The sequence below is a fragment of the Nocardioides sp. YR527 genome (genome assembly GCF_900101045.1).
GTDB lineage: Bacteria > Actinomycetota > Actinomycetes > Propionibacteriales > Nocardioidaceae > Nocardioides.
Genome location: NZ_FNFN01000015.1, coordinates 1 through 54,892, shown reverse-complemented (window position 1 = coordinate 54,892; position 54,892 = coordinate 1). Strand labels below are relative to the sequence as shown.

The 54,892-nt window shown below is 67.8% G+C and carries 57 protein-coding genes and 1 pseudogene; 30 read left to right on the top strand and 28 right to left on the bottom strand.

What is annotated here, in order from left to right; translation table 11 throughout:
* The 9 genes from BLT25_RS28745 to BLT25_RS28700 all read right to left on the bottom strand — a co-directional run.
* Positions 1–1,483 (bottom strand): hypothetical protein (locus tag BLT25_RS28745; protein WP_091053151.1); only part of this gene is annotated, 1,483 nt, incomplete at its 3' end.
* Between the two features lie 13 nt (positions 1,484–1,496).
* The gene (locus tag BLT25_RS28740) at positions 1,497–3,011 is read right to left on the bottom strand and encodes an SCO6880 family protein (RefSeq protein WP_091053149.1); all 1,515 of its coding nucleotides are present in this window, start codon (positions 3,009–3,011) and stop codon (positions 1,497–1,499) included.
* Between the two features lie 85 nt (positions 3,012–3,096).
* The gene (locus BLT25_RS28735) at positions 3,097–4,536 is read right to left on the bottom strand and encodes a hypothetical protein (RefSeq protein WP_091053147.1); all 1,440 of its coding nucleotides are present in this window, start codon (positions 4,534–4,536) and stop codon (positions 3,097–3,099) included.
* Between the two features lie 5 nt (positions 4,537–4,541).
* Positions 4,542–5,300 carry a DUF8175 domain-containg protein gene (locus tag BLT25_RS29635; RefSeq protein ID WP_143033905.1) on the bottom strand — a complete coding sequence of 253 codons (759 nt, stop codon included), beginning with the start codon at positions 5,298–5,300 and terminating at the stop codon, positions 4,542–4,544.
* Positions 5,301–5,365: 65 nt separating this feature from the next.
* Complete coding sequence (locus BLT25_RS28720; RefSeq protein ID WP_091053141.1) at positions 5,366–5,662, bottom strand: hypothetical protein; 297 nt, start codon at positions 5,660–5,662, stop codon at positions 5,366–5,368.
* Positions 5,659–6,672, bottom strand: coding sequence for a DUF6668 family protein (locus BLT25_RS28715; RefSeq protein WP_091053139.1), 1,014 nt, complete (start codon positions 6,670–6,672; stop codon positions 5,659–5,661). The genes BLT25_RS28720 and BLT25_RS28715 overlap by 4 nt, the downstream gene beginning before the upstream one ends.
* Positions 6,672–7,172, bottom strand: coding sequence for a hypothetical protein (locus tag BLT25_RS28710; protein ID WP_091053138.1), 501 nt, complete (start codon positions 7,170–7,172; stop codon positions 6,672–6,674). The genes BLT25_RS28715 and BLT25_RS28710 overlap by 1 nt, the downstream gene beginning before the upstream one ends.
* Positions 7,172–9,064, bottom strand: a complete 1,893-nt coding sequence (locus tag BLT25_RS28705) for a hypothetical protein (RefSeq protein ID WP_091053136.1) — start codon at positions 9,062–9,064, stop codon at positions 7,172–7,174. The genes BLT25_RS28710 and BLT25_RS28705 overlap by 1 nt, the downstream gene beginning before the upstream one ends.
* Positions 9,064–10,812, bottom strand: coding sequence for an outer membrane protein assembly factor BamB family protein (locus BLT25_RS28700; protein ID WP_091053135.1), 1,749 nt, complete (start codon positions 10,810–10,812; stop codon positions 9,064–9,066). Before BLT25_RS28700 ends, BLT25_RS28705 begins: the two co-directional genes overlap by 1 nt.
* 284 nt (positions 10,813–11,096) lie before the next feature.
* On the opposite strand from BLT25_RS28700, the gene BLT25_RS28690 reads away from it, so the two are divergent.
* From BLT25_RS28690 to BLT25_RS28670, 5 genes are all read left to right on the top strand, one after another.
* A complete protein-coding gene (locus BLT25_RS28690; RefSeq protein WP_143033904.1) occupies positions 11,097–11,531 on the top strand; it encodes a hypothetical protein in 435 nt (144 codons plus the stop codon).
* 68 nt (positions 11,532–11,599) lie between these two features.
* Positions 11,600–11,824: a plasmid mobilization protein gene (locus BLT25_RS28685; protein ID WP_091053130.1), complete on the top strand. Its 225-nt coding sequence runs from the start codon at positions 11,600–11,602 to the stop codon at positions 11,822–11,824.
* Between the two features lie 250 nt (positions 11,825–12,074).
* Positions 12,075–13,967, top strand: a complete 1,893-nt coding sequence (locus tag BLT25_RS28680; RefSeq protein WP_091053128.1) for a hypothetical protein — start codon at positions 12,075–12,077, stop codon at positions 13,965–13,967.
* Positions 13,968–14,050: 83 nt separating this feature from the next.
* Positions 14,051–14,626 (top strand): hypothetical protein, encoded by a 576-nt coding sequence (locus BLT25_RS28675; protein ID WP_091053127.1) that lies wholly within the window; start codon positions 14,051–14,053, stop codon positions 14,624–14,626.
* Positions 14,627–14,886: 260 nt separating this feature from the next.
* Positions 14,887–15,450: a DNA-binding protein gene (locus BLT25_RS28670; protein WP_091053124.1), complete on the top strand. Its 564-nt coding sequence runs from the start codon at positions 14,887–14,889 to the stop codon at positions 15,448–15,450.
* Between the two features lie 10 nt (positions 15,451–15,460).
* Here the strand turns inward: BLT25_RS28670 and BLT25_RS28665 are convergent, their stop codons facing one another.
* The gene (locus BLT25_RS28665; RefSeq protein ID WP_091053123.1) at positions 15,461–15,805 is read right to left on the bottom strand and encodes a single-stranded DNA-binding protein; all 345 of its coding nucleotides are present in this window, start codon (positions 15,803–15,805) and stop codon (positions 15,461–15,463) included.
* A 99-nt stretch (positions 15,806–15,904) separates the two neighbouring features.
* Entirely contained in the window at positions 15,905–16,627 is a 723-nt protein-coding gene (locus BLT25_RS28660) for a TetR/AcrR family transcriptional regulator (protein ID WP_091053121.1), read from the bottom strand.
* Between the two features lie 280 nt (positions 16,628–16,907).
* Between BLT25_RS28660 and BLT25_RS28655 the strand changes: the two genes are divergently transcribed.
* Positions 16,908–18,104 carry an NsdA family TPR-like regulatory protein gene (locus BLT25_RS28655; RefSeq protein ID WP_143033903.1) on the top strand — a complete coding sequence of 399 codons (1,197 nt, stop codon included), beginning with the start codon at positions 16,908–16,910 and terminating at the stop codon, positions 18,102–18,104.
* Positions 18,101–18,787, top strand: a complete 687-nt coding sequence (locus BLT25_RS28650; RefSeq protein WP_091053118.1) for a GNAT family N-acetyltransferase — start codon at positions 18,101–18,103, stop codon at positions 18,785–18,787. Before BLT25_RS28655 ends, BLT25_RS28650 begins: the two co-directional genes overlap by 4 nt.
* 382 nt (positions 18,788–19,169) lie before the next feature.
* Here the strand turns inward: BLT25_RS28650 and BLT25_RS28645 are convergent, their stop codons facing one another.
* Positions 19,170–20,540, bottom strand: coding sequence for a hypothetical protein (locus tag BLT25_RS28645; RefSeq protein WP_091053116.1), 1,371 nt, complete (start codon positions 20,538–20,540; stop codon positions 19,170–19,172).
* Positions 20,541–20,886: 346 nt separating this feature from the next.
* Between BLT25_RS28645 and BLT25_RS28640 the strand changes: the two genes are divergently transcribed.
* The 15 genes from BLT25_RS28640 to BLT25_RS28570 all read left to right on the top strand — a co-directional run bounded on the left by BLT25_RS28640 (position 20,887) and on the right by BLT25_RS28570 (position 32,103).
* Positions 20,887–22,002, top strand: a complete 1,116-nt coding sequence (locus BLT25_RS28640; protein WP_091053115.1) for an ImmA/IrrE family metallo-endopeptidase — start codon at positions 20,887–20,889, stop codon at positions 22,000–22,002.
* Positions 22,003–22,207: 205 nt separating this feature from the next.
* The gene (locus BLT25_RS28635; RefSeq protein WP_091053113.1) at positions 22,208–22,672 is read left to right on the top strand and encodes a hypothetical protein; all 465 of its coding nucleotides are present in this window, start codon (positions 22,208–22,210) and stop codon (positions 22,670–22,672) included.
* A gap of 389 nt (positions 22,673–23,061) precedes the next feature.
* Complete coding sequence (locus BLT25_RS28630; RefSeq protein ID WP_091053112.1) at positions 23,062–23,487, top strand: hypothetical protein; 426 nt, start codon at positions 23,062–23,064, stop codon at positions 23,485–23,487.
* 176 nt (positions 23,488–23,663) lie between these two features.
* On the top strand, positions 23,664–24,179 hold the full coding sequence (locus BLT25_RS28625; RefSeq protein ID WP_143033902.1) for an LPD29 domain-containing protein: 516 nt from the start codon (positions 23,664–23,666) through the stop codon (positions 24,177–24,179).
* A gap of 205 nt (positions 24,180–24,384) precedes the next feature.
* Positions 24,385–24,759, top strand: a complete 375-nt coding sequence (locus BLT25_RS28620) for a hypothetical protein (RefSeq protein WP_091053108.1) — start codon at positions 24,385–24,387, stop codon at positions 24,757–24,759.
* The gene (locus BLT25_RS28615) at positions 24,756–24,995 is read left to right on the top strand and encodes a hypothetical protein (RefSeq protein WP_091053106.1); all 240 of its coding nucleotides are present in this window, start codon (positions 24,756–24,758) and stop codon (positions 24,993–24,995) included. Before BLT25_RS28620 ends, BLT25_RS28615 begins: the two co-directional genes overlap by 4 nt.
* A 332-nt stretch (positions 24,996–25,327) precedes the next feature.
* Positions 25,328–27,058, top strand: a complete 1,731-nt coding sequence (locus BLT25_RS28610) for a DNA cytosine methyltransferase (protein WP_091053104.1) — start codon at positions 25,328–25,330, stop codon at positions 27,056–27,058.
* Positions 27,059–27,233: 175 nt separating this feature from the next.
* Positions 27,234–27,686: a hypothetical protein gene (locus BLT25_RS28605; protein ID WP_091053103.1), complete on the top strand. Its 453-nt coding sequence runs from the start codon at positions 27,234–27,236 to the stop codon at positions 27,684–27,686.
* Positions 27,687–27,805: 119 nt separating this feature from the next.
* On the top strand, positions 27,806–28,264 hold the full coding sequence (locus tag BLT25_RS30110; RefSeq protein WP_091053101.1) for a hypothetical protein: 459 nt from the start codon (positions 27,806–27,808) through the stop codon (positions 28,262–28,264).
* 46 nt (positions 28,265–28,310) lie between these two features.
* The gene (locus BLT25_RS28595; RefSeq protein WP_091053100.1) at positions 28,311–28,676 is read left to right on the top strand and encodes a hypothetical protein; all 366 of its coding nucleotides are present in this window, start codon (positions 28,311–28,313) and stop codon (positions 28,674–28,676) included.
* A 268-nt stretch (positions 28,677–28,944) separates the two neighbouring features.
* Positions 28,945–29,346 (top strand): single-stranded DNA-binding protein, encoded by a 402-nt coding sequence (locus tag BLT25_RS28590; RefSeq protein WP_091053098.1) that lies wholly within the window; start codon positions 28,945–28,947, stop codon positions 29,344–29,346.
* 93 nt (positions 29,347–29,439) lie between these two features.
* Positions 29,440–30,222 carry a ParA family protein gene (locus BLT25_RS28585; protein WP_091053096.1) on the top strand — a complete coding sequence of 261 codons (783 nt, stop codon included), beginning with the start codon at positions 29,440–29,442 and terminating at the stop codon, positions 30,220–30,222.
* A gap of 13 nt (positions 30,223–30,235) precedes the next feature.
* Positions 30,236–30,925, top strand: coding sequence for a hypothetical protein (locus tag BLT25_RS28580; RefSeq protein ID WP_091053094.1), 690 nt, complete (start codon positions 30,236–30,238; stop codon positions 30,923–30,925).
* Positions 30,926–30,980: 55 nt separating this feature from the next.
* Positions 30,981–31,226: an antitoxin VbhA family protein gene (locus tag BLT25_RS28575; protein ID WP_091053092.1), complete on the top strand. Its 246-nt coding sequence runs from the start codon at positions 30,981–30,983 to the stop codon at positions 31,224–31,226.
* A 61-nt stretch (positions 31,227–31,287) separates the two neighbouring features.
* Positions 31,288–32,103 (top strand): Fic/DOC family protein, encoded by an 816-nt coding sequence (locus BLT25_RS28570; protein ID WP_176884391.1) that lies wholly within the window; start codon positions 31,288–31,290, stop codon positions 32,101–32,103.
* A gap of 434 nt (positions 32,104–32,537) precedes the next feature.
* Here the strand turns inward: BLT25_RS28570 and BLT25_RS29625 are convergent, their stop codons facing one another.
* Positions 32,538–32,849: a hypothetical protein gene (locus BLT25_RS29625; RefSeq protein WP_143033901.1), complete on the bottom strand. Its 312-nt coding sequence runs from the start codon at positions 32,847–32,849 to the stop codon at positions 32,538–32,540.
* A 373-nt stretch (positions 32,850–33,222) separates the two neighbouring features.
* On the opposite strand from BLT25_RS29625, the gene mobC reads away from it, so the two are divergent.
* From mobC to BLT25_RS28555, 3 genes are all read left to right on the top strand, one after another.
* Positions 33,223–33,564, top strand: coding sequence for a plasmid mobilization relaxosome protein MobC (gene mobC, locus BLT25_RS29620; RefSeq protein ID WP_143033900.1), 342 nt, complete (start codon positions 33,223–33,225; stop codon positions 33,562–33,564).
* Positions 33,561–35,342 carry a relaxase/mobilization nuclease domain-containing protein gene (locus BLT25_RS28560; protein ID WP_091053087.1) on the top strand — a complete coding sequence of 594 codons (1,782 nt, stop codon included), beginning with the start codon at positions 33,561–33,563 and terminating at the stop codon, positions 35,340–35,342. Before mobC ends, BLT25_RS28560 begins: the two co-directional genes overlap by 4 nt.
* Before the next feature lie 111 nt (positions 35,343–35,453).
* A complete protein-coding gene (locus BLT25_RS28555) occupies positions 35,454–36,200 on the top strand; it encodes a DUF5131 family protein (RefSeq protein WP_091053086.1) in 747 nt (248 codons plus the stop codon).
* Here the strand turns inward: BLT25_RS28555 and tcmP are convergent.
* Positions 36,197–37,312 carry a three-Cys-motif partner protein TcmP gene (tcmP, locus tag BLT25_RS28550; protein ID WP_091053084.1) on the bottom strand — a complete coding sequence of 372 codons (1,116 nt, stop codon included), beginning with the start codon at positions 37,310–37,312 and terminating at the stop codon, positions 36,197–36,199. The genes BLT25_RS28555 and tcmP overlap by 4 nt on opposite strands.
* A gap of 255 nt (positions 37,313–37,567) precedes the next feature.
* Here tcmP and BLT25_RS28545 point away from each other — a divergent pair, with 255 nt between their 5' ends.
* Positions 37,568–37,780, top strand: coding sequence for a hypothetical protein (locus BLT25_RS28545; protein WP_091053083.1), 213 nt, complete (start codon positions 37,568–37,570; stop codon positions 37,778–37,780).
* Between the two features lie 323 nt (positions 37,781–38,103).
* On the opposite strand, the gene BLT25_RS28540 is transcribed toward BLT25_RS28545, so the two are convergent.
* Both BLT25_RS28540 and BLT25_RS28535 read right to left on the bottom strand, forming a co-directional pair.
* The gene (locus tag BLT25_RS28540) at positions 38,104–38,565 is read right to left on the bottom strand and encodes a GNAT family N-acetyltransferase (RefSeq protein WP_176884390.1); all 462 of its coding nucleotides are present in this window, start codon (positions 38,563–38,565) and stop codon (positions 38,104–38,106) included.
* A gap of 52 nt (positions 38,566–38,617) precedes the next feature.
* Complete coding sequence (locus BLT25_RS28535) at positions 38,618–39,829, bottom strand: hypothetical protein (RefSeq protein ID WP_091053080.1); 1,212 nt, start codon at positions 39,827–39,829, stop codon at positions 38,618–38,620.
* A gap of 272 nt (positions 39,830–40,101) precedes the next feature.
* On the opposite strand from BLT25_RS28535, the gene BLT25_RS28530 reads away from it, so the two are divergent.
* Both BLT25_RS28530 and BLT25_RS28525 read left to right on the top strand, forming a co-directional pair.
* Positions 40,102–40,410, top strand: a complete 309-nt coding sequence (locus BLT25_RS28530; RefSeq protein ID WP_091053078.1) for a DUF4326 domain-containing protein — start codon at positions 40,102–40,104, stop codon at positions 40,408–40,410.
* Entirely contained in the window at positions 40,407–41,429 is a 1,023-nt protein-coding gene (locus tag BLT25_RS28525; protein WP_218131518.1) for a tyrosine-type recombinase/integrase, read from the top strand. The genes BLT25_RS28530 and BLT25_RS28525 overlap by 4 nt, the downstream gene beginning before the upstream one ends.
* A 36-nt stretch (positions 41,430–41,465) precedes the next feature.
* Here BLT25_RS28525 and BLT25_RS28520 read toward each other — a convergent pair whose 3' ends face one another.
* The gene (locus BLT25_RS28520) at positions 41,466–42,491 is read right to left on the bottom strand and encodes a hypothetical protein (RefSeq protein WP_091053077.1); all 1,026 of its coding nucleotides are present in this window, start codon (positions 42,489–42,491) and stop codon (positions 41,466–41,468) included.
* 198 nt (positions 42,492–42,689) lie between these two features.
* On the opposite strand from BLT25_RS28520, the gene BLT25_RS30565 reads away from it, so the two are divergent.
* Positions 42,690–42,818 carry a hypothetical protein gene (locus BLT25_RS30565; RefSeq protein ID WP_256328858.1) on the top strand — a complete coding sequence of 43 codons (129 nt, stop codon included), beginning with the start codon at positions 42,690–42,692 and terminating at the stop codon, positions 42,816–42,818.
* A 119-nt stretch (positions 42,819–42,937) separates the two neighbouring features.
* Here the strand turns inward: BLT25_RS30565 and BLT25_RS28510 are convergent, their stop codons facing one another.
* Positions 42,938–43,723 carry a hypothetical protein gene (locus BLT25_RS28510; RefSeq protein ID WP_256328857.1) on the bottom strand — a complete coding sequence of 262 codons (786 nt, stop codon included), beginning with the start codon at positions 43,721–43,723 and terminating at the stop codon, positions 42,938–42,940.
* A gap of 54 nt (positions 43,724–43,777) precedes the next feature.
* On the bottom strand, positions 43,778–43,966 hold the full coding sequence (locus tag BLT25_RS28505; protein ID WP_143033899.1) for a hypothetical protein: 189 nt from the start codon (positions 43,964–43,966) through the stop codon (positions 43,778–43,780).
* Between the two features lie 67 nt (positions 43,967–44,033).
* Here BLT25_RS28505 and BLT25_RS28500 point away from each other — a divergent pair, with 67 nt between their 5' ends.
* Complete coding sequence (locus BLT25_RS28500) at positions 44,034–44,945, top strand: hypothetical protein (RefSeq protein ID WP_091053072.1); 912 nt, start codon at positions 44,034–44,036, stop codon at positions 44,943–44,945.
* 42 nt (positions 44,946–44,987) lie between these two features.
* Here the strand turns inward: BLT25_RS28500 and BLT25_RS28495 are convergent, their stop codons facing one another.
* From BLT25_RS28495 to BLT25_RS30105, 9 genes and pseudogenes are all read right to left on the bottom strand, one after another.
* Complete coding sequence (locus BLT25_RS28495) at positions 44,988–46,226, bottom strand: Y-family DNA polymerase (RefSeq protein ID WP_256328856.1); 1,239 nt, start codon at positions 46,224–46,226, stop codon at positions 44,988–44,990.
* Between the two features lie 50 nt (positions 46,227–46,276).
* Complete coding sequence (locus BLT25_RS30765) at positions 46,277–46,705, bottom strand: LexA family protein (protein WP_371113360.1); 429 nt, start codon at positions 46,703–46,705, stop codon at positions 46,277–46,279.
* A 99-nt stretch (positions 46,706–46,804) separates the two neighbouring features.
* Positions 46,805–47,878, bottom strand: a complete 1,074-nt coding sequence (locus tag BLT25_RS28485) for a hypothetical protein (RefSeq protein WP_091053067.1) — start codon at positions 47,876–47,878, stop codon at positions 46,805–46,807.
* Between the two features lie 153 nt (positions 47,879–48,031).
* Entirely contained in the window at positions 48,032–48,811 is a 780-nt protein-coding gene (locus tag BLT25_RS28480) for a GNAT family N-acetyltransferase (RefSeq protein WP_091053065.1), read from the bottom strand.
* Positions 48,811–49,341 carry a hypothetical protein gene (locus tag BLT25_RS28475; RefSeq protein WP_091053064.1) on the bottom strand — a complete coding sequence of 177 codons (531 nt, stop codon included), beginning with the start codon at positions 49,339–49,341 and terminating at the stop codon, positions 48,811–48,813. Before BLT25_RS28475 ends, BLT25_RS28480 begins: the two co-directional genes overlap by 1 nt.
* A 34-nt stretch (positions 49,342–49,375) precedes the next feature.
* Positions 49,376–51,877, bottom strand: a complete 2,502-nt coding sequence (locus BLT25_RS28470) for a toprim domain-containing protein (RefSeq protein WP_091053062.1) — start codon at positions 51,875–51,877, stop codon at positions 49,376–49,378.
* The gene (locus BLT25_RS28465; RefSeq protein WP_091053060.1) at positions 51,870–52,799 is read right to left on the bottom strand and encodes a DUF4913 domain-containing protein; all 930 of its coding nucleotides are present in this window, start codon (positions 52,797–52,799) and stop codon (positions 51,870–51,872) included. Before BLT25_RS28465 ends, BLT25_RS28470 begins: the two co-directional genes overlap by 8 nt.
* A 14-nt stretch (positions 52,800–52,813) precedes the next feature.
* On the bottom strand, positions 52,814–54,616 hold the full coding sequence (locus tag BLT25_RS28460) for a type IV secretory system conjugative DNA transfer family protein (RefSeq protein ID WP_091053058.1): 1,803 nt from the start codon (positions 54,614–54,616) through the stop codon (positions 52,814–52,816).
* A gap of 14 nt (positions 54,617–54,630) precedes the next feature.
* A pseudogene (locus BLT25_RS30105) lies at positions 54,631–54,892 on the bottom strand (hypothetical protein); the annotation flags it as partial.

Genomic DNA, 54,892 nt, shown 5'->3' with positions numbered 1-54,892 from the left:
TTCCGCGACCGCGCGGGGGTGCCTTCTCTCCCGTGACCGGGTTGACCTGGCCACCTTCGGCCCAGCTGGTCAGCAGGTCCTTCTCGGTGCGGGAGAGCGCGAAGACCTCCTCGAGGTTGCCCATCTCGCCAGGGTTCAGTCCGCCGAGGTAGACGATCTCGGAGCGTCCCACGAAGCCCCAGGCCTTCGCTGTGGCCTCCTCGTTGTGGACCTTGAGGTCATCCATGCCGTGGGTGCACAGCAGCTGGCCCAAACCCAGGGTCCGGTTCAGACGGGTGATCTCATCGACCCGGTCGACCATGAACGGAGCCGCACGCAGCGCACGCCACAGCTCGTCCATGATCAGCAGGTACGTACGCCGCGGCGCCAGCCCGGCGTCGGCAAGAGCCTTGGCGCCCGAGACGGCGGTCGACCCGTAGGACCAGCACACCAGCTGGACGCCGGCCTGCAGGGTCGGGTCCATCTCCTCGAACTCGGACAGGTCGAAGACGACTGCGCGGTCTAGGTGGAGATCGGTCGTGGTGGGCTCGGCGAAGACGCGGCCGAAGGTCTCGGACCCGCCGTCGAGTGCGTTGAGCGCGTCGACGAGGCGCTGGACTCGCTCGTCGTAGCGAGCGTTGTCCCCGTGGTCGCCGGCGAATCGGCGAAGAGCCGGTTGACGGCCCTCGATGATCCGCAGGATGTCGTGGACGACCGGGACGCGCTCGGGGTTGTCGTTGTCCCAAACCTCCATCGCCTTGGAGAGCACGCTGCGCTCGTGGGCGACCAGGTCGCTGCCTAGCGCCAGCGCGCACAGACCCTCCATGACGTTGCTGCGCCGGCCACGAATGTTGGCTTTCACCCGGGCACGCACGTCCTCGGGTAGATCAGTGAGGCGCTTGGCCAGCGGGCCCGGGTCGAGAGGGTTCACAAACCCAGACGCGCGGCCGAGCTTGATGACCTGACCCTCCAGCCGCTCGACCAGGTCGACGTAGTCGGGCTTCCAGTCCGAAAGCACGATCGGCAACACGCCCTTGGCGGGCAGGTAGCCGGCGATGTGACGCAGCAGCGTCGACTTCCCGGTCCCCGGACGAGCCAAGCAGAAGGCCGAGGGGTTGTTGATCAGCCCTTCAGCGAAGTAGGAGACAGGGTCGCCACACACCATCCCGCGCCCCTCCAGGTGCGGGCCAAGCGGCGTACCGATCAGTGCCAGAGACGACCCGACCCCGAACGGGTACAGGCCACAGACCTGCACCGTGGGCGCCCGGAACTCCGGGGTCTGCGGCACCTTCAGCGTCTTCCCGCCCCCGGGGCGAGCCCAGCCCATCGGACCCGGACCCGGCTGGACCGGCTGGGAGCGACGCTTGCTTGAGCGCTGGGTCGCCTTGACCGGTGCATAGAGCGCCCTCCGTTCCCGACGGGAGAGGTTCTGCGTCGAGTACATGCTCTGCCCGCCAGCCATCGCGGCCTGGGCGACGCTGCTGTTTCGAGTGTTCATCTTCATCGCCACTCCCTCCTCACATGCCGTCCGCGAACGAGGCGAGGCTGCCGTGGTAGTACGGCACCATCCCCAGCGGCAGACCAGCGACGAACGCCGCGTCCTGAGCCCCATGCGGGAGCCGCAGCTGGAGCCGCGCCGGTGGCGCCAGGGTGCGACGCACCACGGCCGAAGCGCGACCGAGGTCAGCCGGATCCAGAACGGTCACCGTGACGAGCAGACCGACGCGGGTCAGCGGCGAGCCGAGCGACTCCTGCTCGGCTGTCTTCTCCGCCGCCGAGACGGCCAGCCGGTGCGCGGCCCTCGTGCGCTGGTTCTGCGAGGCCACCAGCCGAGCAGCGGTGACATCGTTCTCGGCGATCTGCGCCGAGCGTGCCGCCGACTCCGGCCGGTAGACCAGCGTGACGCGCTTGTGCGCGACGTCGCGGTGAGGAGCGACAAGGCCGTCGAGGACCTTGGCGAAGAACTGACCCTTCGGCGCCCCGTACATCTGCCACGTACGCGACAGCGCCGTCTCGTGCTGGTAGGCATCCCAGTGGTTCACCGCGGTGATCGGGCCAGCCTGGGACCACGGGATCTGCGTCCCGCCCTCCTGCTGTGCCTTCTCCACCGCCGGACCGGCGGCCGGGTCATACGCGACCCGAGTCATGTCGGTGATCTCCTGCACCGTCGCGGGGTAGCTGCCCTGCCCAGCACCGGTGCCGTCCAAGGTGCCGGTCATCGCGGGCAGGATGTCCCCGATGGCGGCCGCCATCTCCTCACGAGAGCGGACCTGCACATCCTTCTTCGACTCGCCCTCGAGCTTGGCGTTGAAGGTGATCGTGATTCGCACCGTCACCGTCGGAGCACCAGCACGCGAGGACTCCTTGACCTGCTCCACCATCAGCTGCGAGTACGCCGGCGCCGAGGCACTCCGGCCGCGGTCGACCGCACGACGCAGCCGCTCCCCCGAGTCGGGGGCGGAGTCGATGACGACCTGGGCTCCAACGATCTCCTCGCCCGAGGCCAGCTGGCTCAGCCAGGCTGCCCACTGTGCGACCTGGGCGTCCATGACTTCCTTGTCCATGCCGGAGCGGCCCTCGGGGAAGCAGTTGATGACCACGGAGTAGAGGTCGGGCTTGGTCCAGTGGATCAGCCCGAACTCGCGGCCGTGGACATCGCGGGCCGTCGAGAGCTCGACCGCGGCCGCGACACCGGGCAGCCGGCACTGGCCATCGGGGACGAACCCGGTCAGACCCTGCACCAGGACGTTCTCGCCGGTGCGAGTCGCGCGGTTGAAGCGGAACCGGCCGATCATCCGCGAGTAGCGGCCCTGGCCATCCGCGGTGGGGATGGCCTCCGGCAGCACTGCGGCGAGCACGATGCCCATCTCGATCAGGCCGACCCACAGGTTGGTGGTGAAGATCAGCATGAGCATCACCAGGGTGCCGAGCAGCAAGATCCCCGAGGGGATCGCGCTCAGGCCGAAGAATCCTGGCAAGACCGGCTTACGCAGGTTGCCGTACCTGATCTCTGTTGCCTCAGTCGTGCTCATCGTTCCTCCTCGGCCGGGCCGTTCGCCTGACTCACGTCTGTCTGCTGCGGGTGGTTTGTACTTGCTGTGTTATCTGTCATGTCTGTTACTGACCTACGCCGTCAGCGGTCTCGTCCGCGGCCGCCTGAGCCTTCGCCGCCGTGTCTCGGGTCATCTCTGCGACGGCCTGCGCCGAACGCTGGCCCGCCCCGTTCGGGGTGCTCGGCCGGGTCCCGGTCTCCCCTGCCGTGGCCGACGTCGTTTCCGCGCCGGGCGCCGTTGCTCCGGCGCGTGCCGACTCGGGTTCGGTGGGACCAGCACCGGAGGAAGCCTGACCGTCAGCGCCCTCAGCGCTGCCCTTGGTCGACCCGCTCTCCGACGTGCCAGCACCGCTCGCACTACCTGTCGAGCCGCCCTCGACTCCGGGAGTCTGGGCGCCGGAGGGATCGGTACCCGAGGGGTCGGTGCCGGAGGGGTCGGCTCCACCGGCGGGACCGCTCCCGCCGCCAGTCGCACCACCTGCGGCACCTGCTGCGCCGTCGGCGCCACCTGCTGCGCCACCGGCCGTGCCGCTGCCTGCGCCGGCCGCAGCACCCGAGGCGCCGCCCGAGCCTGCAAGGGCGACGATCGCCGCGCCTCCTGCGACAGCTCCAACGGCGGCGCCGCCGGAGAAGGCCGAGGACGAGCCCACCGCAGCGGCAGGCATGAGGAACTTGATCAGCGCAGGGAGTGCGAGCGCTGCCATCGCGAGCACCGTCAGGCCGTAGATCGCGTTCTGGACCTCGTCGCCACTGTTGTCGCTCATCAGCCGCATCCCCGTCGCGTAGATGACTGCGGCGACCGGCTTGTAGAGAATGAACCCGAGCACGACCATCAGCAGCCGCTTGTACCGCTGCCAGCCCTCCTCGGTCGCCGACGCAGCTGCCGCCGGTGCGAGGAGCGCGAACAGCACCAGGATGGCGGCGCCGCGCAGCACCATGAACAGGCACTGCACCAGGCTGGCGATGATGGCCAGCAGGAAGATCACCAGCCACATGCCCAGGCCTTCGGACGGCGCACCGGGCGAGAGACCCTCGATCAGGACCGACTTGAATCCGTCGGTGGCCTCGTGGCCCGAGGCCTGCTCGATGATCCACGGGGAGAACTCATCCCCCGACATGATCAGCACCTGCGACACCGCCCACGCCGGAAGCGTGGCCAGCAGGACCGCCACCATCTGGCGGCCGATCGAGGTGAACCCTGCTCGACTCTGCTCAGGATTGAAGCCGACCTTCAGCAGCGCGAACGCCATCGACATCACGCAGATTGCGGCCGTGATCGGCATCAGATACTGCTGCATCGACGTCATCAGATCGGTGCCCTGCCAGTTCTGGCCGGACCCGGTCGCCAACTTCGGCGAGGGAACCTCCATCCAGAACGTCGACACGTACCCGAGAAGATTCTTGGCCCCATCGGCGAGGGCCTGCACGAACTCCTCAACCGCAGACCCGGCGAGGTTGCTGGCACCTTCCTCGAGCTGGCACCCCAGCTCCCACGGCTTGCACATCTAGATCACCGCCCCGGTTCCCACGAGATGAAGCCCGCTGGGACCTGGTCGACCTGAGAGACGCCCGCGGCCGACAGCGCGGCCGCATCAAGCTGCCAGTCAGACCCGTTCCACACCGCCGACAGGGACGTCCGGGCAAGGACTCCGCCGTTCACAGCGAAGACCGCGTCCAGATTGCAGCGGTCGGGACCGCACGAGGTGAACCGGTACGCGGCAATGGTCTGCGCAGCGGCCGGATCCGAGGCGCCGGCGTCGGCCTCCTCGATGGCCTTGTCTCGGCCTGGCCCGGGGGCAATCTGTGCACGCGCGATCGCTCCGGCCCCGGCCGGATCCGCTCCAAGAGCAGTCATGATCGTGACCGTTGCGAAGAGGGCGCCAGCAGGGGAGTGCTGATAGCACTCTCGAAGAGAGCCGTTGACCTTGCTCGGTCCGTACGTCGTGGACACCGGGACCGAGCTTCCGCCGAGCGGGTCCCAGGTCGCCTCAGGCGCCGACACCGGGATCTCGGTCGATCCCACGCTGGTGTTGCAGCCCGCAGCCCACCCAGCGCCTGCTGAAGCCGAGGGACTCGACGAGGCCGACGAGGAGGGAGGAGTGGTTGGCGCGGTGGACGGCGTGGGACTTCCGGTGTTGTCCTTGTCGTTCCTCGGGAGGAACAGAACGATCGCTAGGCCGATGACGACGGCAGCGATGAGCGCGGCAGCGGACATCCACCAGATGCCCATGCCGGTCCAGCCTTCACGGTTGTCGGACTCGTCACTCATGTCATTCCTGTCAGGTGTCGTGTGCTGTCAGTGAGCTGACGTACGGAGATCTCGTCGGTTCGTCGTCACCCGGCGGCGATGCCGAGTGCCCCGAAGATCGCGGAGGCTGCGCCGAGGAAGACGGCGGCGACCAGCACGACGGCGGCGCCCATGCCACCCTCGAATCGGCCATGGCGGAGGGCCTCGAAGCCGGCCTTGCCCATCATCAGGCAGAAGGCGATGAAGAGCCCGAGGCCGACAAGGCCGGTGACCCAGGTGGTCAGCAGGCTGAGCTTCCCGGTGCCGGGCGGGAGCGCGGCGACCGGAGTGACGGCGGCGGAGGCGCTGGTGTTGATGGCCTCAGTGATCAGGGTGGTCATCATGATGCGGTTCCTCTTCTCTGCTGTGTTTTCATCAGGTTGGTAGTTGCTGAGGGAGAGCTGGCGCGGAACTTGCGTGCCTGGTCGAGCAGGCTCTTGCGGGTACGGCGCACGCGGCCGCCGGGTGCTTCACCGGGGAGGTCGATGCCGTGGCGGATGTCCTCGGACCACTCCAGCCGCCAGGAGTGCGGCAGTGCCCGCTCGGCTGAGCGGAGGTCTCTGGCGAGGAGCTTGGACAGGTTGGGTGCGTCGTCGACAAAGACGACGCCGAGCAGCCGGATCTCCTCAAGCCCGCCTGAGGCCCACTGATTCGCGGCCCGTCGGACGAGGTTGAGCCCTTTGGCGTGCGTACGGGCGACCAGCACGACCGGGATCGTCGGGTCGGCCAGGCCAGAGAGGCTCTTGCCGCAGTCGACCGCCTCGCTGCCGAGGAGAGAGGCCATGGTGGAGGTCCCGGCACCACCATGGAGGCCTACCAGTTGGACCGTGACCTCAGGGCTGAGCGTGCGGATCATGAACCGGTCCGGGACCAGCAGGACCGGGTCTGCCGGCGCGGGTGCCCCCGTCGGAGCCGGTGGGCCGGCGTGCATGACCGGTCGCCGGTCGTCCTCCCCCTCCTCATCGGCCTGCTCTGCCGGGACCGGCAGGAACACATTGGCCGGTGCCGAGGCGGCGGCCGCCTGCCGGATCGTCGGCCGTGGTCCCACGGCACCCGCGGTGCCGGTCGACGAGGGCTGGGTCCGGTTCCAGACGGACGACCATGACCCAGTACGGGAGTCGTCGGTGCGGCCGAGGGCGGCCGAGAGCCAAGCGGAGCCGAAACGTCGCGGCTCCCGGGCTGCCTCGAGCTCGGCGGCCAGGCGGGCACGTCGCTCCGCGTCCTCGCGGGCAACGCGCTCCTGGTTTGCGACGACGGCGGCCTGCCACGAGCTCGGCGGCTCGTCGGCCTGCGGCTGCAGGTGCGGGCGCCGGATCGGGTTGATCCGGGTCTTCTCTTCGGGCTCGTCTGTCATCACTGAACTCCTTGGGGGAAGGTCATCGCGTACATCAGCCAGTCGCCGTGGTCGTGCTCGAGCTGGACGATGAAGTCGCCGGCGCTGGTCGGGACGGCGACGTTGGCGCCCCCGGGCGTCACGGCGTTGGGGCCGGTGACCGCGTCGGTGACTTCGGGATCACCGGTCACGGTGATCGCGGGAATGTTGGCCGGGTCGGTGTACTGGTAGAGCGCCTTCCCGGCCGGGGAGAGCAGCGGCTCAAGCCGTGCCCACCACTCTTCATAGGTCGACGAGCGGTCTGACCAAGTCGTGAAGACCTTGAGAGCCGTCTGCTCGGCCTCGGTCAGGGCCGCCCCCGAGGCGGGAGCGGTCGGATCCCCAGCCACCGAGGAGGAGGGAGTCGGCGGGCTCGTCGCGGCCGGAGTGTCAGGCCCGTTGCTCTGGCTGGCGACGACGGCCAGGACACCTCCGCCCATCAGGACGGCAGCGAGTGCGCCAACGAGGATGGGGGTCTTCATCACCGGGCTCCGATCTGTGCGGCGAGCCAGCGGTGGTCGGAGACCATGGGCCCGTTCCAGCTCTTGGTGAACTTCGCGTTGGTGGGCGCGAAGAGGTAGTCGACACCGGTGTGGACCTGGCCGTACCCGGCAGCGCGCATCTTCGCGGGAGCCGCCCACGCGCCGGTCTGCTGCGCGGAGACGTTGAAGTCGCCGCCGATCAGGACCGGACCGGTCGACTCGAGGCGGTCAGCGACCGCGAGGAGGGTGTCCATGCCGTTGCCGTAGGCCTGCTGCCTGCGCGGTTTGTTGGGACCGAACCGGGAAGGATCGGTCATGTGGTGGACGCTGATCACGTTCACCTTCGCTCCCCCGCCCTGGCGCTCGAGGGTGATCCAGGTGATGTAGCGGTCCCACACGACGACCCGACCCTGGTAGGTGTTGCGATCGTCCTCGACGATCTGGACCCGCCCGCCGGCGACGGCCTGCCAGTCACTGGCCTTCCACATGACGACGGTGTCCTTAGCCTGGCTGGCGCCGGTGCCCGTCGGGGTGTTCGGGTCGCGGTAGGCGGCATAGCCCGGTGCGGCAGCGACGAGCTCGTTGAGCGAGCGCTGCTGCTGCTCGTTGAGGGTGATGAAGTCGGGCCGGGTGGATACGACCCGCGACATTGAGGTGCGCAGCCCTGCGTCACCCGAGCGGTTCGGGATGTTCGCGGTCGCCATCACGACCGAGCCCACGCCAGCGGAACCTGTCGCGCTCGTCGAGGTCGAGGCGGGAGCGGTCTCGACGCGCTCACCCCAGGGTGCTGCCCAGCCGAGGTAGGGCCCCCAGCCCTCGATCGCCTTGAACGGGACGATGTTGAGCGCGTTGGCCTCGTAGCTTCCGTCGGGGGCTGCGTCGGTGGAGGCCACCATCGGGACGCCGTTCTGCAGTCCCATGTAGACCCCGACGTGTCCCGCCCAGTTTGAGGTGTCGAAGTACACCCAGGCACCGACGGGGATCTGGCGGCCGTCGGCGGCGTTGGCGGGGTGCGCGGTGCCCTGTGCGACGAAGGTCGCCCAGGCGTCGTTGGCGGTGGGGTAGCCGGAGTTCGGGCGGCCCATGGCCTGCGCGGCGAAGTTCTGACACCGTGAGAGCCAGGCCTGCCCGGATGCGGCCAGCTCCTTGACCTTGGCGATCAGCTGGGCCTGGTTGAACGGGCCCACGTAGTCGCGGCCGGTGCCGGTCACGACCGCAGTGGTGAAGCCGCCGCCAGCACCACAGCCCGCTGCAGCGTCGACGTCGCCGACCACGCCGGGCAGGGCCGCAGCCGTCTGACCGGCACCGCCGGCCGAGCCGTCCACCGAGGTGCTCCCACCGCGGCTGGTGATGGCGCTGACCAGCTCGAGAGCCGGGTCCCAGAACTTGGCGTACACCGTCGGATCGGCGTTGCGCTGAACCGCGTGAATCGCGGCAGTGGGCGCCATCGTCTCCCAGCCGGGGACTTCGACCAGGTGCCGGTAGAACTGGCGTGCTGCGTAGGCGATGTCCATGACCTGCGCGATGGTTCCCCAGTCGCCACCGGACTCGTACGGCGTCTGCTGAAGGATGCCGTAGGCGCGGCCGCCAGCGTTGGTGATGCCGCCCTGCTGCCCCTGCGGGATCAGGTTGGACTCGTCCATCGCCGCAGCCACGATCAAGGTCTGGGCCCGCGCTGGCATGTTCAGCTCGGCGCCGACCGAGATGAGCTGGGCGGCGTTGGCGACCTGCTGGGCCGACCACTGTCCGACCCCGCGGTCCGGCGCGTTCGCCTGCAGGGTGCTGCCGGCCGGGGCGCACCCGGCGGCTTCCTCTTCGTTCCCGCCGAGGGCAGGGATGAGGACGATCATCAGCAGCGGCGCCAGGGCGGCCGCCATGAGCCACTTACGCATCACGCACCTCCAGCGTTGTTAAGGGCCGAAGCCGGGGAGGAGAGAGGGGTAGTCATGCCGGTGGACGCGCCCGGGGTGGTCTCGGCGCTGGTGTCCTTGGGGAGTCGAAGCGCGTAGAGCACAGCGGTGGAGCTGTCCGCCGAGGCGACCACATAGGCCGCGGTACCGGCCGAGGCTTGAGGAGGCGTGAGCGCGCTTGTCAGCGGCGGCGCCGGTGCCTCGAGCGACTCAGCGAGGACCCCCGAGGGAGCGGCAGCCAGCGGCTTGCCCGCACCCGTGCCGAAGGCCCGCTCGTCACCAACGGCGGAGGTGGCCCAGTCGGTGGGCAGCGCTGCGACCGTGCCGGTCTCAAGATCGAGGGACGTGGAGCCATAGATCCCCCACGTGCCGGTTGCCGACGAGGCCAGCGGCATCTCCTGCCCGGTGGCGTAGACCGTCGGGATCGATCCGGTCGTCCAGCCCAGGCGCCATCCCGACGTCGTGTAGGTGTAGCCAGCCAGGCGTACCTGGTTCGAGCCTGTGTCGGTGGTGGCGTGGTAAGCCAGCACCAGACGGGACCCGGACCAGCCCGCGATCGCCGAGAAGGCAGTCCCTGCCGGCGGCACCAAGGACTGCGGGGCCGGAGCAACGCGGGTGTCAGTGACCGTCCAGACCTCGCCCGCGGCGCCCACGACGATCAGGCCGCCGTCAACCGTGGGAGCCACGGCGGTGCCCGTCGCCGGGATCACCCGGGTGACCAGGTCACCGTCGCTCACCATCCTGGCGTGGCCAGCGTCGTCGAGGACGATCGGGCCGGTCGGCGTCATCCGCACCTCAGCACCCGCCTCGCCCAGCTCCCACTCCCCTACCGGCTTCCCGGTTGAGGGGTCGAGAAGCATCAGGTCCGATGACGTGGCCACCGTCAGCACCTGCTCACCGTCGACGTCGGCGAGCACAGGGCCTGCAGTGACGGTCCCGTCGAGGTTGGGGTTCTTCCACCCAGGGACTCCTGTCTCGGCGTCGTACGCCGCGACGGTCTCGCCGCCATCACGTACGACATAGACACGGTCACCATCTGCGGTCACCGGCGCCGAGGTCGAGGAGTAGGAGGAGGTCCCCAACGGGATCGACCAGCGGGCTACGGCCTCATAGGGGGCGGGGGCAACCACGGGCAGCTGCACGGGCTTGGGCGGAACCGGCTTGCGGTCACCGTCGTCGTCGGCCTGGGCCCTCAGGATCATCAGCATGATCGGAGTCCCGAGGAACGCCAGCAGGAGAACGACCATCAGACCGATGATCAGGAAGAACATGCCCGCCGGACGCTGACGAGCGGGGCGGGGAGCGGTGGATGGCGCCGACCCGGTCGGCTGGCGGCGCCCAGCGCGCGATCGAGAGGCCGTGCCCGTCGAGGTTCGTGTGGTCGGGTCGGTGGTCTCGTAGACCTCGCCGGAGGCGGTGACGACCAGGTGGAAGATCGAGTCGTCCGGTGAGATGCCGCGCACCCGGATAGCCCGGGTCTGCATCGGGCCCTTCTTCTGCGCTGCGGCCTTCGCGGCCGCCTCGACGACCGAGCGGCGCACGGGCTCGAGCTCGACGTTGCGACCAACGCTCACGTCATCGACAAGGCCTTCCAGCTCGCCTTCATCGGTCTGCCGGATCTGGGCACGCACGAGCGGGAACATCGGCACCTGCTCAGGGTCGAACGGCTCTTGGCCGCCCTCCAGCGACGTCAGTGCCGCACGCTCAGAGATCTCCGAACGGTCAGACATCACCAACTCACCTCCCCCGAGACTTGGTGCCGGTGGAGGCCGTTCTGGCCTGCACCAGGTGATCTATCAGAGCAAAGAGCGCCGACAGTTTGCGTTGATACGAGTACAGAAGCATCGGTTTGATAACGGGTGTCTGCAACGCCATTACAGGCTGTCGCTGCTGCGTCGGCTCGCATCTGCTGCCCCTCCCGCCCCTTGGGCTGTGTTGGTTCTGGCGCTCCTCGGTGCTCATCAGGTACGCTACCACAAAGCATTCCTTAAAGGAATGCACTAGCGAAAGGTGGGTGTTTCTCGATGGCCAGAGTTCACGGACGCGCGGTTATCGGCAGAATGGCGATGTGCCGCGCGTCATCCAGCCCGATCCCCCACCGCCCATGAGCGTCGAGATCGCCGCGCGCGTCTTCGGTTCCTCGCTGCGCCTGGCGCTGCTTCGGCACTATCGAGGAACGGCCAGCTCGCAGGCTGACGCCGCAGCTGCACTCGACCTGACGCAGAGCGTGGTCTCCAAGAACACCGCGGTTCTGGTCGACGCCGGCGTCGTGGTCCCCGACCCGCCCGGCCGATGGAAGGGAACCCCCGGCAAGTACATCGTCGATGAGGAGCGCCTGCGGCACCTGATGGCGGTGACGATGATCTACAGCCTCAACGGTCAGCCGATCAAGGGCTTCGACAAAGACCTTCGGGAGGCAGCCGAGACCCTCACGAAAGAGGGCTGGTGACTCTGGGAGGCGCGCGACACGCCGGAGTAAATCGTCAACGTTTTCGGATTTCCCGGAAGGATGACGCCATGACTTCAAGTGCGCACCCTCCCGCGGCCACTGAGTCGATCGGTGTCCGCCTCACTCCCGAAGAGAAGGCACAACTCGAAGCCGAAGCAGCGGCCGAGGGCGTGAGCATGAGTCTCTTCGTCTACCGCCGCGTCATGAACCGGCCAGACGCTGAGCGGCCGCGCGGCCGCCGGCCCAAGGTCCCGCGCGCGCAGCCTGAGGAGCTGTTCCAGATGACTGGATGACCCGATCGGGGCAGTGCCCCGAAATGTACGAAGTCCCCTGTTGGTAGCAGAGGACTTTCGTGGGACTCGATCTGAGTTGGTAGCTCAGGCCGAGCCAGATGTATGACAACCCGCTCTGCGCTAGGAGACGAGGTGGCTTTGTGCTACCCACGATAACACCCGTGATGACGCCAGTCATCGCACACGCGCTTAAACGTTCCATATCTTGGATTCGGCCCGGCGCACAGCCGACGGCACCAGGTGGTGCCGGATGAGTTCCGTGCTCCAACTAAGGGACCAGGCGAAGCCGAGGACCGCGGAGGCAACTTGGGCCCAGCTGGCGCCTCGGCTCGCGGCGCGTGGCCGGGTCCGCGTGGCCCGCGACGGTCGCAACTACCGACGAAAGTACGAGCGGCCGATCACCCGCAAGCTCCCCGGTAGTCCCGCAGCGGTGCTCGTGTACGACGACAACGGTTGCGCCCCTGTGTTCGTGGTCGACCTCGACGCGAAGGGCCCAGACCCTACGGTCGGTCGTGACTACGCCGCCCTCGTCGGGCTCCTCGAGCGCGCCGGGCTGACTTCCTGGTTTTCTGACCACTCCCCCAGCGGCGGCCGACATGTGTACGTCCCTGTCGCCGGCGGGATCCCTTTCACCGAGGCACGTGACGCCTCCCGGATGCTCGAGCAGCGGCTGCCGAGCGTCGACAAGCTGCCGATGTCGGGCATCTCCGAGGGCTGCATCAGGCCCCCAGGATCGAGACACCGCACAGGCGGCCACCAGGAGCTCGACTGCACCCTCGAGCACGCCGAGGCGGTGCTCGACACCCCGAACAACCCGCTCGCCTGGTCGCGTTTCCTCCAGGAGCTGCAGCGTCACCACGGCCCACTGGCCACACCGGCAACGGTCGACGATGTCGACGACGGCAGCAGGATCGATTCGCTACCTGGCTACGCCAGCGGCCCCTCAGACGACTTCCAGCGCATCGCCCGCACCGGCGACTACGCCCCCAGCAAGTACGCCTCCCCCTCCGAGGCCCGCCAAGCAGTCATGTGGTCCTGCGCCGCCGCCGGATGGCGCCTGGTCGACGTCGCCCGCCGCGTCGAGGACGGCACCTGGCCAGGACTGGCCTCCTTCTACGCCCGCTACGCCCCCCACGAGCGTCACAAGGCGCTGAGCCGCGACTGGCAACGAGCCGTCTCCTTCGAAAAACGACGCCGGGAAGCGCACGGGAAGCAGTCTGTTCGTCTACGCACCACAAGCCCGCATAAGACACAGCGGGGGGAGCTACCAGGGTCTGCGATAGTGCAGCGGCCCAAAGTGATCAGCCAATGGGTCAGAGAATGGCTGGCCGCCGCGGACTTCGTACACGGCCCCGAGACGGATCTCGGCGTACGCGCTGTTCTCTACGCCTTGGCCGAAGCCGCAGCTCTGACCCAGAGCAGGGTCATCGAGCACGGCAACCGCTCCTTGGCGATCGCCACGGGCCTAGACCACACCACCGTCGGCCGGATCCTGCGCACCCTGGAGAACCAGCCCACTGACCGCCTACTTCTCCAGATGGTGCGGCAGGCCAAGGGCGTCCACGCCCACGCCTACGAGCTCCGCATCCCCCCACTTCTCGCCCCGAAGTGCGCTGAGACGCCGTGGCGCGCCGGCCGCATCTACGCGATCCGCCCCGTCTTCCGAGAGCTCGGCTTGCCGGCCGCGTTCGTCTACGCCGCCCTCGAGCAGACCCGACACCGAGGTGAGACGTCGATCAGCGGCCGCGAACTCGCCCAGCTCGCCCGGGTCGGGGTCACCGCGACCTACGACGCACTCCAGATCCTGGCCACCCACGGCCTCGCCGAACGCGTTCCGCCGAACCAGGGCGGGGGCTGGCGGATCAGCGACGCGTCGCTCGCTCAGCTTGCCGAGGCCTGGGGCATCGCCGAGGCGATCCGGGCACAACTGGCCCGCTACCGTGCCGAGCGCGCCGCCTGGCGCTACTGGCTCACCACACGCGGCCGGCTCGACCCGCGACTCCTCGAACCTGCAGCCCCGCAGCCCGACCCTCCCCCACAACCGGCCGCGCAAGGTGAGAGGCAAGGCGAGACGGCGTGGTTCGACGACACCACGAGCCTCCTCACGCTCCTAGAGCGAGAGCTCGGCGCCATTGCCGTCTGACCCCGCGACGCTAACCCCCGCCAGAGCCGAAAGTCCCCGCCATGGCTAACCCACCTGTCGGCGCCCCCCGACACAATCACCCCGTGAGCAATGAGCCCGACTTCACCCTCCACGCGTGGATCGACGAATCGATCCACGCCGCAGCCGGCTACATCGTCGCAGCGACAATCGCCGAGCCGGTTGCCTGCGAGGGACACCGCGTGGCCGTACGCGCGGCCGCGCCTTCCCCGCGCCGCCGCATGCACTGGCGTGAGGAAGAGGACAAGGACCGCCTTCGGATCGCCGAGGCTCTCGGCCAGCTCGACGTCGCCCACACGATCGTCATCGCTACACCGATCGACCCCCGCAAGCCGGAGCGTGCTCGTCGCAAATGCCTCGAGCAGCTCTTCCTCGAGCTGGAAGGTCTCGGGGTCACTCGAGCGTGGTTGGAGACACGCACGGACGCCCTCAACCGACGCGACCTGTTCCTGGTCGACGCGCTGCGCGGTGCCGGGACGCTCACAGGCTCGCTCCATGTCGACTTCGGCGATCCCAACGTCGAGCCCATGCTCTGGATACCCGACGCCATCGCTGGCGCTTTCGGAGCCGCCCGACGAGGCAACCCCGTGTGGCGCGACGCCCTCGCCGTACACATCGACGTGATCCAGATCGATCTCTAGCCCAGGAAAAGCGCGAAACCCGGGTCCCGTACTGCGGCGGTATCCCGGGTTCACTTCCCCACACCCCAGCGGGGGGAGGCTTCGGCCTCAACTTTACACGCTGAACATGTCCCTGCACAGGCCCCCACAGGTGACTTAAGTCCCCCTGGTCCCCCGGGGGTTTGCGCAGTGCTGCGGCAGTCGGGCGTACGGCGTATCGACCGTTTGCGGGTAACGTCGGTAACTGGTAACATTGATACCAACGTTACCAAGGAGGCAGAATGACGGTATCCACCCCTGAGGTGAAGGCCGCAGGCGCAGCCGAGGCGCTCGCAGCCGAGGGTGTTGCGGTGACTGCGCGAGCTGTTCGCGAGCGCTCGGGCGTCCGGATGGCCATCGCGGCAGACGCGGCACGATCCTGGAACGAGAGGGAGGCTGAGCAGCGGGAGGCGCCGGCGATCCCCGAAGCGGTCCAGGCCCGTTTCGACGCGCTGTGGCGCGAGGCCTTCACGGCGGCGCGTAAAGAGTTCGACGAGGCCGTGGCTGGCTGGAAGGCCAAGCTCCAACGAGCCGACGAAGAGCGCGATCAGTTGACCGTCGCGGTGGAGGAGGCAGAGAAGGAGTGCGAGCGCATCGACACCGCAGCACAGGCGGCCGCTGAGCAGTCAGCCAAGGACCTAGCCGACGCCCAGGCCAAGGCGGCAGCTGACCTCAAGGAGCAGGCCTCGCTCCTGGCAGACGAGCGATCGCGGGCAGACAAGGCCGAAGGCGCGCTCGCGGCAATCAGCGCCGAGCGCGACCGGCTCCTCAATGAGGTCGCCGAGCTCCGGAAGACCCGCAAGTGAGCGCCTGCGACTAGGCGACCAACGCGCCGGCGTGAATGCTCTGGCCCAAGGAGTCGACCACGACGGTGTCGCGGCGGTGACGCGTGCCCTCCCCGTCCACCCACGACACTGCCTTCACGCGGCCGATGATGACGACCCGAGTGCCCTCGGTCAGCGAGGCAAGCGCGTAGGCGTCATCGTCGAGCGCGGTCACGTGGTACGTCGGCGGCTCGCTCGCGCGCTCCCACTGGGCACGCTGACGCTCGCTGCGCGGCATAGGACGAACCACGACCTCGCACCGCGGCGACCCCTCCGGGGAGACGCTGAGGTCAGGATCGGCGACGAGGTCGCCCTCAAAGAACGCGATAACCGGCATCAGATGGTCCTTTCCTCGATGTCGTACCCGTCGGGTCGACGAATTCGGTGAGTTCCTCCAGCCCGCCGGCGCAGCAGCGCCTCCGGGGTCCTACGTCGTTCACAGCTCATCGAAGGCTCCAATCAAGGAGCAGGCCTCGAGCTCTGCAGCCTCGATCCGCGGCACGGAGACACCGCACAGCCGAAGCCCACTCGTTGCGATCTGGGCGTCGACCCTGGCGGCCAGCGGACGGTCCCCGCCGCGCATCCTGATCACGACCTCGGCCAACTGCAGCAGCATCGATCCGAGGCTGAGGTGCCCCGGAACAGCAGCTGCAGGCGCCGCCACCGACGAACCCTCCTCGGCGAGCACGCCGCTCCCAAGACGGCCATACGCCTCGCGCAACTCGTTGCGGCCAGCCCGATATCGGTCGAAGTAGCCCTGGCGCTGCACCTCGGGTAGCCGCGCCAGGACACCGACGTTGTGCGGCGCCAGGGCCAGCGTTCGCACGTCAAGGACGAGCAGCATGTAGAGCTGCGCCGACGAGGTTGCCGAACCATGAGGCGCCCCGAGCAGCTCGACCTTCTCAATTTTGTCGAGGGTCGGCCGAAGAGACCGATCCAGGAGCTCCGCGACGATCTCGTCCTTGTTGGCGAAGTGGTAGTAGAGCGAGGCTTGCCGGATCCCGGTCGCCTCGGCGATCTCGCGGGTCGAGGTGCCAGCGACGCCCCGAGTCACGAACAGCCGCGCTGCAGCATCGAGGATCTCGTCACGCGGCGCGACGGCGGTGGAAGCCTGACGGCCGGTGTGGCGCGGTCGACCGACCGAATGTCCAGCGGCCATTGCCCTCGCTCCTCCCCGAGCCCGAGATCAGCGACTCGTCACCGTGCTTCCCAGTTCGCGTTACGATCAAGGTGGCCAGGTCGTAACGTTTCTTGACAGGTTCACGCTCTCGCCGGCGGATCCGACAAGTCGACAGACATCAACTGACATCGAACGCACATCAGCGAACATCGGCAGACATCGCGCCTAGGCTCGGGGCACAGTGGAGGGGCAAGGAGAACCGATGAGACAACCAGCAGGGCCACGCACTTCCCTTGAAGCAATCAAGGACGAGCGCGGCATGACGTGGCGCGCTGTCGCCCGCGCGATTGAGAGCGCGGGACACCCGATCAGCGTCGCTCACGTCACGCGCCTCGGCACGGGTGTGCTCGGCTCGACGCCTACAGCTGGGCTCTCCCGTGCGATGGAACGCGCCTTCGGTGGGCTGCCCATCGCCGTTCTCCTCGGACCCCCCGATCCCGCGCTGGCCATCCGGCCCGCCGGAATCACCACTGAGATGGAGGCACTGGCCATGGCTGCCGAGAAGATGCGCAAACTCGGAATGAACCTCACGCCGATCGACGACTACCGCCTTCTCGAGGACGAGCTGCGCGATCTGGCCCGCGCGTACCCGGTGAAGGCACTACCGGAGCTCATCAACCCGATGGTGACCCTCCAGGAGTCGGTCACCGAGGCCATCACCAGCCCGAGTCGCCCCGGCGACGGGCGCCGGCTCTACGGCATCGGGGCCATCACCGGCGGGATGCTCGCCAAGGCGTCACACGACCTCGGCAATCCCCGATCCGCCATCACCCAAGCCCGCACCGCGCTGGTCTTCGCCGACCACCTCGGCGACCCGGCAGTCACCGCCTGGCTCAACGGCTTGATGTCGCTGATCTCCTACTGGGACAACCGGGCCCGCGACTCCCTCGAGTACGCCCAGCGCGGACTGGCGGCCAGCACCGACACCACCGCCGCGTTGTGGCTTCACGCCTCCTCCGCGCGTGCCTGGGCAAGGCTCGGGAACAGTGACGCGGCCGTCAGCGCTGTCCAAGCCGCACAGGACACCGCCGAGACCATGCAGCGCACCGAGCTCGACGAGTACGGTGGGATCCTGACCTTCACACCCGCCCGAGCCGCCTACTACGCAGCGGACGCGTACGCGTGGCTTCCCGGCCACCCTGACGCCGAGCGGGTCGCCACTGCGGCCGTCGATGCCTTCTCCGACCCGTCTGTCGAGGACTGGGCCTTCGGTGATGCGGCCGGTGCGGCATGCGACCTCGCAATCGCCCGCATCCACACCGGCGAGATCGAGGGAGCTGCTGAAGCTCTCACTGGGGTGCTCTCGCTCCCCCGCGAGCAGCGCATCGGCGGCATCATCAAGAGCGTCCAGCGCGTCGCGGCCGCGCTGCGCACCGCCGACACCAGCGGCGCACGCGCCGACCTAGGGGACTCGCTCGAGGCCTTCACCCGCTCTCCCCTGGTGCTCGCACCATGAGCGTCACCGCCCTCCCCGACCCGGGCCCGGTGGTGATCCACACCGAAAGACTCGTCCTGCGCGACTTCGTTGCTGAGGACCTCGACGACGTCGCCCACCTCGTCGGCGACGACCAGGTCACGGTCTGGCTCAGCTTCGACAGCCGGACTCACGAGGAGGCCAAAGCGATGCTGGACGGCATCCTCGAGCGCCAGCACGCCACGCCGCGCACCGAGTACTACCTGGCGATCACGCCCGCTGAGGGCGCCGAGAGCGTGGCCGGATTCATCCGCCTCGGCCTGGGCGGCCACCAGGCCGCCGACCTCGGCTACGCCCTTCGGCCGCAGTGGCAGGGCAAGGGCTACGCCCGAGAGGCCACCATGGCGATCATCGAGTTCGGCTTCGACAAGCTTGGCCTCCACCGGATCACGGCCAACATCGGTCCCGCCAATGAGGCCAGCCAGCGCCTGGTGAAGTCACTCTGGTTCACCTACGAGGGCACGATCCGCGATCACGTCCACACCAACGGTGAATGGCGCGACTCCCGCTCCTACTCGCTCCTCGCGCCGGAGTGGGCCAACGCGCCCCGGTGCGGCTACTGCGGCCGCCGCATCCCCGCACCCGCCGCGCCCAGCCGTACGCCGAAGTTCTGCTCCACCGCGCACAGACAAGCGGCCTACCGCACCACCCGGTCCGCGAACTGACGTGTCCCCCAAGGCCGGGCACCGGGTTTGCCTCGAGCCAAGCTTGTCGACTCTGTCATTCCTGTCACGCGGTGGGTCAACTTGAGGACTCCGCCCCCCGACCGCGGCCGTCCCCACACCACTCACGGACCTTAGGCCGCGCCAGCAGCGGCGCAAGGGAAGCGATGCCCGGCGTCCGCCGGCCCTTGCACCACACCCGGCTCAATGCGGCCATCACCAGGCCCCGTGGCTTGGGGAAGACCACAAGCGGGTGGGGCGGCAGCCCCGCCTCACCCGCACACCCCAGACAGGAATGACAGAGTCGACAAGCTTGACCAAGGACGAAGCCCCGCTCCAGCCATCAAGACCGGAGCGGGGCTCCCCTCATTCCCGGTGGCGCAGATCAGCTCGCCTGAAGCTCCTTCAGGAAGAGCCCGTGCGCGGGAGTCTCCGGCGCTTTGCGCGCGTCCTCATAGGCCCGCCGGGCCGTATCCGGCGACACCGGAGGCTTGAGCGCCGGGCCGATCTTGCGCCAGCTGACCCCAGCAGACCGCATGCGGTGCACCTCGAGCAGGTCCACCTGCGCCCTGGCCGACGCACGGCGTTGCGGCGCCGGAGCGCGTGACGCAGCAGTCTGCGACTGCGTCACCTCTGCGCCACGCAGCTGCTGGGGCGCAGCAGGATTCTGCGACGTCTCCGGCGCAGCGTCAGACGCTCGCGGCGCAACAGGCTGCGCCGACCGCTCCTGCGGCACAGCAGGTGACGCAGCGTCATCGCCGACGCTACGTGCGGCAGCACCGGCGAGGCCCTCAGCAGCGGGAGCCGCGTCCCAAGCTGCCGCGTCATGCGTCGCCTCGCTCATGCCGCTGGACGCAGGCGCCTCCTGCCGCGCCGGGGCCCGTGTCACAGCACTTTTAGCGGACGACGCTGCCGCACGCTCAGCGTGCGCCCGCGGCGCCGCAGCGACATCCCGCTCGGGTGCCGCAGACAGCGCCAGGGCCGACCGACGCGCGACGCTGAGCGACGCACCAGGATCGACCTGCGCCGGGGATCCGCTCTGTGCTGATGCTCCGTGCGTCATGACCTGCGCCAGCTGCTCCATAACCCGCACCCCCGTCTGAGCGTCCATCACCACGGCACGTCCCACCGTGGCGGTCATCTCCGACATCGCCATTACGCCGTCGTCCCAGTCGACCAGTCGACCTCGCAGCTCCCCCGCCGGGACACTCCGCATCGCCCGCGTCATCGCTCGCAGACGCGCCTGGTTGCGACGCTCCACCGCGCGCTTCGCTCGACGACCGCTCTTTCCCGCTGCGCGACCCTGCGCCTCGAACCACCGAGCGCTCGCCGTGATGACCGAGTGGATCAGCACCGCCTGACGCAGCTCGGTCCACGACCTCACCGACGCCAGATGCCGATCCCCCACCAACGCGAAGTGCCACATCAGAGCAGCGACCACAGGAACCGTGAACCGGAACCCTGCGGCCACCAGCCCGTGGCCGGCGTCGATCTCGTGGTACCCCGCCAAGATCCCCGACGCCGCAGAGAACACCCACGTCATCACCAACTGCGTACGCGCCGGCCGGTCCTGCTGCGCCGCTTCCCGGGCCAGCAGCGCCACTGTGATGAGCGAGAGCTCATACACGCCGGCGAACACGTACGCCGACACCGTCGAGATCTCCAGCACGTCGAGAGCGAACCCCACCATGGCGAAGTAGGCGAAGACCGTCGCGAGCACCGCGACCCCCATCGCCGACAACAGCGGGATCCGCACCGGGCGTCGACCTGGCGCTCCAGCGGCCCCGGGGCCTGCTGGCGCAGCCACAGACGTGGCCGACGCACTCGGCTCGGGCGAAATCTCAGAAGTAGCAACGGCGGTCATTTGAAGAACCCTTCGGCGAGATCAAAGACGGCTGGCGAGGAGAGAGGGGTGGCCGCAGCTCGGACCCGAGTACAGACAGCACGGCCACGACAGAACCACAGTATTGCACAGACCGGACAGGAAAGACAGGAAAATTCTCCAAACAGTATTGACATGAATGACAGACTAGACATAAACTAGACCCAGAACACAGCAAGACAACCCCGGGGCTGACCACCCCGAAACGGAGGAACCAGCGATGGCCACCAAAACCAGCACCAAGCCCGCCAGCACCGTCGACCACGCCGCGACCCGAAAGGCCCTGGTCGACCAGGCCGCAGCCTTCATCGCCAACCCCGCAGGCTGGCCCGCCGCCATGGCAGCCCGGGCCCTCCGGCTCCGCGCCGGACACCCGGCCTACTCCCCCAACAACCAGTCGCTGATCGTGTCTCAGCTCTGGGCCCGCTTCGAGACGCAGGGCATGAGCGAGCAAGACGCGTTCGATGCCGCGATCCAGGCCGCCGCCGAGGAGATCGCCCCCGCGTACGTCTGGGCCAAGCGTGGATTCGCCCCCGCCGCTGGCACTGCCCTGGGCATCTTCTCCCGGCCCATCCCGATGTGGGTCGACCCCGCGACCGGCAAGAAATGCGACAAGGACACCCCGGGAGCCGTCCGCCGCACCGTCTTCAAGATCGAGCGCACCTACCGCGCCGCCGACGTCACCAACGACGAAGGCGAGACCGCCTCGAGCGCGTACGCCGCCCCCGAACTACCCGAAGGCGAGGCCCGCGACGTCTTCGACCGGCTCACCGCCTGGATCACCGACCAGGGCTGGACCGTCACCCGCAGCGGCCGCGACATGGCCGAAGGCGGGTACACGGTGCACGCAACCCGCCAGATCGTCGTACACGGAGGCCTGGCCCAGTGGGCAGCCGTCGAGACCCTCGCCCACGAGATCACTCACGCTCTCCTCCACGGCGAAGGCGAGGACCGCCCTTACGCTGGCGAGCACCGCGGCGACATGGAAGCCGAGGCCGAGGCAGTGGCCTACGGCTTGCTCACCGCCTACGGACAAGGTGAACTCGCCCGGGGATCGGCCCGCTACGCCGCAACCTGGACCCGCGACCCGGAGCGAGTCGCCATCGCCTACGAGAAGGCCTCGCACGTGCTCGACGCAGTCACCGCCGCCGCTCTGGGGCACCAGGACGTCACGGTCAAGGAGTCCACCAAGGCCACCAAGGCCGCCAAGAAGGCCGACAACAAAGCACTCGCCGACTCTCTCCGCGCAGCCGGGCTCGAGCCGCGAGGAGAAGCCTGGACCCGAGCCAAGGCTGGCGAGCCCATCGCCGACATCCTTGCCGACCTCACCCGTTAACCAGGTGCTACGGGGGTCGGGCCCATCGGCCCGGCCCCCGTAGCCGGTCGCCGGGCGATCCAAGTCACCGGGTCTCCCGCTTGAGATCGAGCAATCAGGACATGAAAATTCTCCGACAAGACTAGACAGGAATGACAGACTAGACATATAATAGAGACAACACAGCAAGACAACCGGGACTGACCATCCCAGCAAGGAGCGCCCCATGACCCGCACCTCCAGCCTCATCCCGGGCTACACCTCCAGGCATTGCGACGGCACCCCCGGGCTGGAGTACTTCCAGGACGGCTTCGCCTTCGCCTGGTCCGGCAAGCCTGAAGACCTCATCGAGGTCAGCCCCGGCGCCTACAGCGAGCCGGTCGAGTGGATCATCCCGACCACTCCCCTCGCCGCCGCGCAGTTCGCCATCGTCGTCGACGCCCACGCACCCTGGCTGCTCGGACACTTCCGCTACGCCTGCGACCAGTGGCTCGCCTGGAACGGCCGCCGCAACCGGCCCGACGTGGCACACCGCCGCCTCTGGAGTCGAGCCCTCAAGGCCGAGATCTGCGACGTCTGCCTCGTCGACGCCTGCGTCATCCCCCGCGACCTGCTCGAGACCTTCGGCAACTACCTCCCTGCCCAGTGGGAGGACTGCGAGGAGCAGCGCGAGGCCGCGCTCAGCGACTGACGACCCGCCTGGGCCGCTCTTCGCAGGGCGGCCCAGGCGAGCCCTCTGGCTCCGGCCGGGGTACGGAAGGGTCCGGCGGCCGGCCCGGGGCCCCTACCCCAAACCGGCCGCCGAGCTGGGTCCTCGCCAGCCATGGCCCGATCTCACTCCGGCGCGGGCCAGGACAAACACGACGCCGGCTGCGCCGGGTGATCGCCAGGAGGAGGGAGGAGTGGGCACCAACAGGCCGTTAAGCGCCAGGTCGCGGCTGCTTCTCGGTGCGAGCGCGACCGGATCGGAGTACTGAAAACAGAGCATCAAAGAACTAGACAGGAATGACAGACTAGACATACAATAGACACAACACAGCAAGACAACCGGGACTCACCACCCCAGCAAGGAGCGCAACCGTGACCGCAGCCACCGATCCCTGGGACCTCACCGACGCCATCGCCGCCGCAGATGCCCGACTCAACCGGGCCATCACCGCCGCGCATCAAGCCGACATCGAGCTCGCCCAGTCGGCAGTGCACCTGATCGCCCTGCAGGCCCGCCACCGCTTCCCCGACGCCTGGACCGTCGTCCTGGAGTGGAGCGACCAGGGCGACCACCTCACTCTCACGGGCCTCGCCGGTGTCGCCGGAGCGCCGATCACACCCGACGAAGACGCCTGGAACGCCTTCCTCGACGACGGCGGAGACAACTACGCCGCCAATCTCGAAGGCCACACCGAGTACATCTGGCTGCCCTACATGCGGCCCCTTGCCGGGCCCCGGAACTCAACTGACCCGTACCACCTCGACATCTTGACGGCAGCCTCAACTCCCCGCTCCTAATCAGCTCAATCTCCTCGGACTGGCCGGAACTCCCGGCCGGTCCGCTCATTTACGCGCAGTAATGAAGCACAGAAAACAACTGCCTACAACACTAGACAGGAATGACAGACTAGACATACAATAGAGACAACACAGCAAGGCAACCGGGACTCACCACCCCAGCAAGGAGTCACATCATGACCCGCACTCGCGTTGAGACCATGGCCGGCCAGGACGTCGAGATCATCGAGTACGACGTCAAGGAGACAGCCGCCGAGCTCCGGCGCACGCTGCGCGAGGAGTTCCCCAACGTGAAGTTCTCCGTGCGGATGTCGCGCGGCACCGCCCACGGATGGCTTGACTGCGCCTGGACCGACGGCCCGACGACGTCCCAGGTCCTCCCAATCCTCGGCCGATTCGAGGGCGCCCGCTTCGACGGGAGCGACGACTCCTACCGCCAGGTCGCGGCCGTGACCTACGCCCGCGAAGACGGCAGCCGATACAGCCCGCGGTACTCCAGCTGCGGCATCATCCCGCACCGCAGCTACTCCGAGGACGCCCGGACGTGGGCTGAAGGCATCGCCACCGAGGGCAGCCACTGGTGGAGCCTCGGCGAGCAGTACGGCGACCCCACCTACTACGGCACGCGCCGCCTCCTCGACGAGACCGACCTTTCCGACGGCATCCCCACCGGCGCCCCCACGCCGAACTAGCCCCGCGCAGCGGGGCCCACAAGCGGCCGGGGGAGGGGCTGGCAGCCCCGACCCCTCTTCCGGTCATCCACATACAGGCAGCGAACGCAGCGAAAGACAGGCCGTACTGCCTAGCAGTTCATGACCGCAATGACAGAAACGACTGCAGCAACAAACAACACAGCAAGACAACCCGGGACTCACCACCCCAGCAAGGAGCCACATCATGACCACGACCGCAGCCACCACCGAAGCCGTGGCTATCGAGCGATGGGCGATCGTAGACGCAGACGACCGCTTCGCCGGCGAGTACGACGCCCACATCGCCCGAGCCACCATCGCCGGCCACGACTTCTACGTCCGAATCACGCCCGGCAACCACGACACCTACCGTGCCGCCGGCTTCCACGTCGAGATCGAGGACCACGGGGACGGCCTTCGCCGCCACTACCGCACCTTCCACGCCGACTCCGTCGAGGAGGCCAAGCGCCGACTCCCGGCCGAGCTCGAGCGCGACTACGCCGACATGATCGCGGTGATGACCGGCGCCACCGTGCCCGGCGCCCGGACGCCCCTCCGCCGCGCGGAGGTGATGGGGTGAGCAGCCTGGAGCCCGCCATCCAGATGCCGGAGTACCCGGACACCGGGGGAGTGGCCGATGACGTGGCCTGGGAGCGCGTTCCTGCCGCTCTGCTCCTCATCGGCGACGTCACCCCTGCAGGAGTCGTCGAACAGCCCACGTACAACGAGGAGCTGGACCGGATGGAGCTGGAGATCGACGGCACCCGCTACACCGCAGCCAGCGACGACAGGATCGAGCGCCACGTACGCCGCTGAGCCTGCGCCAGGCGCCTACATGGCACCGAGAAAGGCGATCGGCCCCCGGCAAACGCTGGGGGCCGATCTAACACAGCAAGACAGGAACCACCCTGCCTAGCTCGACCAAGCCTAGGGCCGAAGGGCTCGAGCTGCCAGATCCGGCCGAATAGGGGAGGGGAGTAGGGCCACTGCGATCTGAGGGGCCAGAGGGATGAACAGACTCGACAGGCCGCGTTGGAGAGACACAAGAAACATTCACGACACACTAGACAGGAATGACAGACTAGACATATACTAGAGACAACACAGCAAGACAACCCGGGGCTGACCACCCCAGCAAGGAGCCAGCCATGCTCACGATGACTGATCTGTTCTGCGGGGGAGGGGGATCCTCGACCGGAGCGATCGCCGTGCCCGGCATCGAGATCCGCATCGCTGCGAATCACCTGCCCCTCGCCGTCGAGGTGCACAACAGCAACCACCCCGGCGCAGACCACGCCTGTGTCGACCTCCATGAGGAGGACCCCCGCTACTTCCCGCGCACCGACATTCTCTGGGCCTCTCCGGAGTGCACGAAGTGGTCCCAGGCCAGCGGCGGCAAGTACGCATCGGTGTCGATGGAGATCGACCTGCTCGACCTGCTCGACCCCGAGCTGGTCGACGAGGACCCCGAGAAGGCCATCGTGCAGCGCTCCCGGCTGCTGATGTTCGACGTGCTCCGGTTCGCCGAGCACCACCGCTACGCCGCCATGGTCATCGAGAACGTCGTCGATATCGCCACCAACCCCCGCTACGCCGAAGCCTGGACCTTGTGGAAGAAGGGACTTCGAAACCTCGGCTACGACTTCCGCATCGTGAGTCTGAACTCCATGCACGCCCAGGCCCACGGCGACCCCGCCCCGCAGTCGCGAGACCGCCTCTACGTCGTGTGCTGGCTCAAGGGCAACCGCGCCCCGAACGTCGACAAGGTCATGCGCCCGCTGGCCTGGTGCCCCAACTGCCAAGAGGTCGTGGAGTCCCAGCAGGCATGGAAGAACGGCCGCACCGTGGGCAAGTACCGCTCGCAGTACGTCTACATCCACGCCACCTGCTCGACCACCGTGGAGCCCGGCTACCTCCCGGCAGCCGCCGCGATCGACTGGACGCTGCGCGGCAAGATGATCGGGAGCCGAACCAAGCCCCTGGCCGAGAAGACGCGCCGCCGGATCGCGGCCGGGATCGCCAGGTACTGGGCCCCGTTCCACATGGAGCAGGGCGGCAACCAGTACGACGCGGCCGACCCGAAGCACCCCGCCTACGGCAGCCCTAACGGCTACTACCGCACATGGTCTGTGTACGACACCCTCCGGACCCTCCACACCCAGGAGACCAAGGCGCTTGTGGTGCCCCTCGAGGGTCGTGCCGGCGACCGGGTGAAGTCGACCGACGAGGTACTGCGCACGCAGACGAGCCGCCATCTCGACGCCCTCGCGATCCCGAGTGGAGCCACCGCACCAGCGTTCATTGCCGAACTGCGCGGGGGAGGCTCGGACGCTCGCCCGGCCAGCCACCCGCTCTCGACGGTCACGGCCTCGGGGAACCACCACGGCCTGGTCGTGCCCGCCGGGGGGACGTGGAACGACGATGCCCGCTCGACGAGCGAGCCGCACCGGACCATGACGACCCGGGAGACCTCGGCGCTGCTGACGCCCTACTACGGCGCGGCGGAGTCGTCGAAGCCTGCGTCCGATCCGGTCGGCACGCTGACCACCCGAGACCGGTACGCGCTGATCACCCGCCACAACTCCAGCAAGGGTGACGGCGCCGAGATGACCACCCCCGCGACCGAACACCTGCGAACCCTCACCACCACCGCACAGCAGTCGGTCATCACGCCTGGCGACATGGCCGCCGCTGAGGCTCAGGTCGACGACTGCCTCTTCCGCATGTTGGAGCCCCACGAGGTCGCCGCTGGAATGGCCTTCCCGACCGACTACAAGTGGGCTGGGACCCGGCGCGAGCGGGTCAAGCTCGCAGGAAACGCCGTCACGCCCCCTGCCGCGCGCGACCTCATCGCCGCCGTCGTCGAGGCCCTCTCCTAACCGGCCGCCCCAGGTGCTCCGGGGCTTCGCCTCGCACGTGCGGGCCCCGGAGCACCTGGCCCCCATCGTCGGCCGCTGGAGACAGGGACCGACAGCAATGACAGACGAGACATAAACCAGAGACAACACAGCAAGACAACCCGGGACTCACCACCCCAGCAAGGAGCCACACATCATGACCACCATCGCCATCCCCAGCACGAGCGAAGCGCCGGCCAGGACTCCCGAGCGCGACACGTTCCTCGCGGTCGTGCTCATCGCCGCCGTCGGCCACAGCCGCTACTGGTCCCGCTGCCGCGAGTTCCAGTGGTGGCTACCCGGCTTCATCGGCGGCCACGCCGAACCCGCCCGGTCAGGCGGGGGAAACGCGTGGGCCCGCCTCATCGACGAGCACGACACCGAGCACCTCGTCACCCTCGACACCATCGAGGCCGGCCTCACCGAGATCGAGAGCGCCTGCCCCGAATTCATGGACGAGCTCGACCGTCGTTCGATTCGGTTCCTGAACCGCCACAGCGCGATCCACCCTCACCGGGGAGCACTGACGAGCGCCCAGCGCCCGATGTCGCCCGCACTGGCCGACCAGATCCTCCAGGTCGGGCTCCTCGGCACCCTCGTCTACGGCTGAGCCAAGCCGAACGCGACAGGCGTACGCCAGCCAAATCTGCCGACGCGTGGGCCGAACACTGCGAACATGTCGGCGCCGCGAACCAGAATGACCCCAGACCCCCTGAAACGGAGAGCACCATGAGCGCCAAGATCGAGCGCATCACCTATCACGGCACGCTGGCCAGCGATCCGACCGAACGGGGGATCACCCGCTCGTACGGCGACCACGTCAGTGAAGAGCGCGACGGCTGGGCAGACGTCGTCTACGAAGCCATCCGTGCGATGAACCACATCACTAGCAGCCCGGGGGAGGAGGGCATCCCGGCCCCTGTCGTCTACACCGTGCTCGGCAACATGAGCGGCGCAACCCAGATGCTGCCTCAGCTCTTCCGGCAGCTCGCCGACGGGCTCGAGCGGTCGCTGGATCACTTCGACGTCTACGACCACAACGGCGACCCGCGCCTCTCCGCACTGGCCGCAGGGACCCACCTGCAGAATGCCGTCACTCACGCGCAGCGTATGGCCGAGGAACTTAGCTCCGCGCAGACAGCGATCAACTCCCAGGGCTACAACCTTCCCGATGACGAGGAGGCGTGATGAGCCAGCCCTCGACCACGCGTCCGCGCACCGAAAGGCACGATCGATGAGTGGCGACCAGAGCAGCACCAGCGGCGACGTACGTCGCAGCCTCACCGAGTGGGGATTCTCCAGGGTGGAGGCTCGAGACCGGGTCGAAGCGGCCTGGCCCTGGCTGACCAAGCCGAATCCTCTCCGCGACGCCACTGGCCTGCCCGCCGGCACTGACATCATCTCGGTGCGCGAGCAGACCGAGCACCTGTACATCATCGAGAAGGAGCTTGCCGGCCGTGGCGTGCCTGCAGACCTGATCAGGCTGGGATTCCTCATCCTCCACCGGCAGCGGCCGATGCCCTTCGGAGTCTGGTGCGATGACTGTGCCGTGGCGTACGCCGCGGTTCTCGACGTCGATCGGCGTGCAGACGCGCTGTGACGCTCCGGCCGACGAGCGGGTGTTGTGGTCGAGGCGGGGAGTGGTCGCTTGGGGCGACCACAACACGAAGGCCTGGCGCTGGGGACGGGGAGGAGTAGAGGCGCTGTCTGACTGCCGTGCGGGGTTATGGCCGGGCCATGAGCTGGGGGAGCGGCATAGGTTCCCGAAGCCAAAAACACACCAATACCACTAGACAGGAATGACAGACTAGACATATACTAGAGACAACACAGCAAGACAAGCCGTACCCGACCGTTAGGACCAGACCATGACCAACATCGACTTCACCGGAAACCTGGCCGAGGACCCGACAATCTCCTTCACTCCGAGTGGTGTCCCGGTTGCGACCCTCGTCGTGATCGAGAACCAGCCGAGGCAGAACTCGGCGGGGGAGTGGATCGACGGTGAGCCCAACCGTCATCGCGTCAAGGTGTGGCGCTCGCAGGCCGAGAACGTGGCCGAGACCGTCCGCCGGGGCATGAACGTCATGGTGAAGGGCCGGCTCAAGACCGAGAAGTACGAGAAGGACGGCGAGACCCGCTACGCCACGATCGTCGAGGCCGACGCCGTCGGTGTCGCACTGAAGTACCAGACCGCCACGGTCGCCAAGGCGACCAAGTCCTACCGTGAGGTAGAGCCGGCACCCCAGGAGCCCGCTGGCTGGCAGTAAGAGCCAGGCGAGGGGCGGCGCGGAAGCGTCGCCCTTTCGGGTTGAAACAGACTCGAATCAGACCGCAGCACCAACTAAGGCGTAGGAGCCTCCATGACCACGTACGCGTTCGTCTCCCCGAAGGGCGGCGTAGCGAAGACCACGAGCGCAGCTGAAGCCGCGCTGACGCTGGCCCGTGCGGGCCGGAAGGTCCTCGCCTACGACCTCGAGCCGCAGGGAAACTTCGCGGCCCGTCTCGGGATCACGCCCTCGACCGACGTGCTCTACGTCGCCGACGACGTCCTGGACTCGAGGAGCGAAGCGACACTGAAGAGCGCCGCGGTGCCATCGCCGGCCGTTCCCGGTGTAGACGTCGTCATCGGTACCCGTGACCTAGCCCGACGAGACTCCGAGTCTGACACCGCCCATGCGATCCCCGACGAGATCGTCCGCCTCGGCGACGTGTACGACGACATCGTCATCGACACCCCGCCGAGCCTGCACCAGCTGGTACGAGGCGCCCTGGTCGCCGCCGACGTCGTGATCGCGCCAGTGCAGTGCGCAACGGAGGCTTACGAGGCGGTCGAGGACGAGCTGGTTCCCTACGTCGCAACCAGGGTCGCCGCCAGGATGCGCCCTGGCCAAGAGGTGCACTGGTTCATGCCGACCATGGCCTTCCCGAACACCAACTCGACTCGCGACGTGATCGAGCTTCTCAACGAGGGGCACCCCGGCCGCGTCACCGTGCCGATCCGGCACACCACCGAGGTCAAAGACGGATACACCTCTGGCCTCCCGGTCGGTCTCTACCGCCCGAACTCCACCGCCACGCAGGACTACGCACTTGCCTTCAAGCAGGTCCTTGCCCCGTCCCTGTCGGCCGCCACCACCCACTGAAAGGAGTCCCGCCATGGCAACCACCCCCAAGCGCTTGTCGCTCGCGGAGCGACGTCGCCAGTCGTTCGACAACCTCGACGAGGAGCAGGAGGCCCAGGGGCCGGCTGAGCCCGCCGAGCAGGCCCCGGCCGCCTCGAGCTCGCCGGCGGCCGTTGAGCCCACGGTCGAGAAGACCGAGACCGCGACCGCGACCGCCCCTCAGAAGGCGGCCGCTCCGGTGAAGGCGAAGCCGACGGCGGAGGAGCCCGAGCAGGTGAAGGCCAAGCCGGGATCGAAGGTTGCGCCGACCCCGCCGGCCGGGACCACCCGGGCCGGAATCTACTTCCAGCCCGAGGAGTTCGAGGAGACCAAGGCTGCCTACCTCGCGGACTGGCAAAACGGCGGAGAGGCCGACACCTTCACCCGCTGGATCGCCGCAGCCATCGAGACACACGCCGCGCGAACGCCGGCCCAGCGCAAGCAGCTGGCCCGACCGGAAGAGCGCGCCGAGTCCCGGGGTCTGACCCGCACGTTCAACCTGGCCGACCAGACCATCGCGAAGATGCGCGAGGGCATCACTGCCGACCAGGGCGCCAGCCGCTGGCTCTCCGACTCCTCGTGGTGCGGCGAGGCCGTCGCTGCCGCGGTGAGCATCGCACGCGACCGAAACGGCGGCGTGCTGCCGAAGCCGCCGGCGCGACTGCCCAACCGTCTCAAGCGCTGATCCACACATCCGAGACCACGTCTCGCTTACGCTGAACAGAGAGGAGGAGCTGATCATGGACACCACCTTCGACATCGAGACCCGCTGGCCCGACCTGTTCGACGGCCTCACCGACGAGCAGCGCAGCACCGTCATCGACACCCTGGCGAGCGCCTGGCACGAAGGTCACGTGCCCGAGCGCGAGCGCGTCGAGATCCTCGTCGCGTTCACCCGCGGCGACATCGACGCCGCCGAGTCGGCACGACGCACCGCGGCGTTTCGCGCTCGGCGCCGAGCTGGCACTGACCGCCACGCATCGTAAGCAGCAGGCACCGCCTCGATCGTCGACCATGAGCAGCTCGAGCCCAGACGATAGGACTCCCATGTCCCCCACGTGGGAGTCCTATCTGTATCCGGAGACGATGACCGACGGCATCACGGGAACGCTGCGCAACATCCCCGGATACCGCGACTACGAAGAGCTGCAAGCGTTCGAGTACGACGAGGCCCTCGACCGCGAGATCGAACTCCGAACCGGCCAGGTCGACCTGCCCCGCACCTACGACTCAGAGCACCTCCGCGCGATCCACCGCCACCTGTTCGGCAACGTCTACGAGTGGGCCGGCGAATACCGAGGGATCAGCATCCAGAAGGACGCCACCCACTTCGCCGACCCGACCGAGATCGACGACTACCTCTCCGCCGCGAACAAGATCATCGCCGACGCCGACTGGGCCACCCTGGACCACAAAGGGTTCGCGGACGTCACCTCCGAGGTGTACGCCAACATCAACCAGGCTCACCCGTTCCGCGAGGGCAACGGCCGCGCCGGCAAGGTGTTCATGTCGCAGGTCGCGGAGCTCTCTCACTTCCGCATCAGCTACGACCCACAGCGCACCGGCATCACCGCCGCACTGTGGAACCAACAGTCGATGCTCAGCGCCCCCGACTTCGGCCAACGCACCCCGGACCCCGCTCCTCTTCGGCCCATCTTCTACGCGCTGGCTCAGCCCGCCACCGACGGCCCGAGCCAGACCGTCGAACTCGCTTGGAGCGTCCGCGCACATCGCCTCGCCGGCGAACGGTCGATGCCCGACATCCTGAACGAGGCCCGCGGCGACCTCCCTGAGTCGTCACCTTCGTTGCCGCACCAAGAACTTGGCCAGTCCAACGCGCCGCGTCGCGCGCCGCGTCGCTGACGCTGCGTCACCATGCGTGGGTGCTGCTGACGCAGTGACGCCAGCGCCCAACTGATGCTGGCGCAGACCGGCGCAGCGTCAACGATGGTGCGTCGTCGCTGACGCTGCGCCGGTACTGCGGCGTCACGCCTGCGACAGCCGGGCGCAGCAGTGACGCTGCGCGTCTGCTGCGTCATGTCGATCTGCATCGACTCACCAGCGCCACCTGCGCCGGCCGAGTGGCGCAGCGCGCTGACCCTGCGCCAGCGGCTCCCGTGCATCGGTAGTGCCGCTGCACCAACGACGCAGTCTGCGGTGCCGCATCGTGCCGCAGGGAGGCGCGGCCAGCGCCGGGGGAGGCTGCAGCAGGTTGCAGCACCAACCGGTGCGCTAGGTCGGCGGCATCGCAGCGTCGCAACGTGCGTCACCAGCGGCGACGCTGCGTCTCAGTTCGGCTACGTCGTCGACGATGCCGCACCCAGCGTCGCCGCCGCCGAGACCCGGGACGTCCGACGAGCGCCACGCGATCCGCTCTTGCTGCGTCGAGGTGCGTCGACCGGAAGTCCGAGCTGACGCAGCTCGTTGGTGGTCCACCCGGCTCGCTTCGCTGCCTCGATGGCCTGCTGCATCTCCTGGTCCGCGGCAGCCTTCGCAGCCTCCGCTGCAGTCTGCTTCGCAGCCGCGGTCTCCAGCCCGCTGATCGCTGCTCGCCGCACGTCGAGCAACTGCTCGGCGCGGTACAGGAAGCTGCTCGTCTGTTCACTCATGTCGCTCAGATTACGTGCGGGTGCGTCCGGTTGTCCGTGCGTTTGTCCCTACCCCCTCTCCTCCTGGCGCCTTTCCTGTTTGTGCGTTTCGGGGTTACGCGGTGCGCAGCCGGTAGTGGCCTGCCTGGCGAATCTGTCCAGCGATCAGGTGCGTGAACCTGTCAGGTCTTCCGGCGGGAGCAAGATGTACGGTATGGTGCCTTTAAGGCCGCTGACGCGGCCGGGCACCAGACCGAGAAGGGGGGCCGCTGAGCGCGCGGCCCCATGCAACGAAGGGGTACAGACGATGACCGACGAGCGACCGGAGACCAGCTCAGCTGGCCCCGCTCGTCGGCGACACCGGAACTCGGACGGTCCCCGCGAGCACCGGACAGTGATCCGTCACAACGACGCCGAGTGGGCCCGCGTCCAGGCCATGGCCGAGCACCTCGGCGTGAGTCGCCCCGCCCTCTACGAGCGGGCACTCCTGGCCGGATCGGTGCAGGCCGCGGCCGGCGTTGAAGAGGCCGTCCTCGGCATGATCGGCGCACGGCGACTACTCGCCAATGCGGCGAACAACCTGAACCAGATCGCGCGAGCCGCGAACTCGGGGGAGCGGATCAACACGGCTCAGCTCGAGAGCACGTTGGCGCTGTTTGCGACGGCGATCGCAGAGCTCCGCGACGAGATCGCGAACCTGCACCGCTTCGTGCCCGGCATCGAGGAGGACCGGTGATCATCCGAGTCCTCGGCACCGGCAAGGACGCCGCCGGCCTGGCCCGTTATCTCTACGGGCCAGGAAAGGCGAACGAGCACACCAACCAGCGCATGGTCGCCGGTAGCCCGGAGATCCACGCCGAGTGGGGCGACGCCGCGCTCACCTCCCGTCAGGCGACGCAGGTGGGGCGACTGCTGGAGGCGTCGTGGCGACGTCAGTACGCGCCCGAGCTCGCGCTCACCGGCACCGGCTTCGGGGGTATCAGCCGCGAGAACCTCAAAGCTGGTGAGGAGGCGGTGGCAGGGCAGGCACACGTGTTCCACGCGACGATCTCGCTCAGTGCTGCTGAGGGCAAGATCAGCGACGAGCAGTGGCAGGAGGTCGCGGAGCGCTACATGCGGGGGATGGGTTTCATCGACAATCCGGACCACGCTGACGCGGTCTGGTTCGCGGTCCACCACGGCGAGTCGACGAACGGCAACGATCACATCCACATCGCGATGTGCACGACGCTGCGCGACGGTTCGATGCTGCCGGTGCATAACTCGGGTATCCGATCGCAGCAGGTTCGCCGAGAGACGCTGGAGAAGCTCGACTTCATCACCCCGCTGCACGACGAGCAGCACCAGGCCAACACCCCGACGCTCAAGGGGCACACCGCCGCCGAGCACAATATCGCCCGCCAGCGCGCAGCTGACGGCACGGGTCCGGCCGAGCCGGACCGGGTGATTCTGCAGCGCATCGTCCGCGGGGCGGCCGAGCAGTCGCACACCGAGGCGGAGTTCATTAACAACGTCCTCTCGCACCGCGGCGTGCGCATCGAGGCCGCACGTTGGGAGCCCGGCAACCGGGATCAGGTCACCGGCTACAAGGTCGGTCTGCGCGGGGGAGTGGCCTTCACCGCGAGCAAGCTCGCCTCCGACCTGACGTTGTCGAAGCTGCGAAAGAACTGGACCGAGACACCCGAGTCGGCACAGCTCGCACGCGACCTGTGGGCCGGCGACGCCACCAAGCTCGACCCTCTGCAGGTGTCGGGCGACATCGACGTCGACCTTGCGGTCGCCGAGCAGAACCTGCGCGACTTCAACGACCACCTAGCCGGTCTGGACCCGCACGACAAGGCTGCATGGAACGACGCCGCCGCGGGTCTTGCCGGCACAGCCACGGTGCTGGCAACCGGGCGTGGTGCCGAGTTCGGGATGCACGCAGGACGCTCGGCCGACATCCTCGCCCGGCAGACGCTCGAGGACACCTGGGACGCGACGACGACAGTCGAGCCGAAGGTGCCGACCGGGCTCAGCGGTGCGGAGATGGCGACCCGTCACATCCAACTCGCTCTGCGAGCGAGCGGGTCGAGCAAGCACACCGGCTGGCTCACTGTCATCCAGCAGATCACTCGCGCCGCTGATGCCATCAGCGACGCCCGACAGGCACGTGGTGAGCTCGCCGCCGCTACCGCACTCCGCAACAGCGCCATCCCGGCGCTGCGGGAACTCGAGCACTACATCGCCACCCGGCCCGCTGACCCGGCCGGTCCCCGGACACCAGCTGAGCGAGAGTCCGACCGGATCCTGCGGGAACGTCGTGACCAGGAGCGGTCGCACGGAGTGGCGCCGGGCGAAGTGAGCGACGCTGCTCGCAAGGCTGTCGAACAGGCAGCCCATGGTCGACGTCCCGACGGCGCCCCGGCGACGGCGCCCGCGTCGGCCCCCGACGCGGCCGTCCCGCGCGACGCGGACGCGCCCGCTCAGAAGCCGGAGCGCGACAACGGTCCGAGGCGTCCTCGCGGTAGGTGATGGCATCTGTGATGAATGCGCGAACGTGCCCCCGATATCGCGGCGCACGGTGACTGTGTGAACTACCGTGGAAGGCAGGGTCGAACCTGCGTTCGACCCTGAGGAGGGGTTATGGCAACTCAGAGTGCGATCGAGTGGACTGAAGTCACCTGGAACCCTGTGACTGGATGCGACCGCGTCGCGGCCGGCTGTGACAACTGCTATGCGCTCGCGCTGGCCAAACGGCTCAAGGCGATGGGTGCCGAGAAGTATCAGAACGACGGCAACCCCGTGACGTCAGGACCAGGGTTCGACGTCACCATTCACCCGAGGTCGCTTGCCGATCCCTACCGTTGGTCGGGATCGAGGGTCGTGTTCGTGAACTCGATGAGCGATCTCTTCCACGCTCGAGTTCCGCTTGACTTCATCCGGGATGTGTTCGCGGTCATCGCTGAGACCCCCCAACACACGTACCAAGTGCTGACCAAGCGGTCGCACCGGCTGGCGCGGATCGCCGATCAGTTGGACTGGCCCGAAAACCTGTGGATGGGCGTCTCCGTCGAATCCGACGACGTCGTCGACCGGATCGACCACCTTCGCCGTACGCCGGCCAAGACCCGGTTCTTGTCCTGCGAGCCGCTCCTCACGGCGCTGCCGAACCTCGACCTAGACAGCATCGACTGGGTCATCGCGGGCGGCGAGTCTGGGCCCCGCGCCCGCCCGATGGATCGGCGGTGGGTCGAGGACATCCGTGACCAGTGCGCGGTGGCGGGCGTCGCGTTCTTCTTCAAGCAGTGGGGCGGGCGAACCCCGAAGGCCAACGGGCGCGAGCTCGACGGTCGCACATACGACGAGATGCCGCAGCTGATCACGGCTTAGGCCGGGAACGTCACCAGCGTGCCGTCTGGGTACTGGTTTCGCCGGCGCTGGTTCGGCGAGGTGATCCGGCCGTCCCGCTGCATCACCGCCAACGTGTCCCGCTTGAGATGCCCGCTGTAGTACGGCGTCTCCGCGATCACATAAGTCCTGATGACGTCGATGTCGACCGTCTGGCCGGCGAAGTGCTGGGCAAGCTCGTCTTGCAGAGGGTGCGTGTCCAGATGGTCGAACAGAACCTGCTGGTCCGCGAGTCGATCCTCGAACCGGTAGTCCCCTGTGGGGTCGAGGCTCCACATCGCGTACTTCATCCTGTCGAACGCGTCGAGGTTGCGGGTGCAGAAGAACAGGTAGTTGCCGATATGCCCAGTCTTGTTCACCATGGCGAAGCTGCGGACGTGAGCGAAGGAGCAAACCTTCTTGAGCTGGTCCTCGTAGAGGTCGTGCAGGAACTGACCTCGCTCGGGACCGCGCGGAGGTGCCTTTAGGAACTCGTTGCAGCCGAACAGCTCCTCGAAACGCGCGTCGACCGCTTGGCCCTTGCCTGCGAACCGGTTGACGCTGTTGAAGTCGAAGTAGATGAACAGCTCGGCCTTGTCGTACTGCAGCAGGCGCCGAATGAGATCCATCGAGCTATCGCGGTAGCCGAACGGGTCGATGAACGCGAACAGCGGGATCAGGCTGTGGCCGGGCTTGATCTCGCCCAAGAGGCCTTCGGCGAGATCCGTGAAGTTCTCGTTGTGTGCGTGCACCTTGACGTTCTTGGGCCACGGATCCCATCGGTGCGGCAGATCCTCGTCCACAACCTGCTTCAGGGAGTCGAAGCGCTCAGGGTCCTGTTCATTGAAGAGGAAGATGAACTTAGTGCCGTCCCACCGTGCGAAATGGTTGTGCTCGATCAGAGCCTCGAGGGCCAGGACCGGAGAGCCGAACTCGCCCTTGCTGTAGGCACCGGGGCCAGCGAAACCGTCGAGCACGCCGACCTTGTCAACGTAGGCTGAGCTGCCGAAGATCCCGTACCACGCCTGGAGGTACTTGACCAGGATGTCGTGCTTGGCCTTGGTGTGGGCCGGACGGTCCCACCGAGTCGGCAACGGGTCTCGGCGTTTCGCCATCGTTCCTGCTTCCTCCAGGGCGCCGGTCGTTCCTCCCCGCGACGACCTGCTGGACAAGTAACGGTAGTCGTCGAGCGGCCGCTCGTGCAGCGAAACGTGGACTGGGGTCGGTGGCCTTAGTAGGGCCGGCCCCGGCGACCCCTTCGGGCCTGATCCTCGATCTCCGATTGTGCCGCGCCGGCGAGCAACCCGGCCCTGGAGAGCTCCACTTCGGGGTTACGCTGCGGGCAGAGACCGCTACCTCAAGGACAGCGAATGACGACGGACGAACCCCGCGTGACGATCTCGGTCGTCGTGCCGGACGAGGCTCACGAGACCCTCGTCGCGTATCGCGACCGCGTCGCGGACCTCGACACCGAGACTCTCGGCCTGGTCGACGAGCTCGTCGAGAAAGGCCAGGCGAGGATCACCGGCCGGGCCGCTGGTGCCGGCGCTGGGGAGCCGGACCGGGGAGATGGCGACATCTGACCGCCCGAGCGCGTGGCTGGGGATGCCGCTGCGCTAGGCGATCGACCAACGACGATGGCAGAGCTCTCACACTTCGCGGTGGTCTACTTCGTCGGCGACCCGACAGGCGAGCACCCAGATCCAGAGCTGGCCGGCCGCCCACCCTCGCTCGAGCTCATCGCGTGCGGCTCCGAGGACCACTGTTGGGACGCTCTGGCGGCCTGGACCGTGTCTCACCCGCTGCGTGAGGGTGAAACCGCTGAAGTTCTGACTCGAGAGGCACGTAGGCGATGAAGCTGTACGACTCATTCCTGAGGACTAGGTGATCGCCGGCAGGCCAACGGTCAACGCAACGGCAGCACCATCAGCCACGGCTCTTGGAAGCCCTCGTGGACTCGTCCGAACTCGAGCCCGTGTTTTCGGTTCAGCGCCACTCTCGCGTCCCGACCAAGGTCGTCCTCATCAGGCCATGCAACGACCGCGATAGACCCCTGGCGCCGAGCATCGTCGATGAACCAGTCGAGAAGCGCGTCCGCTATCCCGCGGCGGCGGTGGGATGGCTTCACGTAGAGGGAGGAGATGTACGACCCGAGGTCCTCCTCCCCAAGGTGGTGGTAGTCCTCTAGGTGCTGCCACCCCGTGTAGTCGTGGGTGCCCTCCAGAACGGCGACTGGTTCGTCGTCGATCCGAGCGATGAGATACAAGTGACGGTCACCGGACGTCGACAGATCCATCTCCGGCTTCCACTCCCCGAGGAGCGTCTGGGCAGCAGGGTCACCGGGTGGCACTTCCTCGACGACGATCATCATCCGCTCCTATCGCGCTGCTGCTCCAAATTCATTCGGCTGGATGATTTCACTAGGCGGTGAGCTCGACGGCCTGCGTCGAGGGAGGAGCCTCCATTGCGGCTGCCGCTTCGCCGATCTCCGTGATGGACATCCGCAGCGCCGCGAAGCGGAATGTCAGACCCAGGGCACCCTGGACTGCCCGCATCATCTCCTCCACCACCAGCCGGTCGCCGGCAGGGTCGGCGTCTTCGTGCTTGACCTTCTCAAGGGCTCGGCGAGCGGTCACCAACGAGGCCACGGCTGCTTCCCGGAAAGGGTCAACCTTCTCGGGGGAGGACTCAGGCCCGTAGACGAGACATAGCACCTCGGCCCGTTTGGCGGGTCGCAGAATCCCGTTCTTCTCGTAGACGAGGTCGCGGGTTCGGCCGGGATACTTGTTCTGCACCCAGTCCACGACATCGACCCCCTTGAGCTGAGCACGAAGCGACTGGTCGATCAACTCCACCAGGCTGCTGGCAGCCTGCGCGGGGCCGTCGGCGGAGTGGTCCAGGGCGTCACGTGCGCCACGGACCTTCCTGGTGAGCGCGTCGTTGACCACGCTCAACCGGCTCTGCAGGTCCTGGGAGATGAGAGGCCTGATCTCCTCGACCGCTTGGAGGATGGTTCCTGCATCGAGGGTTGCGTCACCCTCGGGGAAGAGCCGATCCAGAGCGTCGCGCTCCATCGCGTCGAGGAGGTGGGTGACGACCTTGTCGATCTGCAGCATGAGCTGGACGTACGACGGGGCGGGAGTCTCAGGTGTGCCGAACCCCATCGCAGCGATCTGGCCAGGCGTCAGGACAGCCAGCGAGTCCTGGAAAGCAACCACCATGGGTCGAACCGCGGTGAGCCCATGCCGCATCGCCGCGAGGACGGCGGCCGAGTCGTCCTTGACCGCATGGGCGAGGCGGTCGTACGCGGCCGCCCCGAGCAGCTTTCGGTAGAACTTCCGAGTTTCTGCGCGCGTGATGTGCTCCACGGCGGTGGTCATCTGGGCTTCGGTGAACTCGGGGAAGTTGTCGAGGTCGAGGCCGAGATTCCCTTCGAGTGCCGTCATGGTGGCACTGAGTCGCTCGATCAGCCCGGTGCCGTCCTCATCCATCACGGTCCGAGAGAGCACGGCGACGAACTCGATGAACCCGACCGCGGCGGAAGAAATGCGCATGATCGCCAGTCGGTCAGCGCCGATCGACCGCAGCTCGCCCGCCAGGCGCGAGCGACGCTGGGCAGGGATGATGAACACGTTCTGGTCCGCGGCTGCGGCCTTTGCTACTCGTGAGGCTTCTACCACCGTGTGATCCCCCCGGAACACAGGGCAGCCTGCGGTAAAGACCACAGGCCGCGCGTTGGAGCGAACTCCTCGATGGAGTTCGTCGGTCGAACATCAGAACGAGTATCCCATGAGTCACCGACAGGTTTGATAGGCAGGCCGTGCCGACAATGTATGACATGATAAGGGTCATTATCATGTCATGATTTGGATAGAATTCGAGCCGCGAGGAGAGGGGCGTCAGGGTGGCCGGCAAGCGACTGCAGCAGTCCCGCCGCCGGGGTGGGCACCTCCCGCCCGGCGCCAAGAGCGTCGCCGGCACGAGCCGGTGGGCAAACCCGTACCGGCCGCCGAGTGGCCAGCGGTCACCGGAGGCGAACGCGGCCGCGGTCGCGGCCTACCGCAAGTACCTGGCCGAGCACCCCGAGCTCGTCGAGCAGGCCCGTGAGGAGCTCGCCGGCCACGATCTCGCCTGCTACTGCGCGCCCGACCTGCCCTGCCATGTCGACGTGCTCTTGGAGATCCTCGCCTCGGATACGAAGGAGACGGCGTGAGTGACGACGTCGACGAGCCCAGCGACGACGGCGACGGCGTCTTCGAGGACAGCGATGGTGAGGCGGTCGTCTCGGCGGTCAGCGATGCGGCCGTGGTCATCGACCCGGTCGAGGAGCTGCGCTCGACGTTCCTCGAGCCGCTGTGGCAGCTACCCCGCGAGCAGCGCGCCGAGGCCCTCGGCCATCGGTTCCTGCTGGACTACTCCGGGCACACCCGCCGCGCGTACGGCCGGGACCTGGCCGACTGGTTCAGCTGGTGCGCCGGTCTTGGGATCGACCCGCTCGACGCGAACCGCGCTGCCGTCGCCGGCTACAGCCGACACCTGGAGACAACCGCGGCCCCGTCGACGATCGCGCGCCGACTCTCCACCCTGGCCGGCTACTACAAGTACGCCGTCGCCGAGGGCATACTCGGCAGCTCCCCGGTCGAGCACGTGAAGCGCCCCAGCGCACCGGCCGACTCCCCGACCCTGGGCTTGGACCGCGTCGAGGCCAAGGCCCTCCTGACTCAGGCCGCCGAGCACTCCACGCGTGCTCGAGCGCTGGTCGCCCTCCTGCTGCACGACGGCCTGCGGATCTCCGAGGCGCTCAACGCCGACGTCGAGGATCTCGGCGTGATCCGTGGGCACCGCACGCTCACGATCATCCGCAAGGGCGGAGCTCGTCGCGACGTCGTGCTCGCCCCGACGACCGCGGCTCTCATCGATGCGTACGTGGGTGCCCGGGAGACGGGCCCGGTGTTCATCACGAAGAACGGGACCCGTCTCGACCAGCCCGGCGCCTTCCGGTTGATCCGGCGCATCGCGAAAGCGGCCGGGATCGAGCATGCCGAGCGGATCTCCCCGCACAGCCTGCGGCATACCTTCGTGACCCTCTCGCGCGAGGCCGGCGTCCCGCTCGAGGATGTCCAGGACGCGGCCGGCCATGCCGACCCGCGCACCACCCGCCGCTACGACCGAGGTCGACACAATCTCGATAGGCACCCGGCCTACACCCTGGTCGCGTACCTTGCAGACTGACAGGGCACGCGTGCGGCCGTCGGCTCGCCTCTTGGCTCAGCGTTTGAGCTGTCGCTCGATCGCGTCCTGGATCGCGGGCAGCGCCTGTACCTCGAAACCGGCGCCACGGAGGGTAATGCGGTGGACGCGATGGAGGTTGAACTCGGCGCGGCCATCCACGTGCCGATCGATCTCCTCCACGTCAAGCAAGCCGAACCACTCAAGCGTCTTGCGCGCGGCCGCGAACGGTGCGCGGTGAATGCCGTAGTGCAGCAACCGCACCTCCCCGGAGAAGACCTGGCCGTCTCGGTCCCACCAACCCCCTGCCCCGCATGCGGCCATGAGCAGCACCGCAATCTCGGAGTCTTCGAGTACATGCAACCAGCCGTTGAGGATGAACCCAGGCGGAACAGCGAACACGAAGGAGGATCCCAACTCGGGGATGGTGTATTCCTCGCGTTCGCCGCGGGCGTCGGCTCCGGCCTCGTGGAGCGGGACGAAGTTCTCGAACCGGTTTTTAGCTCCGGGTCCAGCGGAGGCGTCAACCAGCCCGTCCTTCTCCAAGCGCTTCAGTGCCGACCTGACGGTACGAGCCCGCTTGTCGCGGGAGTTGTAGAAGTGCCCGCCTACGTTGCTGTCCGTGGGCAGCGCGGCCACGAGGTCAGCCCAGCCGGCGTGCTGGCTGTCCCCGGCGATCGGGATCTCCAGATCGCTAAGGCGCGCTCGGACACCGGGCTTGCGGCGCAGCTGCAGCAGCGCGAGGGTCGTCAGTTCCAGGCGCAGCGCCGAGCCGAGGCTGTTGGAGATCCGTGTCGCCGGAGGCCGGAGCGGGCGCGGTGGCGCCTTCCGGTCTGAAAAGTCGCCGTCGATGGGCTCTTCCAGGTAGGAGAACGGCTGTCGCAGCCGAAGACCCTCGGTCCGAAGCTTGCCAGCGGATCGCTCGTGCGCCAGCAGCTTGGCCTCGATGCGCTCCAGGTGCTCCGGCAGACCCGGGACCTGGAGGCGCGCAAGGCGACGCTGAAGCTGCTCACGCTCTTTGTCGGTGGGCTTCCGCGTGAAGTCCACGATCCGGGTGCTGGCCAAGATTTCCCCCTAGGTTATGGCAACTCAGTTGCGACGTCTTAACTGGCCAGACGCTCCCTGCATCCTGATCATCTGTTGAGGTTGCCGACTGGCCAGTTAGGGCGTTCCTTCAGTCTACTGGATCGCTGGGTGGAGGTATGTCTCTACTGGTCTCACACGGCGCCGTCCGGGCGCTGGAGCACCTCGAAGGAGGACAACGTGGACACACAGCACGACCCCCCGGAGCGGCCGCCGACGCGGCGGACTGGATGCCTGACCTGGCTTCGCATCGCGCTTCAGGTCATCCAGACCGCCGCCATCCTGTTCCGCACGTGGCACGACCTGTGAGGTCGTAACGGAGGCTGGAGGTCCCAGCTGGTTGCAGCCGGCTGGGACCCGAAGCCGCACGTGCGGGCCACATCATCGAGAGTAGTACGCCCACTCTGGGCCTGTCGTGCGAACGTCTCTTACCCGAAAAGGTTCTGGAGCCCCTTCGGCAGGAGCGAAGGGTCAGCGCCGATCGGGAGCACGGTGAATACCTTGCTGATGTCGGTCATGTTGACCGAGGCCGGCGTCAGAGTCGGCAGCGTCCGGCCGGGCGGATGGATGCGCTCCAGGCCGACTTGAGCTGCGGCTTCGTCCAGGCGTTCGTTGTGATCGGGGCCGGAGGGAAAGCTGAGGCCGACGACCAGGAGCACGAGCTTGCCGAGCCCGATCGACTCGGAGGCGTTGATGGGTCCCTCCCTGATCGTGAACCCGTTGGGTTCACCGGCTGCATCGAGAGTGATTCGCGAGTCGCTCTGCAGCGCGAGGACGTAAGGGACGGTGCGCGGATCAGCTGGCTCGACGTAGGAGGCGACCTTCGCGGCATACACCCGGAAGCCCTTGGGTGGGCCGGCGCGGTCGGTGTCGAAGCGCCGGAGGAGCAGTTCTCGGCTGGCTTCGGGACCCAGGACGCCGGAGCCGCGCTCGAGGGCGAAGAGCAGCGTGACCCAGATCGCCCAGTCACTGAGATGGTCCAAGGTCTTGCGGGTCACGAGCTCGCCGGTCTCGATGAGCTTCATCATGTCGGACCGCACATGAAGCTTGCTGGTCGCCTCGTTGTGTCTGTTGCAGAGCGTCGTCCGGAACCGAGCGAGATCCGGCCGGTCGGGGTCGATCCCGAACCGCTTCCACAGGGTCCGCGGGATGATGTGTTCGACCGTCGGCTCGGCGCTGGTGCCGCAGAGCAAGCAGGGGCCTGATCCGGGCACTGGGGTCGCCTTGTGGTTGGGCGCGGGGCTCATCGACATGCTCTGCTGGCCGGCCTAGCAGGGCCAGGTGCTGAGGCCGAGCAGCTGCCAGCCTTCCGGGACCCTGGCATCCACCGCCTCGCGGGCGTCCTCATAGCTCGCGCGAGTAACAGTGATCTCCTCGCGCCGGCCATCGTCGACGCCGTCGACGGGACGAGGACGCGCGGAGGCGTAAAGCGTCACCAGGTCAGGTTCGGAAGCCACGAGCAGATCGTACGTCTGTTCGGTCTCAACCCGGTGATCAGAACGGCTCAGCAATATGGTGCAGAGCATGGATGCTCCCGGGAACGGCGCCCTGCGCGCCCATGCGCGACAGTACGTGCGTACCGCTGCGCGCCTCCGCCTCACGGAGGAGGTCCTCTCGGGTCGGCCCGCATACCGCGCGCCGTTCGCGTGGCTCACCCATCGCGCTGCTCAACGTCGGATGGTCGCCGCCAGTGAGGTGGTCACCGGTGAGCACTGGGATGCGCTGATGTCCTGGATCATCTCCGGTGTGGTGCAGGACTTCTTCGAGAAGGAGGGAGTCGAGGGGAACCCGTTCGGGCGGATCGCACTCGCCCGTCTCGACGAGCTGAGCTCGCTGTTCACGGGTGATCCGCCATCCGTTTTGCGTGAGCTGATCGGCTACGGGGAGGTCGCCGAGATGGCAGAGCTCGCCAAGCGGCTGACCCCCGATCAGGTTCGCAAGGTCATCGTGGCCGAGGTCGAACGCCGGGCAGTGGTCGCTGTGGACCCGGTGATCCTCCACGAGTACGTCGTGGACCTTCAAGGACGCCGTGGACTGATCGTTCAGCACCAGGCCAGCGGCCTACGAGCACACTTCGGCTACAGCAACAACCCGGGCTTCGTGTTCTCCAAGCCCTCCTCCATCGGCTCGATCGACCCCGATCGTCCAGACGAACCCGAGGTGCCCGGCGGCAGCCAGGGATGGTCGGCATACACGGGACTCGGAATCGGCGGCCGCTTGTACCGGTATGGGGCGGAGATGCTCCCGGAGTATCGGTGGCGCTCGACAGCCGGCCCTGACGCCGCACGTGCGTTGAGACGCCGGCTGCACCGGGAGGCTCCGTGGCGCTGGCACTCTGCAGAGTGCAGCTGCCACCCGGTCTGGACGGAGCTCACCGAGCTCACGGCGGCGTCCACTCCGCACGAACTGACTGCGGGGCCTTCGATCGGGGGATGAAGCGTCCCCGTTGGTCCCTGTGGAGCGGCCGCCGTCGTCAGCTCATCGAACGGTCAGAAGTTGCTCCCATCTAGTCGTCCGCGAGGCCGAGAGGCGCTCGCGCCGCATGTCCCAGCGCTGCGAGCCGCGAAGACCTGTGGGCCCCCAACCAATGACTTCCCGTCCGTGACGGTCGGCGATCGCGTCAACAGCGGCCGCAAGCCGCTGGCGGGTCGGGTCCTCAGGATCGACCAGAAGCGACGGTTGGGCACCCGCCCGGCCGAGCCCGGTGAGCAGGATGCCGGCCCGGTTGTAAGGGTGCCCCTCGCGCATCTTTGGCAAGACCGCCCGGCTGGCCGAAATCACCCTCATCGGGTCGTTCGTCGGTGGATCAAGCGCGACCGATGTCGAGTGGTGAGCGACATCGTCGCGGAACCGGCTGGAGGAGATCCACACCTGCATCAGCGCAGCTTCTAGGCCGTGGGCCCGCAGGCGGCGGGCGGCCGTCGCGGCGTACTGAGCGAGGACGGACCTCATCTCGTCTCGGCTGCTGACAGGCTGACCGAGCATCCTGGAGTACATCAGCTGCTGACGGTCCTTCGGTGTGAACCCGACCGGAGTGCATGCCACCCCGGCGAGCTCGCGGGCGGTCCGCTCGAGCACGACGGACCACCGTCGGCGGAGGACGCCGGCGTCGGCGTACGCGAGGTCGGCTGCGGTGTGAATGCCGAGACCTGCGAGCCCCTGGGTCAGCCGAGACCCGATGCCCCATACCTCCGAGACCGGTGTTGCGGCGAGCAGCTCGCCGACCTGGTCGTGGGGCCAGGTCGTGAGATCGACCATCGGGGCAGAAATGCTCTTGGCGTGGCGCTGGGCGACCTTCGCCAACGTCTTGGTGGGGCCGACTCCTGCCGATGTCGGCAGTCCTGTCCAGCGACCAACACGATCCTGGATCGCGGCCGCTGTCTCGGCCTGGTCGCCGGTCGAGCTCCTGCGCGGCAAGCCGACGAAGGCCTCGTCAACGGAGTAGACCTCGGTCGAGGATGCGAGCGTCGCCACCGTCTCGTGGAACCGGCTCGAGAAGGCGCCGTACTCCTCGTAGTTGCTGCTACGAGCGACAACTGCGGCGAGATGAGGACGCTCGCGGATCTCGAACCAGGGCTGGCCCATCGCAATCCCGAGGGCCTTGGCCTCGTCGCTCCGGGCGACGGCGCAGCCGTCGTTGTTGGACAGAACGATGGTCGGTGCGCCCCGAAGAGTGGGGTCGAGGACACGCTCGACGCTGACGTACATACTCCGCACGTCGATGAGCCCCACTGGGGGCGAGGAGTTGTTGCGACCCCAACTCGTCCTCACCCCGCCTCGCGGGCGACCGCTGGCGTGCCGCCGGGCCCGAGAGGGAGGTGATGGATCAAGATCGTGGCGACACCCCACGGTTCATCTTCAGCGCGCAGTATCAGCTCCTCCTGGTCGGTGATCAGGACAGCGCGGCCGCCGAGGGTCTCCAGCCGGCCGAGGCGGTGCTCGCCATCGATGAGCACAACCAGGACCCGGCCAGGACGGGGAGGGAGGGAACGGTCAACGAGGATCTCGTCACCCGCGCGGATGCCCATGCTGGCTAGAGCCTCCGAGGTCACCCGCAGCACAAACGTCGACGCAGGTCGACGTACCAGCTGTCGATCGAGCGAGATTGGCCCCGCGTAGTAATCCTGCGCAGGGTTGGGAAAAGACGCAGTCGTCTCGACAGCGATGCTCGCCCGACTCGAACGTTTGTTCGACATGTTGTCAGGGTAACCGACGCGCAGTTCGGCATATAGATCGGCGGGCCAAGGGCATCGATGCCCCGGCCCGCCGCCGCTGCCACCAGGTGTCGCCAGTGGCTAGTTCTCTTGCTCTTCCATTTCTCGCTGTCCCGCGATCGTGCCGAGCCGCGCTGCGGTCGGCTGCATGGCGGAAAGCGTCTCAGCGATCGTCGCGGCGGCCGCCCGCGACTCGGCCGCCAGGCTCTGCAGCTCGGTGACCTGACCCTGGTCGGCGCCGCTCTGTACGAGCCATTCCATGAGTCGACCTTCGCCGAGTTCTTCAAGCTCGGCGCGCCGCAGTCGGTCCATCTCATGTTGGACGGCGAGCACCTGGTCGCGGTACTGCTCCAAGGCCTTGACCCGGTCGTTGGTCGAGTCGATCAGTGCTCTATGCATGCTCGCCGGCGCATGGTTTCCGCCGGTGGTGCCCGAGGTCACCACTCGAACCCGTTGGGCGATGGTCCGGACTTCTTCGACCAGGTCGACGCGTACGCGGTGAGTGTCGAACATCTCCAGCGCCCATACCTCGCTCCCGACCACGTCGGTGGCAGCCTCCCGCGCCCTCTTGAGCAGTTGGCGCCGATCCCAGCCGAGGGTTTGCTGACTCACGTTCCGCGACACGATCGCCAAAGCCCGCCGGCGACTGGTCACCGCGGGAATCGGCACCCGGAGCTTGAAGAAGTCTTCGAGTTCTCGGCGGCCGTCACTCATTCTGGCGTAGGCGTAGGCGGACGCTCCTCCGATGAACATCAGCACGAGCACGGCGGCGAGCCAGACGTTGGCGATCGTCCTCATCACTTCGGAGCCCGTGAGGTGTGCAGCCGTGAAGAACACGAACAATCCTGCGACTGCGACGATCCAGGCCTTGGTTGTGAGGCCACCGACCGGTGTGGACTCCTCTCGGAGGTGGCGCCCATCGGCGAGCGCGTTGGCCAGCGCGTTGATGTCTGGCATCGCCAGACCCGCCTCGGCGAGCTCGTCGTGACACTGAGCCATGTTCAGGACCGACACCTCGTTGCCGCACGCGGCTTGCGCCAGCTGCTCCACGACGTCGTCGGTCGGCTCCGCGGCCTCGCTTGGTGCGAGGAGGCTCGTCCCGCTCACCTCGACGAGATCTCCCTCGTCCTCGCGCGTGCTGATGTCCCGCGTCATGGCTGTCCTTCTCCCCCTCGCCCGGGTCGGGGCGTCTAGTCGATTCCTCGGCGTCAGAAAATCGTCCCGTGTCGAACGTCTGTTCACAACCCCGACTTTTACTCAGCCGAGTGGAGGCTGGCCCAACCGGCTTTCCCGAACGCTCCCGGCCGGTCAGCGGTAGCGAACCTGCCGCCTCATGCTGAAGATGTGATGATCGGGGGTCTCGAGCATCGCGTGGACCCCGATCGCCCTGTAAAGGTCGATCGGCTCGTCGACTGGCGAGATCGTGAACCCAAGGCGGCGGTAGAACACTGCCCGGTCTGGCTCGCAGCTCCCGAGCACGATCATGCCGATGTTGCATCGCCGGATCACCTGCAGAGCGGTCTGGACCAGGTCGGCCCCGATTCCCTGGCCCCGCAGATCCTCGCGGACCGCGACCGCCGTGATCTTCGAGATCCCCATCTGAGTCTGGAGGAGGATCATGTGCGCTTCCCGCGATGAGAAGTCGTCGATGATGGTGTTGAGGAAGTTGTACGGCGGGCATACCGAGATCGAGCCGATCACCGTGTCGTTCTCGTCGACCGCGACGAGCGAGAAGCCGACCAGGATCTGGTCGTCGGCCGTCTCGGGGTCGAGGCTGACCCACGCGTCTTTGAACGCCGTCTGGAATCCCTCCTTGCCGTCGCGGAGCCCCGCGAGGATCGTTGGGCACGCGATGGGGACCGGCTTGGTGGTGTCGTTGGTCCCCTCATCCTCAGTGGCCTGGATGATGTAGTGGCGAAGCGCCGCGTCGTCGTCAGGCCGAGCAAGCCGGATCCGGGCCCCGGCACGCGAAGGGATCCCGTCGGCGAGCCCTGGCCACAGCTCGCCGGCTCGCTTCAGCTGGACCGTCTCGCGTCGGGCCGCCATCGACGCCTGGCGGCGTGCTCTGCTCCGGGCTCCCTTCCCCATCAGTACGCTCCCCTGTTCAGGTCCGGGGCCGACACGACCGAAACGGCGCCGGTGCTCACCTCGGCGACGTAGGTCGGCGCGGTCGTACGCTCCCCGAAGTCGACCACCGGTGCCACGATCAGCTCGCCGCGGCGCTGAGATGGCACCTCTACCACCTCACACCCGCCGTACATCGAGGCTTGGAACGTCCCAGGGGCAGCGACGATCGCGTACGTCACCTGCTCGTTCTCAAGGTCGGCGCGATCGAGCATCAAGTCGACCAGTTCCATCGCAGTCATGCCCGGCTTGCCGGAAGCATCGCGTCGTGCACCGGCACGCTGGACGAGGTCGCTCTCGTAAGTCAGGACTGCGTCGACGATCCGTCCGAGGCGATCTCGTTCGGGCGTTTCCCGGTCGTCGCCGCGAGTGAACTTCGCGTGGTCGTAGATCGTTCGAGTGAGCTGGGTGAGCAGCTGAGCCCGCTCCAGTTGGTCACTCGTTCCCAACGCAGCTCGTACCGCGCCGATAGCCCGCTCGTGCTCTGGCTTCATCAGGTGTCCTCTCCTCTGTGCGCGGGTTGGATGGCTACTTGGACCGGCTGCGGCCGCGTCGCGGTGCTTGGCCACCGCGGTCAGGCCTGGCGGCGAGTCCCTTGTGGCCGTTGGCCGCTTGCTCGATCGCGTCTTTGGTCGACATCGCGAAACCGTGACCGGACCCGACCCGTGCCTCCCGGGCCTGTGGGGAGACGTTCGTCAGGTCCGAGGAGTCGGCCCGGTTGTAGGGCTGGGTCGGCTCGCTCGTCGAGTGGCTGTGCTCGCCGAGACGCTCCTCCACGTGCGGCGGCCGGCCGTCCCGGCCCTCAGTAGGGTCCGCGGACACCACCTCGTTGGTCTTGGTACTGCTGGCCTGGGCGGTGGCGGCCTGGTCGACCAGCTCTCGCCGGCGACGCTCGGCCTCCTCGGCGAGAAGACGGGCTTCGATCGGGTCATCCAGCGTCGCGGTCACCCGAGCGACCAGGTCGTTGAGCCCGCTTCGGGCGTCGCGGTCTCGCGATGCCAGAGCCTCGCCGTTCGTCATCAGATAGCGATCGACGACCACCTCGGCCGCAGAAGGGGCGTCGTCGAGGGTGGACATCGTCGACCGCATCAGACCGGGGTAGTGCTGCCAGGCTTCGGCCGGGTCGCCCTCAGGGACGACCACGTGCCGCGCCTGAGCACCCTGCTGGGCCAGGGCGAAGTAGTCCTGCTCGGTCGCCATCTGTCCGGCGGCATCGTTGTCGTTGGCCAACCAGACCCGCCCGTCCACGGCCCGGTTCGCGATCTGCGAGGCCTGTGTCGCCGACATCGCGGTGCCCATCGGGGCAACACCCGCCGCTTCGCCATCGCCGGCCAAGCTGGTGGCGATCGCATCGAAGGCGCCCTCGGTGCGCACGATCCGGGCACCTTCCGGCGCCTCGGCGAGCCCGAAGACATGCTCAGACTTCGTGAAGGCCGCGGTCGTCGGCGAGTTGGTGTACTTGGGGGCGCGCTGGTCGCCGGACAGGTCGCGGCCGACGAACCCGACGACATCGCCGTCGCGGTCGCGGACGCCGATCATGGCCCGATCTCTGAAGTAGTCGATCACGTTCCCCTTCGAGGACCGTCGGCCAAGGCCTGCGGCGAGGATCTCCTCATCGGAGGCACCGTGACCCTTCAGATGGTTGGTCAGGTTGGTCCACCCCGGCGGCGCGTACCCCAGCGCCCACGGGCCGTCGACCACGCCCTCTCCAAGGCGGTCGACGAAGTACCGCTGCCCCGTGGTGCCCGGCCGCATGTTTCCGGAGAAATAGTCCTGCGCAACCCTGTTCAGCTCGAGGACACGCTCCCTGGTCAGGGGCGCCGTCGCGTACGCCTCGCCCGGGACCGTCACCTGAGGGGCGGGTGAGGTCGAGCGGCCTTGCTCCTGTGTCGGGCCGGGGATCACCCTGGTGGGAGTGATCGGCTGGGCCGCCTCCTGAGCACGCCGGGCCTTGTCTGCTGCCTTCCTCGCGTTCTCGGCGTTGTTGGCCGCCCGCTCGGTGAGGGCACCGATGACGTACTCATCAGGGTTGATCCCGTGCTTCTTCCGGATCTGCTCGCTCAGCTGCGTCGCTGCGGCCTGTGCGGCCAGATCGCCTGACGCTGCCCGCGAGCGGGCATCGCGCCATGCCTGGGAGATCTCCTGCTGCGAGGCGGCCGAGAACTCGCGCTCGTCGACCAGCCGAACCCATGCTGGCACCTGCTCCGGATCCGCGGCGGGCGGGGCGGCCGCGACCTGCGTACGCAGCTGGCCCATCCCCGCAGCCGTCATCGCGACCTGGTGCTCCTCGAGATCGCGAAGGCCACGTTCCTCGGAACCCTCATCCCAGAGCCGCTCCAAGGCGGCATCGCGCGACTCATGGTCGAGCTCGCCCGTCGTTGTACGCCACTGCTCAGGGTCGAAGTCGTCCGCGCGGCCCGTGTAGGCAGCCCATGCCTCCCACCGGGACCTGTCCGGGAGCGCCCCTGTCTGAGCGTAGGTCTGCCAGTCCGCGAGGACCCGCTCCTCGGCTGGTGAGGAGGGGAGGTCGCCGGCCGGGGACAGCTGGTCCCGCGGGGTGAGATCGGTGTGAGCGCGGTAGTAGAAGGGCGCGTGCTCCTGCGCGAGACCGAGTGCCTCCTGCATCGTCAGAACCGTTGGCACCTGCGTCTGCTCAGGCAGCGCTGCGAGGTCGGTCTGCTGCACCAGCACCGAGGGGTGCTCGCCGAAGGCCTGCTTGATCCGGTCGGCCAGCTGCTCTTCGGCCGCCTTCGCCAGCGGGTCCATGGTCGACCAGCCCGCGGCGACGGCCCAGACTCGCGAGGCCTGACGGCCATCCGTCTTCTCGACGGCGCCGGGCTGCAGCCACGGCACATACTGCTGCCGGGCTGCGTCACGGTGCGCCAGCCATTCCTGCCGCGCCTCCGCGGCGGCCGCGCGGGACTCGTCGGCGCTGCGTCGCGCCGTACGCTCCATGATCTGCGCGAGACCAGTGACTGCAGCGCGCAGCGCCCGGTCCATCTCGTGACCGACCTCGAACTCATCAGACATTGACCTCACCCGTCTCCTCGTTGACCATCCCGTTCATCTCGTAGGCGCTGATGTCGTACTCAGCGTCATCACGCTCACCCGGCTCAGCAGCCGCGGCGTCGCTGCGTCCGTGGACCAGTGCGTCCTTGTTGACCTCAAAGAGGCCCTCGGGCGGATTCGCGACTGCCCACGGCCGGCGCGGGTCGTGCACGTGGTCGCCCTCGCGGGCGTTGCAGTTGTGAAAGACCCCGTGCGGGGCGGTCAGCGCCCGCATGTGCACGTCGAGGTGATCTCGGATCCAGGTCGACAGCGACGGCGGCGGCTGCAACCGCATCACCTCGAAGGCCTCCCAGGTCGCCTCGAGCCTGGTGATCGCCTCGGTGTGCTCCCACCACTTGGTGCACCACGAGCCGGCGTAGTTCTCGCCGAGCTTGTGGATCCAGTTCGGTACGACGTACTCCTCCACGAACACCGGCAGCGACGCGAACCGCTGCTGCGGCTGCTCCTCCGGCTCCGGCGAGGGTGCAGGAGTCTTCTCGGCCTGGTCCAGAGCCGCGGAGGCCTGCTCGAGCGCTGCCGCGGTGTCCTCAAGCCGGACCTTGGCCCGGCCCAGCCGTTGCACCGCGCGGGAGTAGGCACGCTTGGCGCGGCTCAGCTCTTCGCGCGCGGCTGCCTTTTCCCACTCCCGAAGCCCTGAGTCGGCCTCGAAGTCGGTCACCTTGAACTCAGCGACCGCAACCGCACCCTCGGCGTCCGCGAGGTCGTCCTCGGCCGTCTCATGCGCCGTTTCGGCCGTCTCCGCGGCCGCCTCAGCGAGACGCAATGCCTCCTGCGCCGTCGCGATCAGGTCCGGATCCGGCTCGAACGGTGAGCCCTTCGGTGCGGCAGCCGCCGGAGTCAGCTCCTCGGTCTCATCGTCGAAGTAGTCGTCGTTGCGCTCCATGACACTCCCCTCCCCTATCCGGCCTTCTCGGCGGTGCGCTTGCTGAGCTCGACGACGTTCGAGGCGTCGTCGACGTCGTCGACCCGGTCCACGTCGCCGTTGCGCTGGAACGCGGCCTGGCTGGCCTTGATGCGTTCGGCGTCCTCGCGCTCGGCGAGGTCGACCAGCTGCAGCAGAATCGGGCGATGCCCAGCGGCGAACAGCACCGCGCGGCCGGTCGGCAGAGCGCGCAGATCGGCCTCAGTCAGGATCTTCTCGTCGCGGTTATGGTGCGAGGTCGACCGGTGACCTCGGCCCACGGTCACAGACCCATCGCGCACCTGGCGATCGCCGATCAGCGCAGTCAGGTCATGCAGGTGGTCAGCGTCGTTGAGGCCTCGCCCGACCACCGCAATGTTCGCGGCCGACCACATCATTGCGAAGCCCTCCTTGCCCCACGCCCGCTCCGCTTGGCGCTTGGACTGAAGGATGACCTCGAGAATGATTCCCTTGCTGCCGGCGTGCGAATAAAGGCCGGGAAGCTCGGGCCAACGGCACACGTTCGCGGCCTCGTCCAGCACGAACATGATCGGGGTCGGCACGCGGCCGCCGGACCGCTCGGCCAGCTCCTCGCTGGCGGCATAGGTGGCCGCCGTGAGCGCGCCGGTGATCGCGCGCGCCGACCCGGCACCCTCCTTGGAGAGCATGTACAGGGTTTGCCCGGTGCGTACGAAGTCAGTCGGCTTGAACTCCGGCCGGTCATCGTTCGAGCCGGTGCGGGTGATCCACGGCAGATAGGCGGGATTCCGGAGAAACCCCACCGCCGAGCGGGCCGTGCCATAGATGCCGGAGCGCTCGTCGGAGGCAGCATCGATCTTGGCTTCGACGTTCTGCGCCGAGGCACGCAGACCGTGGCGCCGCAGGATCTCCAGCGGGTCGGGGATGCCGGACTTGCCGTCAGGAAACTGCAGCCACTCCAGCACGCGCGTGACCGGCTCCTCCCCCACCGCGGCCGCCATCAGGAGATCTGCGAGGAGCTCGCGGCCCATCGGCTCGAAGTAGGCGTCGGTGGAGGAGGCGATGTCGCCACCGGTACGCGAGGCCAGCCAGATGCTGGCCAGCTCCTCGGCACGGGCGAGCGAGGTGACGAAGGTCAGCGGGTTCCACCACCACGTGGCGCCCTCGCCGTAGATGTCTTGGGGGTCCTGGATCCAGCACCGGCCGAGCTCAGACCGCGGCCCACGGGTGAGGTAGACGATGTCGGGCTTGTTCGACGTCGTCACCGCCGCACCTCGATGCTCGGTCAGGTGCGGCACGGCCACCGAGCGGGTCTTACCCGCCCGGGTGCCCATGACCCAGATCTGCGACCACTCATAGGTTGAGGCCACCCACTGGCTGGTCAGGACCGCCTGGCCCAGGCGTACGCCCCAGCCTGCCGCCTGAGCTCCCAGCCGCTCGGTGTCCTCGGCCACCTTGTCCAACGCCAGCCCGGCGATGTCGGCTCGGGTCGACATCGACGAGGCCAGCGGGTCGGTCCACTGACGGCCCGCGAGCGCCTTGCGCACCGTGCGGCCAATCGCGAACAACCCAGCCAGGAGGAGGGAGGAGAGGAGAACCAACCACATCGTGGCCAGACCCGACCACCGTCCACCGGTGCCACGGTCGAGAAGCCACAGGACCGGGCCACCCTGGCCACGACCGGCGAGAGCAGCAGAGGTCCACACGATCGCGAATCCCACGAGGAGCAGCACCACGACAGCGGCGGTGACGAAGAAGGCCCAGGCCTCCCCGTTGCCGACGCTGGCCCGCTTGTTCGGGCGCTCGTTGAAGATCGTCATCACATTCCCCTGACTCAGTACGCCGCGCTGTCGAGGTCGTCGTCGACGTCGTCGCCGGCGCGCTGCATCGCCTCGATCTGGTCGGCCCAGGCCCGGTTGGTGTCGTGGACTCCGGTCTCGACGTCGAGGAGGTCGAGCTTGAACGGCACACCGGCCTTCTTGCCGACCTTGAACAGGAACTTTCCGCGACCGCGCGGGGGTGCCTTCTCTCCCGTGACCGGGTTGACCTGGCCACCTTCGGCCCAGCTGGTCAGCAGGTCCTTCTCGGTGCGGGAG

Coding starts and splice junctions, on each gene's coding strand:
- BLT25_RS28605 (WP_091053103.1), top strand. CDS start 27,234: ATGACCACCATCGCCATCCCCAGCACGAGCGAAGCGCCGGCCAGGACT.
- BLT25_RS28720 (WP_091053141.1), bottom strand. CDS start 5,662: ATGATGACCACCCTGATCACTGAGGCCATCAACACCAGCGCCTCCGCC.
- BLT25_RS29635 (WP_143033905.1), bottom strand. CDS start 5,300: ATGAGTGACGAGTCCGACAACCGTGAAGGCTGGACCGGCATGGGCATC.
- BLT25_RS28555 (WP_091053086.1), top strand. CDS start 35,454: ATGGCAACTCAGAGTGCGATCGAGTGGACTGAAGTCACCTGGAACCCT.
- BLT25_RS28585 (WP_091053096.1), top strand. CDS start 29,440: ATGACCACGTACGCGTTCGTCTCCCCGAAGGGCGGCGTAGCGAAGACC.
- BLT25_RS28740 (WP_091053149.1), bottom strand. CDS start 3,011: ATGAGCACGACTGAGGCAACAGAGATCAGGTACGGCAACCTGCGTAAG.
- BLT25_RS28610 (WP_091053104.1), top strand. CDS start 25,328: ATGCTCACGATGACTGATCTGTTCTGCGGGGGAGGGGGATCCTCGACC.
- BLT25_RS28735 (WP_091053147.1), bottom strand. CDS start 4,536: ATGTGCAAGCCGTGGGAGCTGGGGTGCCAGCTCGAGGAAGGTGCCAGC.
- tcmP (WP_091053084.1), bottom strand. CDS start 37,312: ATGGCGAAACGCCGAGACCCGTTGCCGACTCGGTGGGACCGTCCGGCC.
- BLT25_RS28595 (WP_091053100.1), top strand. CDS start 28,311: ATGAGTGGCGACCAGAGCAGCACCAGCGGCGACGTACGTCGCAGCCTC.
- BLT25_RS28655 (WP_143033903.1), top strand. CDS start 16,908: ATGACGTGGCGCGCTGTCGCCCGCGCGATTGAGAGCGCGGGACACCCG.
- BLT25_RS29625 (WP_143033901.1), bottom strand. CDS start 32,849: ATGAGTGAACAGACGAGCAGCTTCCTGTACCGCGCCGAGCAGTTGCTC.
- BLT25_RS28575 (WP_091053092.1), top strand. CDS start 30,981: ATGGACACCACCTTCGACATCGAGACCCGCTGGCCCGACCTGTTCGAC.
- BLT25_RS28470 (WP_091053062.1), bottom strand. CDS start 51,877: ATGTCTGATGAGTTCGAGGTCGGTCACGAGATGGACCGGGCGCTGCGC.
- BLT25_RS28705 (WP_091053136.1), bottom strand. CDS start 9,064: ATGCGTAAGTGGCTCATGGCGGCCGCCCTGGCGCCGCTGCTGATGATC.
- BLT25_RS28635 (WP_091053113.1), top strand. CDS start 22,208: ATGACCCGCACCTCCAGCCTCATCCCGGGCTACACCTCCAGGCATTGC.
- BLT25_RS28700 (WP_091053135.1), bottom strand. CDS start 10,812: ATGTCTGACCGTTCGGAGATCTCTGAGCGTGCGGCACTGACGTCGCTG.
- BLT25_RS28545 (WP_091053083.1), top strand. CDS start 37,568: ATGACGACGGACGAACCCCGCGTGACGATCTCGGTCGTCGTGCCGGAC.
- BLT25_RS28590 (WP_091053098.1), top strand. CDS start 28,945: ATGACCAACATCGACTTCACCGGAAACCTGGCCGAGGACCCGACAATC.
- BLT25_RS28665 (WP_091053123.1), bottom strand. CDS start 15,805: ATGCCGGTTATCGCGTTCTTTGAGGGCGACCTCGTCGCCGATCCTGAC.
- BLT25_RS30110 (WP_091053101.1), top strand. CDS start 27,806: ATGAGCGCCAAGATCGAGCGCATCACCTATCACGGCACGCTGGCCAGC.
- BLT25_RS28475 (WP_091053064.1), bottom strand. CDS start 49,341: ATGAAGCCAGAGCACGAGCGGGCTATCGGCGCGGTACGAGCTGCGTTG.
- BLT25_RS28640 (WP_091053115.1), top strand. CDS start 20,887: ATGGCCACCAAAACCAGCACCAAGCCCGCCAGCACCGTCGACCACGCC.
- BLT25_RS28485 (WP_091053067.1), bottom strand. CDS start 47,878: ATGACGCGGGACATCAGCACGCGCGAGGACGAGGGAGATCTCGTCGAG.
- BLT25_RS28570 (WP_176884391.1), top strand. CDS start 31,288: ATGTCCCCCACGTGGGAGTCCTATCTGTATCCGGAGACGATGACCGAC.
- BLT25_RS28660 (WP_091053121.1), bottom strand. CDS start 16,627: ATGGCCGCTGGACATTCGGTCGGTCGACCGCGCCACACCGGCCGTCAG.
- BLT25_RS28465 (WP_091053060.1), bottom strand. CDS start 52,799: ATGGAGCGCAACGACGACTACTTCGACGATGAGACCGAGGAGCTGACT.
- BLT25_RS30765 (WP_371113360.1), bottom strand. CDS start 46,705: ATGTCGAACAAACGTTCGAGTCGGGCGAGCATCGCTGTCGAGACGACT.
- BLT25_RS28460 (WP_091053058.1), bottom strand. CDS start 54,616: ATGACGATCTTCAACGAGCGCCCGAACAAGCGGGCCAGCGTCGGCAAC.
- BLT25_RS28580 (WP_091053094.1), top strand. CDS start 30,236: ATGGCAACCACCCCCAAGCGCTTGTCGCTCGCGGAGCGACGTCGCCAG.
- BLT25_RS28620 (WP_091053108.1), top strand. CDS start 24,385: ATGACCACGACCGCAGCCACCACCGAAGCCGTGGCTATCGAGCGATGG.
- BLT25_RS28680 (WP_091053128.1), top strand. CDS start 12,075: ATGAGTTCCGTGCTCCAACTAAGGGACCAGGCGAAGCCGAGGACCGCG.
- BLT25_RS28710 (WP_091053138.1), bottom strand. CDS start 7,172: ATGAAGACCCCCATCCTCGTTGGCGCACTCGCTGCCGTCCTGATGGGC.
- BLT25_RS28650 (WP_091053118.1), top strand. CDS start 18,101: ATGAGCGTCACCGCCCTCCCCGACCCGGGCCCGGTGGTGATCCACACC.
- BLT25_RS28685 (WP_091053130.1), top strand. CDS start 11,600: ATGACTTCAAGTGCGCACCCTCCCGCGGCCACTGAGTCGATCGGTGTC.
- BLT25_RS28670 (WP_091053124.1), top strand. CDS start 14,887: ATGACGGTATCCACCCCTGAGGTGAAGGCCGCAGGCGCAGCCGAGGCG.
- BLT25_RS28715 (WP_091053139.1), bottom strand. CDS start 6,672: ATGACAGACGAGCCCGAAGAGAAGACCCGGATCAACCCGATCCGGCGC.
- BLT25_RS28540 (WP_176884390.1), bottom strand. CDS start 38,565: ATGATCGTCGTCGAGGAAGTGCCACCCGGTGACCCTGCTGCCCAGACG.
- BLT25_RS28625 (WP_143033902.1), top strand. CDS start 23,664: ATGACCCGCACTCGCGTTGAGACCATGGCCGGCCAGGACGTCGAGATC.
- BLT25_RS28480 (WP_091053065.1), bottom strand. CDS start 48,811: ATGGGGAAGGGAGCCCGGAGCAGAGCACGCCGCCAGGCGTCGATGGCG.
- BLT25_RS28500 (WP_091053072.1), top strand. CDS start 44,034: ATGGATGCTCCCGGGAACGGCGCCCTGCGCGCCCATGCGCGACAGTAC.